The sequence below is a fragment of the Paracoccus versutus genome (genome assembly GCF_000763885.1).
Lineage (GTDB): Bacteria > Pseudomonadota > Alphaproteobacteria > Rhodobacterales > Rhodobacteraceae > Paracoccus > Paracoccus versutus.
Map to the genome: position 1 here is coordinate 1 of NZ_JRKO01000015.1, position 55,351 is coordinate 55,351.

Below are 55,351 nucleotides of genomic sequence, written 5' to 3' on the forward strand. Positions count from 1 at the left end.
CCCGCATCGCCGCGCTGATCGAGGCGCGGTTGCGGCGCCATGCGGACGAGTTGGCCGCCGATCTCGATCCGGCCGAGGCGGCGGCGATGCTGGAGGCCGTGCTGGAGACCGCCGCGCACCGGGCGCTGGAACAGCATCCCGCCGGCCTGCCGACCGCAAGGCTCGCGGCCCAGTGCCGGCGGATGATCATGGCCTATCTCACATGCCCGGCGGGGCGCTCGTGAGGGAAGTTTTCATGTTGGCCGCTCCTTGGGTGTCCCAAAGCGGGGTGCCGGGGATATGTTCGACAGTCGATGATGAGCCAGGTTCTCGGCAACCTGGAAAGCCATAAACGGCAGTATCAGATGGCGGAAACCGCCCGCGAGGCAGCCTTCGCAGCCGTCCAGGTGATTGAAGAGGACTTCGGTAGATCCGGTTCCGGTCAGATGCCCAAGCCAGGGTTCCAGCGCCTTGTTGCTGAGGTCTGTGCCGGATCGGTCGAAATACTTTGCTACATTGAGACATCCCTGCAGAAAGATGCCGCATAGTTCGCCATTTTCGTGGAATGTCCCTTTCTTGAATAGATTCCTGGCATAATCTCTTTTCTACAGCTGTTTGGTGGGATTCGAGCTGGTTGAAACAGACCGCTGAGAAAGGCTGTCACAACTGTTTTCAGGAAGCGTGGTGGTCGAGATGGTGATCAGGCCGGGTCCCGGATGACGTCCGCCCAGTCCGAGTTCTTTTCGGCTTCGCCGCGGACGAATGGGCAGAGCGGCACGATCTGCCGACCGCTTTCGCGGGCATCCTCCACCATCCGCTTGACCAGCGCCTGGGCCATGGTCCGGCTTCTCGCGCCTTTGGACATGGCAGTATAATAGGCCACGCGAAGCTGCGGAGTCGGATCGGTTACGACCAGCTCCACATGAGGCCCGGAGGGGCGGGCGATATAGCGAGCTTTTCCAATAAACTCTTCGTATTCGATTTGCATGGAGATCGACCTTTTTCAAGTATCGCCTTATTGATCGAAAAACTGACAGCTTCAGACCACGTGGTGGATGGTGCGCTATATCCCCGCTTCGTTTATGAAATGAATTTCAGCCTGCATCATGCCGTGTTTCATGCACAAGCAATGAACCGATGATCGCGACCATGGCTCCGAACACACCGCCGCCCAGATATCCGTAGATAATCGACGTAAGGCTCATGTCGAGAATCCAACAGGCAGTCGCGGTCAAAGCGATGATCATGATCGCCCATCCCGATACCAGAAAGAGGAATACGACGAGATAGGCCGATGGTTGATCATCATCCGAGCTCGAAAAGGGAGAGCAATCCCTTTGATTGGCGCTACTGGCAGGACGCTTGCGTTTCGCTCTATTCATGCAATGACCGATTTGAGAACCTGAATAATTTTCACTATCACGCCGATTGACGTGCCTGTCGCCGGGAGCCACTAACGCTCCCTTGTCCCGGATGTTTCTCTGGCTTGTCCCAAGGCTGAGATATCTGGCAGTCTGTTTCGTGACGTGGCGTCCGTCAGGGAAACGACTGCAGCGGCGCGCGGGCTGAAGGGGCAACGCATGACGGGTGAGCAGAAGGGTATCCGGGTGCTTCTGGTTGAAGATGAAGAGACGGTGCTGCAGCTTCATGGCGCCGTGCTGGTCGGTGCGGGTTGCGTCGTGGACGAAGCGCCCACTCTCGCCTGCTTCCGGGACAGGATTGCCCGCTCGCGTTATGACATCGTTCTGCTTGATCTGTGTTTGCCCGATGGCAATGCGCTGGAGGCGATATCCGAGATTCGCCGGGGCACGTCGGCCGGGATCATCGTCGCAACCTCGAACCGCGACCCCGACGATCGGCTGACCGGCCTGGAACAGGGAGCGGACGAATATCTGGAAAAGCCCGTGCATCCGCGCGAGCTGGTCGCGCGCGTGCGCAACCTTGCGGGGCGGCTCGCGGTCGCGAAGCGCGAGGAGAAGATGGAGTTGGTCCACCACTTCCAGGGCTGGAGCGTCGATCTGGCGGCGCGAACCGTCAGGCTTCACGACGGCGACACGCTGCAATTGACGGAAAACGAGTTTCGCCTGCTGGACGTGCTGATCCGAAACGCTGCGAAGCCGGTGCATCGGGAACGCCTGCTGACCGCGTTGGGCAGCGACGAGGAGGCAACGGACCGGGCGGTCGACAAGGCCATCTATCGATTGCGGGTCAAGCTGCATGCGGTCCTGGGCCATGCCACCCCCCTGATCGAGACGGTGCATGGCTTCGGCTATCGCTTCATCGCGGAGATCCTCTAGCATGGCCGGCGTCCCGCCGGACTCCCGGAGAGCCGCGATGGCCGATGAAGCTGAAAGCATGACCACCTTCGCCGTTCTGCGGCCGGATGGGCTGATCAGCTATTGCAGCGCGCCCTTTGCACACCTGCTTAGTTCCGAGGAACGGGTGGTTGTCGGCACGCCTATCGGTGCATGGCTTCGCCCCGTCGAGGGGGCGGCGTCCGGATGGTTCGCTGTCGTCCGGCAGTCAGAGGGACATCTTTTGCGGACAGGTGGGGTCGGGCAATTCCGTTACCGGCTCGATCCCATGGCCGGGGGCGGTGCGGTGCTGCATCTGATGCACGGGACCGGAAACCTCGACCCGATCTATGCGCGGGCCTTCCAGCTCAATCCCGGCCTGTCCGCCCTTTCGGTCCTGGACACCGGAGAGCATCTGGATGTCAACGACGCCTGGCTCAGGAACATGGAATATCGGCGCGATGAGGTGATCGGCCGCACCGCAAGCGAGATGCAGGTGTGGGAGCAGGGCGATACGAGCCGGACGGAAATCGTTCGCAGGCTGCGCGAGGATGGAAAGATCGAGAACTTCCAGGCCCGGATGCGGACGCGGACCGGTAAGCTGCGAGACATCCTGGTCAGCGCCGAGCTTGTCGAACATGCGGGCCGGAAGCTGGCCTTCTTTGCTTCGCACGACATCACCGAAGTGAAGAAGGCGCAAGAGGAACTCGAAGCGCTGAACCGGCAACTCGAACAGCGGATCGCCGAGCGGACCGCGGAGATCGTGCGGAAGAACCGCGAACTTGCCGAGGCGGCCGAACGCGCCCAGGCGGCGAACGAGGCCAAGAGCCAATTCCTGTCGGTCATGAGCCATGAAATCCGCACGCCGCTGAATGCACTGCTCAACATGGCCGAGTTGCTGATCGAGGACGGCAACCCTGCGCCCGCCGCGGCCCATCTGTCCGGCATCGCCAGTTCCGCACGCGCGCTGGCCGCCATCGTGGACGATGTGCTGGACTTTTCCCGCATCGAGTCCGGCCACCTGGAGATCTACCCCGCCGCGACGGATATCGGCCGGCTTTGCGAAGAAGCCGTGCGCGGCGTCGCGCCGCTGGCGCATCGGAAGGGGCTGGATATCGTCCTGACCTTCGGACAGCGGCTGCCCGCAACCGCGATGGTGGACCCGCTGCGGCTGCGCCAGATCCTGTTCAACCTTGTTGGCAATGCCATCAAATATACTCGGAAAGGCTGGATCGAGGTCAGGGCCGATGTCACGGGCGAAACCGCGGAACCCCAGTTGCTGGTCGAGGTGACCGATACCGGGATCGGCATCCGTCCCAACGATCTGGAGCGGATATTCGAACGATTTTCCCGCATCGGCGCTGATGCCAACCACGAGATCCACGGCGCAGGACTTGGCCTGAACATTTCGGCCGGGCTGGCCCGGGCCATGGGCGGCACGATCAGGGTCGAAAGCGAGGTCGACCGGGGCAGTGCCTTCCGCGTGACCTTGCCGCTGGTAACATGCGGCGAGCTTGCCGAGGACCCCTTGCGCCAACCCTTGCAAGGCCGCGTGGCCCTGCTCGGCCCGGCCACCAGGACTCGCGCGGCATTCGAAGCGATCCTGAAGAGGCAGGGGGTGGGTGCCTGCGTCCTCGATACCGCCGAGCCAGAGTTGGTCGCATCGTCTTCGGAAATGGACGCAGCGCTAATCATCCTGCCCATCGCTTCGGAGGGGTTGGATGCGAATGGCACCGCCAGCCTTTCGGACTGGTTCGCCGCAGCCAAGGCCCTGAGCGACAGGGTCTTGGTGTTGGCCCCGCTTGGAAATGCGTCCTATCGCACCCTGGCCGAGAAAAGCGGGCTTCGCGTGGAGGCTTATCCCCTGGCTCCGCCGAGGCTGCTTGCGGTCCTGCAGGGCAGGGCGGCGCCCGATCCGCGACCGGCGCCGGAGAAAGAGCTTTCGCTGGCGGGGATCAGGGTTCTCGTCGCCGATGACGGCGAGGAAAATCGGCTCGTCGCGCAATGGGTGTTGTCGGCCTCCGGTGCCCAGGTGATAACGATGGAGTCGGGCCGCTCGGCGATCGACTGCGCGATGAGGCAATCCTTCGACATCCTGCTGCTGGACCTGAGGATGCCCGATCTCAGCGGCTATGAAACGGCAGTTCGGATCAGGGCCCTGGGCGGATGGGCGGCCGACGTTCCCATCGTGGCGGTGTCGGCCAATATTGCCCCCGATAAGGCGCAGATGCAGGCGGCGGGGATCGACGGCTTTCTCGCCAAGCCCTTCACCCCTACGGCACTGCGCGCGAAAGTGCAGGGCCACCTGCGTCATTCGGCAGGTGATACCGAGCCGGACGATTCTATCAGGACGGATGCGACACCCGTGCTCGATGAGAGCTTTCTGGCCGCCCAGGTCACCTATGCCGGACCGGATGCGGTTGGGAAGGCGATTGCGGGTTTCCTCGGTAACTTGGACGGTCGGCTGTCTCGTATCTGGTCCGGCGCCGATGCAAGGGAGCGCGCCGATGCCGCCCATACGCTTGCCGGTGCGGCCGGCGCGCTGGGGCTGCTGGATCTGGCAACCCATTGCAGGCGGCTCGCGAGCGACAGGGGCGACAGCCCGACAGCGTCCTTGCGGCAAGACCGAGACATCCTGGCGTCAAGTGCGAGACGAGCCGTTGCCGCCTTGAGGGAGGTCAGGGATAAACTCGCTGCCGGTTCATCCCGACAGGAGTGAAACCTCCGGCTGCGGGCGACGCGGTGGGGATGAGAAAGGGGAGGCAGCGAGTCCGTCCGCGGGAGCGATCATGTTCGACTCAGAACTTTGCTGTCGTCGGAACGTGGGTGCCTTGGGGAAGAAAGGCGGAAGCGTCCGCCGGATCGCCCTGAGATGAGCAGGAAGATGCAAAACAGGCCAGCGGGGTGTTATTCGACCAGATATTCGTGTGGCTAATACCCGGATCAGCGATTACGCTGGCGCTGCGTTCAGCCTTGTGCAGGTCCCCGTGATGCCGGGTCCTGACGATTGAAGGCCACCCGATAAGATGCAACGCCGCGATGGCTTTAGTGAAAAGGTTCCATCGTGCTCGAATCCAAACCAAAGACACCATTGGCCGATCAGCATTTCTTTCTGTCGCCTCAGTTGAGCGAAGGCCAGAGTTCGGACGACGATATCGATCTGAACATCATCGCCAGCACCTATCGCTCGATCATCGATGAGCATGCTTTCGATGAGATGGTGGCGAGTTGGGAAGCCAAGCTCGCATCGTCCGGCGGAGATGCTGAGCATCCCAAAGTCTCCAAGGGGCTGTTCAGCCAGTTGCTGACCTTCCGCAACACCCTGGAAAAGCTGGATGTCCCGACGGAAAGCGACCCGCTGAAACTGGCGGTTTCCGAAGTGCCGGGACCGGCGACTGTGCTGTCTCCAAACGGCAATGTCGCGGTCATCAACATTGCGGGCGAACGCGCGTTCGGCAAGCGCCAGGGCGCGTTCATGGACGCTGCAGTCATCGCGCCGAATTCTCTGGAGGACTATCGTGCCCTGTTGCGTGCCGCCACCGGTCAGGGCAACGCGGCGCAAGCGATCCTGACGATCCTGCCGGCCACCGAGGGCTATGGCGAATCCTTCCTGGCCGAGAGCTACCTGATCCGCGTGCCGGGCCAGAGCGGCGCCCATATCGCCATCCGTTCCCTGGAAATCGCCTGGGGGCCGCGGATCGCCGAGCGGTTGCAACAGGCCTTCGGCCTGACGCAGGCCGAATCCGAGGTCGCGCATCTGTTCTTTCGCCTGCGCAACCTCGAATCGATCGCGACAGAGCGAGGCGTGTCGCTGCTGACGGTGCGCACCCAGATCAAGACGATCATGGCCAAGATGGGCGCCCCCTCGAATATCGACCTGATGCGCCTGCTGGCCATGATCGCCAGCCGTGAACATGTCGGGCTTCGGGGCGAAGCCCCTGTCTGGCACGATCCCCTGGGCCGCGAAAAGCTGATCGAGATGCCCGATGGCCGCAAGATCGCTTGGACCTGGATGGGCGCGAAGCGGGGCATCCCCGTGGTCATGCTTCGGGGATTGCCGATGACCTATCTGCTGCCTGGCGACGGAGAAGCCCGGCTGCGCGACGCTGGCATCTGTCTCTATGTTCCGTCGCGACCCGGTCACGGGAACAGCACCATGGACTCCTCGCTTGATGTGATGAGCGACAATCTTGTCGCATTGCGGGTCTTTCTCGACCAGGTCATCGGCCGCCCTTGCCTTGGCGTCGGATTGGCCAGCGGCACCTTGCCTCTGGTCGTCGAAGCGGTGGCAAATCCAGCGCGTTTCCACGGGATACTGGCAGTCGGTTTCTCGTGCGGGATCGATCCTTCGGGAGTCCAGCGCCTGCCGCAGATTCAACGCATCATGCTGCAACTCGCAGACAGCGCGCCATGGGTTGCCGAACTGATGGCCAAATCGGGACACCGGATGATGCGCCAGCACGGCCTGGACTGGTATCTGGAACGCGCCTTCCGCCATACGCCGCTGAACCAGCAAACGGTGCGTAACCCCGATTGGACGGCATTGATCCGGAACGCCTGTGAACATCTGCTGAAGCAGGGCCACGCGACCTTTGTGCGGGAATTGCAGCTTTCGCGCCACAGCATGGACACCGCGCTGCGCGAGTTGCTCATACCCATGCGATATCTGGCGCCCACCGAAGATCCCGGTATCGATCTTGCTTCGTGCAGGCAGCTGGAAAGGATCAATCCCTTGATCACCGTCGAGCCGGTCACCGATGCGGCCGAGTTGGTTTTTTACCAGCGCAATGACCTCATCCTTGATCGTATCATCGCCTTGGCACACCGAAACTGAGCTGCATACACCAATCGGCGTATGACAACGCGGATCGCCATCCTCTAGAGCGGCCACGCAGTGTGCACGGCTGGTGCGCAATAAATTGTTCAGCTTGGATATTGAGCGCCAGACCGATCTTCGGACTGGTGGTTTTGCAACGCGAGGGATTGATGAGCGACGCAACGATCATGCGGCGACGCCGCCAAGCACCGGAATACGTGGCCACCCCGGACATGGCAGCCTTCACCATCGGGCAGATTGCCATCACCGCGCTAAGGGAAGAGGGTGGGCTTTCCGTGGAAATACTGCGCAGGCACTTGGCTCGGGTCGCTTCCGGACAAGAGGATGCTGTCGCTAGCCGCGTGAGCCCGGACATGGCCCTGGGCGCGCTTCGTTATATCGAAACCTCCTTGCAGAACAAGGTAGCCTGAAGAGCTGGCCGCACCAGGCTGTCAGATCACTTTCTCTATTTAAAATTCTGCAATCATATCATTTTATTTATAGACAGGGGATGCGGCTTGCAATGCATCCTTCCAAGACGTGTTTCGACCCGCTCAGCGGGGAGGAGGTGGGGCACATTACTCGGCACCTCAGAGGAATTCGAGAGGCCCGGGTGAATTTTCTCGGTCAGAACGATGAACTGGAAGGGGCGCTGGATAACCTGCTCCAGGCTCTTTCGCCACCTGGCGCAGGATCCGCCCGCAGCGTGACGCGTTGCGGCCGGGGGGTTTGCCCGTCCCGCAGCAGATCAGCGCCTCGCGCCAAAAGCCCTCCGCGTGGCTGTCGTGGAACAGGTGGAAATGGCCGATGGCCCGCCGCCCGTAATCGGCGGGATGCAGCAATACCACCGTGCGGTCCGCGCCGGCATAATAGCCGAGCGTGCGGCGGATGGCAGACACGGTCCCCAACTCGTCATCCGCAACCGCGACCGCAAGGATATCCGCGCCCGGCACCTGCTATCATTTAGCGCAATGGTGACGTAGTGATGGCAAAACGATTCAGGCCAGACAATGCGCACTCATATTGCTGCTCTTCTCGCTCTCATGGTCGCCACCGGATGCGCGGTCGGTTCTGGTGCAGTGGTCAAGGGCGTCGGGCCGGACGATCTCCTGAAGCTTCGCGAAGGCCCTGGCCTCAATCACAACATCATCATCGGCCTGCCCGACGGAACGCGCCTCACCCGCCAGAACTGCGTCACAAATAACGGCAAGGTCTGGTGCAGAGTCTCGCTGACCGACCGGCCTGCTATCTCGGGTTACGTTTCAGCGGACTATCTGGCACATCGCTGACAGCAACTTGGCCCGTAGTTGCCCGTCACCCGATCTATGCTGCGCGGCGGTGTTTCCGAAAGTTGCCTATTGGATTACCGCTGCAGTAGCGTCTCGATCTACGTGGTCAGCGGAACATGTCCGTGCCTCATGCTTGACTGCAAATCCCCCGGCTGACACGCTCGGGCAACCCATCCCTTGAAGGTGAAGGCGGCGTAGAACAGCTGGATATCCCTGAAACCGGCGGTCGTCAGCAGCAGTTCGTCTTCCTCGGGCGGCAGGACGGGCAGCTGTTCCTTTATGCTGGAGATCCCGGCCATGGCCTGCGCCTCGGGCGTGCCTTCCGCGATCAGCCAAGCCGCATTGCGCCGCAACCAGAGATCCTGCTGCCCGCCTGTTAGCGGAAAGCTGTGATGGGCCATGACGAAGGGCGCCGCGGGGCGGAGTCGGCGATGCAGTTCGCGCAGGGTGCGCAGGCGTTCGTCTTGCGACAGGAAATGTAGGGTTAGCAGGCAGGTCGCGCCGTCGAAGGGACCCTTGGGGGCATCGTCGATATAGCCTTGGTGAAAGGTCACCCGGTCGCTGTCCTGGCCCAGGGTGTCGCGGGCCTGCCCGATCATCGCGGGCGAAGGATCGACGCCATCGAAGCGCCAGCCCGAATACGCCTGTGCAAAGGCTCGCAATTCCAGCCCGCCGCCGGCGCCGAGGACCAGGACCCGGCCATTTTCCGGCACATGTTCGGCCAGTAGGATCCCTGCCATGCGATGCATGTCGTGCAGGCTCGGGACATGGTGGGCGATGCGCGCGGCATAGCTGGCGGCAGCGCCCGGATGGGTCGCGCCGCTCATTCCGGCCAGACCAGCGAGCGGTGCAGCTGCGCCCCGGCCCATGCCCCGTCCCCCACCGCCAATGACACCGAATGCGGCGCCCGCGCGACATCGCCGCAGGCGAAGATGCCCGGAACGCTGGTTTCCTTGCCGTCGCCCGTCATGATCTGGCGGCCCATCGGCGTCTCGATCAGCGTGCAGCCGGCCATCTCGGCCAGCGCACTGGCCGGCTCGGTCCGGGTCGCGGTGAACAGCCCGGCGAAGGGCAGCACCCGGCCGTCGCGCAACTCGATATCCGCCGCGCCGGTCAACCGCGAGATCGGCGTCTCCTCGATCGTGACGCCGCGCGCCTGCAGGTCGGCGCGCTGTTCGGGATCGAGGCTCAGGGCGCTGTTGGTCAGGAAAGTCACCTCGCCCCATTCCGGCAAAAGCTGCGCCTGGTGGAGCGACATCGCACTGCTGGCGATGACCCCGATCCGGCCCTGATCCAGTTCGTAGCCGTGGCAATAGGGGCAATGGAACACCGTCCCGCCCCAGCGTTCGGCAAGGCCGGGAATCTCGGGCAGTTGATCGCTGACGCCGGTGGCCAGAAGGATGCGACGGCCCGCGAATGTGTCGCCCGCTTCCGTAGGAACCCGGAAGTCGTCCTTGCGGCCGGTGATGGTGCTGGCCGTGCCCTCGATCCATCTCACGGCAGGATAGGCCAGCAACTGGCGCCGGGCCTCGGCCCAGATGATTGCCGGGTCGACCCCGTCCTGCCCCAGAAAGCCGTGCGAATGGCTGGCGAAACGGTTGCGCCGCTGCCCGGCGTCGATCACCACCACCTTGCGGCGGGCACGCGCCAGTTGCAGGGCAGCGGCCATCCCGGCATAGCTGCCCCCGATCACGATCACGTCCTGCATGTCCTACTCCTGCGTGGCCCGCCTTTGCGCATGGCGGCGGGCGAAATCCCGGGCCAGATCGGCCAGCGTCACATCGGCGAAACGCGCCATCAGCAGCACCTCGGCCTCGGCGAAGGCGCCCTTGAGCGCGGCATTGACCGATTGCTCGACCAGGCATTCCGGCGTCTCGTTGCGGTTGCCGATGGCGAAGATCGCCGGCTCGCCCAGGGCTTCGTGCAACCGGCGCAGGCTGACCGTTTCCAGATCGGCCGAAATGCGCCAGCCGCCCGAATGGCCGCGCTCCGCCGTCACCAGCCCAGCCTTGCGCAAGAGACCCATGGTCCGTCGCACCACGACCGGATTGGTGCCGAGGCATAGCCCGAGTGCCTCGGAGGTCATCGGGCCGTCCTGCTCGGCCATGTGCAGCAGGGCATGAAGGACCGAGGAAAGGCGGCTGTCGCGTTTCATGTAACTATATATGTTACGATTCGAGGCGAGCGTCAAGATGCGCACGGCTTCCCGTCACCAGGGCATCCCACCACCCGACGCGACCTTTCCGGGTCTGCACGGCGTCAACCTCACCCTGGCTACGGTGATCTTCGGCACGGTCCACGATGCGTTCGAGTTGGGTGTGACTGACGTCGAAGGTGATGCGCTGCGCCAGCAGCTACTGGCGATGTGCCAAGCCAATCTGCAGATAGGGGGGCATAGCGGCCCTTAGCGGATAATCGGCACGCGCGAATGCTGCGACTCGGCTGTCTCCAAGGCTGCCATTCAGCCGATGCTGCAGCAAGATGCTTGAGATCACCTCTTGCCAACTGTGCAAGCCATGCCGTCTATCATCGCCGCGAGCTTCATGAGATCGGCCGCGTAAAACCCGGCGGCATTGATGCAGTTCGTCTCCACCAGCCGCAGACCTTCCTCGGTGCGGCAGATGTCCATGACATAGGCGGGCGAATACCCCCCGTTCAGCCGGGCCAAGGTCTGGGCGAATTCAAGCGCGTCCTGATCGATCTCATGGCGATAGGTGACGCGTGCACCCTCCTTGTAGAGCGAATAGGTGACGACATCGCCGTTCACGATCCAGATGCGCCACTCCTTCAGGATCCGGGCCGGCGGGGTCAGCATCATCAGCGTGTCCGGGCGCAAGGAGCCATTGGGTATTTCGCCCGGATCAAGCGACATGACCTTGCGGGCCGTCTCGCGAATCTCCGCAGCGGTCTTGACGTTTCCCGCCTGTTCCTTGCTGTCGGCGACCGGACGAATGAACCAGTGACGGCCATCGTCCGGCAGTCCCGCCTCGATCTCGCCGACGCGAAGAAACGTCGCATCCGGCCCGTTGAGCATGAAGGGTTGCCACGGCTTCTCGTGGACGAAGGGCGCTACTCGGAAAACACCCGGATGGAAGCCTTTTGCTTCGGCGTATCGCCACAGCGTGTAGGAGCCGAACATTACCACGGCTTGCGGGTCGCGCACCTCCGGCTCGGGCACCAGATCGCCGACGAAGGGAACCACCTTGTGCCATGAATAGGAAATGCCCAGCCGGTCCAGCGCATCCGCCAGCTTCTGCGTGTCCTCGAACCGCTGAAGAATCCACTGCATCCCGTTTCATATCCCTTGCCGCAACACTTCGCTGGAGAGCATGGAAGCGTTCGAAAGCCAATGACCGCTTGGAATGTTGCGCAACCTGCTGCGGCGCTTCATCGACATATCACGCTGCGCGGCCCCATCCGGGGCAAAATGAAACGGCCGGCGAGAGACAACCCGACAAACCTCTGGTGTGAATAGGCAGCGACCGGCCACCCTCAGTTCGCGATCAGCGCGAAGGCCAGCCATGTGTCGTCCTCCACGTCCAGGCGCCCCTCTATCGCGTCCAGCTTGGTGTGGCGCATCGCCTCGTCATAGGAACCGGTTGCGGCCAGATGGGCATAGAACCTGTCCATGAAGATCGCCGCGCCGCGGTCGCCGACCGGCCAGCGGGCCAGCAGGCTGCGGCGGGCGCCGGCGATGGCCAGTGCGGAAGGCAGACCGTTCAGCCCCTCGACATAGCTGCGGTCGCCCTGTGCGGTGTCGCAGGCCGACAGCACGACCAGGTCCACGCCCGACAGATCCCAAGAGGCGACCTCGGCGGCATAAAGAATCCCGTCATCGGCGGCTTGCCGCGCCTCGTCGCCATTCCCTGCCCCGGCCAGCGCGATGCCTGCCCGCCACAAGGGCGCGGTTTCGCCCGCCTCGACCGGCCGGAAAAAGCCATGCGTCGCGAAATGCAGGATGCGGCGGCCGCCGGAGGTCGCGCGGACCTCCGCCTCGCCGGCATCGGTGCCGCGCAATATCTCGGGCTCATAGCCGGCGGCCGTCATGCGCGCGGCAATGGCCTCCACCTCCGGCCCCGAGGCGGGCAGCGCCGACATGCCGTCCGGCCCGTAATCGACAGCGCCGACCAGCAGCATCGGGCCGGGCTGCGCAACCTGCTCGCGATCCGCGGGCGGGATCGCGCGCGCATTGCGCAGGATGCGCACATCGCGGGTCTCGATCAGGGGGCGGCCCTGGCCGTCCAGCAAGCCGTCGAAGGGGATCAGATGCGTCACCCCGTCCGGCACCACGAACAGCCGCCCGACCTTGGCGACGCGGGCGCCGAACCGGCCGACCGTCATGTCATGAAGCTTGCGACGCGCCGCCTCGGTCATCAGCTTGCCGTCCGGCGGGATCAGCGCCTCGAAATCGGCGGCAAGCCCCAGGTCGGCCAGCATCGCGTCGCCGCCGTGCCAGGCCATCATCGCGAAGATCCGCTCCTCGACCTTGCCGCTGGCCGAGCGCAGGGGGACGCTGAGGAAATCCAGCACCGCCTCGCCCTCGGCCAGTCCCGCAAGGATGGCCTCATAGGACCGCTGCCCTTCGCCCTCCAGCCGGGCGAGCCCGCCGATCCGTTCGGCCAGCCTGGCCTCGGCCATGGCCAGATCGGCATCGGTCGCATCCGGACGCGACAGGCTTTCCGCACGCAAGGCGCGGACCCGTTCCAGCAGCGCCAGGTCCTCGGGCGGCAGACGGTCGCGGAGGCCGTCCAGCAAGGCGCGTTCCAGGCTTCCGGGGGCCTTCCATTCGACCAGAAGCCGGCCGACAAGCTGCATGACCTGCGGCTTGTCCCGCAGCGCGTGGAAGCTGTAGCGCATGATATCGCCGATATTCTCGCGCGTCGTCGTCGCCACCTGTTCCAGCGTAGCGGGGTCCGAGGTCGAGGCGAACTCCCGCCGCGACCAGATGCGCAGACGGCGTTCCAGCTCGACATAGGTGGCGAGGCTTTCCTCGGTGTCCAGCGCGCTTTCGCTGCGGGCCACGTTGGTCAGCATCGCCAGCGTCGTCGGATGATACGGGCCATGCCAGGCATCGGCGAGGCGCAGCGACAGGCGGTTGAGCGCAAGTTCGGTCCGTTCGTCGCCCCGTCGCCCGGCAATCCCCGCCAGCCGGTTGGCCAAAAGGACGTTATCGCCGCTGGGCTCCGCCCGGTCCGAGATGGCGTCCAGATCGAAGCCCTCGGCCGGGGCGGTGCCGGTCAAGGCCGCGATCATGTCGCGTTCCAGCCGCATGTCGCGCGTCAGGGGGTTATCGGGGCCACGCGTGCCTTCCAGCGTGGCGGTGATGGCGTCGTAATGCGCCTTGGCCTCGTCGGGCCGGTCCAGCCCAACCAGGTCGAGCGCGAGGTTCTTGCGGCTGGTCAGCGTCGCGGGATGCGCGGGGCCGAGATTGGCCTCGCGCCAGCCGTAGGCCTCGCGATCCAGCGGCTCAGCCTCGGCGAAGCGGCCAAGGGTGCGCAGCACCGCGGCAAGGTTGTTCGCCTGCAGCATGGTGTCGTCGCTGTCGCCCAGGGCACGCCTCGCCCGTTCCAGCGCATCCCGCAGCAGCGGCATGGCCGAGGCGGGCCGGCCGGCAAAGGCATAGGTCTGGCCCAGCCCGCCGATGGCCGCGATGGTATGGGCGCTGTCGGGGCCCGCCACGGCTTCGAGGATCTCGATGGCGCGCCGGTGATGGTCGATGGCCGCGTCATGGCGCCGCCGGTCGCGGTCCAGGATGGCGGCGTTGAAATGCGTGATGCCAAGCGAGAGGCTGGCGCCGTCCTCCTCCAGCGCGGCGATCAGGCGGGCGAAGACCTGTGCGGCCTCGTCAAGCGCGCCGCCGTCCTGGAGCACGATGGCGGTGTTGTTCAGCATCCGCAGGTAAAGCTCGGGGTCCCCTTTGGCCAGGACCGCGAAGGCTTCCTCGCGCAGCGCCCGCGCCTCGTCATGCCGGCCCTGCTGATCGAGCAGGCCGGAAAGCGTCAGCCGGCCGGCCTGCAGGGCGGGGGCGTCCTCCCCCCATGTGTCGCGGCGGAACGCGACCAGCCGGCGCGCGGCCGAGATGGCCATGTCCAGCCGCCCGGTCATGCTGGCGGCCTCGACCAGCAATTCCTGCCCGGCGTCGAACAGCTCCGGTGCGGCTATCGCCGCTTCCGTCAGACGCGGCCCAAGGGCCTCCAGCGCCAGGTGCGGCTGGCCGGTGGCATTGGCGATCTCGGCCAGCCGAACCGCGATTTGCAGCGCCTCGGACCCCTGCGCCTGGTCCAGAAGCAGGCGATAACCCTCGAGCGCCTCCGCATGGCGCCCGGCATCGACATGAGCTTCGACGGCCTCGATGGTCGGCAGTTTGACGGGCCGCGCATGGACGGGTGCGATACAGCACCATCCGGCAAGAAGCCCCGCCAGCAGGATCGAGGCAGTTCCGCGTATGGCCGGCATGGGCAACGTCCCCCAGCTTCCGATGCCGCCCAGTGATAGGGTGGTTTCCTGCGGGATCCAATCCGCTTGCAGCCCGTATCGCACACGCCACCGCTCCGGCTCGGTGGTGCCACTTTCCCGCCCTTCCCGATGCTTGTAGCCTTCGACGGAGGCCCCAAAGCAGGAAGCACAGCATGACTACCCCGACCCTTGCACGGCTGACGCGGCGGTCGCTGCTGGGTGCCGGGCTGGCCTGCCTTGCCCTGCGGCCGGCAAGCGCGGCCCCGGAATGGCGCCATATCGATCCTGTCGCCATCACCGCCGAGGACATCGCCTGGTTCCGGGCCTGCCGCGCCGTCTGGATCGACTGCGAATCCGGCGCGCCCGGCATCGTCCCCGGCGACATGACGCTGGAGGATTACGCCGCCGAGTTCGACAAGCCCTCTTCCACGATCATCGCGCGTATGGAGCGGCTGGTCTGCACCTTCTTCCTGCATGCCCGCTTCACGCCCGGCACTTACGCCTTCCGCCAGCCCGTCGAGGGCAGGGCCAGCTTCACCGTGACCCCGGACCACATCCGCCTGCTGCAAACGACCAGTTGGCGGGGCAGCGTGATCGACTGCAAGCGGCCCTATGGCGACTACGTGCATTTCGAGATCGACATGGCCCGCGCGCTTGGCCTGCCGGTCTTCCTGAGCCCCGAGGGTTATGACGAGATCGGCCCGGAAAACGAGGCGCGGATGGATGCGCTGCACGGCGAGATGCTGTTCGTGCTGCAAGCCTATCTGGAACATGCCGAGATGCGGCCGGGCGACTGGTTCATTCCCTATGACGGCTGGGAGGGCATCGTGATGCCGCGCTGCGTGCCGGTCGGTGCGGACCAGGTGGCGCGCTACAAGGCCGCCATGGCGGCGATCACCTTCCGGGGGATGTGGGAGACGCCCTATGACCTGGTCGTGCCCAGGATCAATGCCTCGGTCGCATTGTTTGCCGTGAAGGGCTGAAGCGGGATGTCCCGCAAGGGATCGATATCACGCCTCGTTGCCGGTCCGGACCGCGTCGGCTACCAAGCCGCGAAAGCACAACGGGATGGGACGATCATGAAAGCTCTGCTGGCTGCCGGACTGCTGCTTTGCGCAACGGCTGCACCCGTGCTTGGCAGTCAGGCTGACTGCCAAGCCGATCTGGATCTCCTGCGCGCGGCACTTGGCGATGCGTTCGCCCCCGACGACGCGAACCCTTTCGCCGCTTTGGAGCCCGTCAGCGAGGACGGCCGCTGCGTGCTGCGCGATCTGGCGGTGCAGATGCCGGACGGCGCCGCCCCGGGGATGCTGGAGGCGCAGGAGATTTCCTGGCGCGCGACCTGGCCTGACGAGGCGCCGGGCGGGGTGCCGCAAAGCCTGGTCCTGGACGTAAGCGGCGCGCGAATGGTGCCGCAGCTGCGGGACATGGCGGATATGGCCTATCAGATGCGGCTGACCGCCGAACTGAGCAGCACCGACCTGCATCTCGACTACGCGATCGACCCGGCGGCAAAGCGGCTGGTGCTGAGCAGCCTGGATGTGGCGCAGACCGGCGGCAACCGCCTGGCCCTGAGCGGCACGGTCGAGAATTTTGACCTGGCCGCCCTGACGGCACAGCCGCCGCAACTGGACAAGGTGATGCAGTTCCGGCTGACGGATCTGGACCTCAGGCTGCGCAATGCCGGCCTGTTCGAGAGCATGGCGATGCTGTGGCTGAGCGCGATCCAGCCGCAATTCGGCGACACGCCGGAGGCCGCGGTCGACAATGTCAAGGCATGGCTCACGGAACAGATCGGCGCCATGCCCGATTACCTGGTGACGCAGGACAGTCGCGTGGCCATGGCGGCGATGGTGGCCACCCTGCCGCATCCCGAGGGGGTGATGCACCTGAAGCTGAGCACTGAGAACGGCATCGCCGGTCAGGATGTGATGCCGGCCTTCCTGCTGGGACGACCGACCTGGGCGATGCTGGAGCAGCCCCTGGCCGGGGTTCGGCTCTCGGCGGACTGGCAGCCGCCGGAAGCGTGCGATTGCGATGCAGACTGGTAGAAGGGCGTTGCCGGTTCGGACGGCCACCCTTCGGCATTCGCATTCCGGGAAGGAACCGGCATGACACCCTTTCTCCTGCGCCCGGCCACCGATGCGGACCGCGACCGGATCGCCGCGATCTGGCATGCCAGTGCGAGCCTGCCCGGCGTGGGCCCGCCATCGATGCCGAGCCGGGCCGAGCTTCGCCGAAGGGTCGATGAGGACATGGCCGGTGGCTGGGAGGTCACGGTGGCCGACAGCGGGCACGAGATCCTCGGCTTCGTGGCGATCCGGCCCCGGGATGGCATCCTGGCGGAACTGTTTCTTTCTCCCAGGTGCATCGGCGGCGGGATCGGCAAGGCGCTCCTGGATCATGCCAAGGCGGCCATGCCCGGCGGCTTCACCCTGTTCACCACCTCGGAAAACAGCCGCGCCCGGCATTTCTACGAACGCGAGGGGCTGATCGCGCTGCGCGAGGAGCCGCATCCCCGGTCCGGCCATCCGGTGACCTATTACGAATGGGTCGGCGCAGGAACATGAACGCAGGCCGGGGGGCAGGAAAACCCCAACGCCCGTTGACGAGTCAAGCCAGGGTAGCTGGTGCCCGAACTGGTCTGGCCTCGGTGCGCAGAGCCCCGGCCATGCAACGTGACGAAAGGTGTCCGAGCCGCCGCCCTCACGCTATGGGCACGGTTCCCCCGTCGATCACATGTTCCGTGCCGGTGATGACTGCTGCCCGATCTGAGGCGAGAAAGGCGATCAGGCTGGCCACCTCGGCCGACTTCGCGAGACGGCCGCCCTGCCGCTTGGCAAGCCGCAGTACTATCGCCACCGGCCGCATGGTCCGCCTGCTGGAGGAATGGACCCCGCCGCACCCGGGCTTCTGCCTGTATTCCCCCGGCCCGAATCCGCCGGTGAGGTTCACCGCCTTCCTCGCGATGGCGCGAGAAAGGGCGGCCCAAGGGGGCAGATAGGCCCGTTGCGGCCTATACATATGAGCGACTTCCGCAGCCACGCCAGGCTCTCGATTGCGAACCGCAGCCGGCACATGGCGAGCGACGGCACCATCCCCGGCCGGTGATCTGGCCCGAAGCGGTCATTCGAGATCCCCTCGCGCAGGCGGTCTGCCTCCCCTTAGTCGGCATAGAGGCCGCCACTAAACAACACTTGCGAAAGCGAAGATTTTACGAGTAGCTGGCAAGTGATGCAACTATTCATGGAAGGTCACTGCCAGATATGTTGCTGGAACATCTGATATTCAAGAACGGACCTAAGCCCGAGGCACCCCCGCTTGAGATCGCTCCGGGGCGCGTGACCATATTTGTCGGCCCTAACAACGGTGGTAAAAGTTCCGCTCTTCGCGACATCACCAACGAATTCGTCTTCAATCAGGCTCACGACCAGCATGTGGTTTCTGAGGTGAGAGTTGCGAATATTACAAGGGAGCGAGCAGAGCAAAAGATTTCAAAATTCCGCGTTCCAGAAGTTGGAGAAACACCCGAGCGGCGGATATTCATGCGCAGGAATATGGGCCGTCAGGAGGTTAATGAGCAATATCTTCTTGATAACCTATTGAATCAATTCAATCAGCGGCCGCGCGATCAAAACTACAACTGGCAATACATTTCTCAGCATCTATTAAGTATGTTCGCGCTCAATCTAACGGGCGAGAGCCGTCTGGGGCTTGTAAATCAGTCTCAGGCACAAAGATTGATCGATCCGGCCCAGACGACGATCGCAGCCTTGTTCCAAGACGATGCTCTTCGACATGCTCTATCGGATATCATCTATGATTCGTTCCAGATGCATCTCGTGATTGATGCCACCGACATGGGATCATTCGCATATGCATTGTCAGAAACGAGGCCGCCTGCTGAAATCGAGCGCGCTTTTACGGCTGAGGCCATCGAGTTTTTTCGAAATTCGCACGCTCTTTCCGCATCGAGCGATGGGACAAAAGCGTTTGTTGGCGTTCTGTCGGAGGTCATTGCAGGCGATGTGGAAGTTCTAATCATTGATGAGCCGGAAGCATTTCTACATCCCGGCCTCGCCTACACGCTTGGCAGGCAGATATGGCTCAAATCGGTGCAGACAAGCAGCTTTTCGCTGCGACGCACAGCCCGCATTTCCTAATGGGTTGCCTTTCAGCGGGCTTACCGATCGATGTTGTGCGACTCACGCATCGGGCAAGAAGAGGAACGGCGCAGCTATTACCTGCGGCGCGGCTGTCACAAATGATGAACGATCCCCTGCTACGATCTGTGGGGGTGGTCTCGGCCTTATTTTATGAATCTGCTGTAGTCGTTGAGGCGGATGCCGATCGCGCATTCTATGAGGAGATCAACAATAGGCCAAATCTATACTCTCCGCCAAGCGTCCGCCATGCAACATTTCTCAATGCTCACAACAAGCAAACGGCCTCAGAAATCGTGGCGGAGCTACGCCAAGTTGGCGTGCCGTCAGCGCTGGTAGTTGACATCGACTGGATCAAAGAAGACGGGCAGGTCTGCACCAAGTACCTCAATGCCGCTGGCATACCAGAAGGACTGCGACAGGGCCTACGAAACACACGTCAAACCGTGAGAGCATATCTTCATGCTGCCAACCCTGATTATAAAAGACAGGGAGGGATCGCCCTGCTAACTGGCGATGAGCTTGCTACAGCGGTAGCGTTTTTCAACCAGATGGAGACCTATGGCCTGTTCACGGTGCGCGCTGGAGAACTTGAATCATGGTTACCCCATTTGAACTGTAACCGTAATAAATCGGTCTGGCTGGGCGAAATGTTCGCCGCACTGGGATCGGACCCGTCCCTTGCCGCATATGTAAGACCCGCACAGGATGATGTGTGGGAATTTTTACGCAACATAGCGGCTTGGGTCTCAAACACAGATAGACTGGGGATGGGAACCTAGAGTTGCTGAACAGACGTACGGTCATTTTCCGCCCATGTCGCCGCCGCCCCCTCAGCTATCGACCTGCGGGGTGAGGCTCCTGCGGATCTCCTGCCCATCCCGGCCCGGCGGCGATCCGAACAGGCGGCGATATTCCCTGCTGAACTGCGACGGGCTCTCATAGCCGATGGCGTAGCCGATCCGGGCGACATCGGCACTGTCGGAGAGCAGCAGGCGGCGCGCCTCCTGCAGGCGAAGCTGCTTCTGGTACTGCACCGGCGTCATCGCCGTGACGGACTTGAAGTGGCGGTGGAAGGTCGCGGGGCTCATCCCGGCGACCTCGGCAAGCTGGCGCACATTCAGCTGATCCGCGAAGCCCTCGCGGATGCAAGCGATGGCCCGGCCGATCCGCGCCATGTGGCTGCCCGCAAGGCCGATCTGGCGCAGCGCCGGACCCATCGGCCCGTTCAGCAAAAGCCAGGTGATCTCCCGCCGGATCAGCGGTGCCAGGATCGCGATGTCGCGCGGCCGGTCGCACAGAGCCATCAACCGGCAGAGAGGATCGGCCAGATCCGATCTGAGCGCATGGACCGCCAGCGCCGCACCGGCGGGGGCATCGTCGATTCCATCCAGTTCCAACAGCAGGTCGGAGATCGTCGCGGGGTCCAGCGCAAGGCTGAAAGCTAGATAGGGCCGCTCTGGCGTCGCGCGGGTGATCTCGGCCCGGATCGGCACCTCCATCGACGCGATCAGGCATTTCCCGGCGTCATAGCGATAGGCGCGCTCGCCAAGCATGCTGGTCTTGGCGCCCTGCGCCACGACGCAGAGCGACGGGCGGTAGACGGCATGGATCGGCCCGGTCGGCGCGGTGACCGAGGTCAGGAACAGCCCCTCGATCGGGGTTTCCCGGCCATGCGCCTGCCACTGGCGGGCGATCAACTCCTTGAGCGGAGCAAGATGCTGGTTTTCCATGCCGCACAATCTAGGATTCCTGCGCGCGGTTCACAGCCCGAAATCGGCGCGCATGAGAGGATCGTGCAAGGATTTGCGAGGATCGGCGTCGCGATCCTGGGCAGGGCAGCCCTATTTTCGCCCTGACCCGGCGGCATTCCGCCCCCGACGTCTCCGACATGAAGGAACATCCCATGCGCTACCGCACTCTCGGCCCCAGCGGCCTGCTGGTCTCGGAACTCTGCCTCGGCACCATGACCTTCGGCGGCTCGGACGGCATGTGGGGCCAGATCGGCCAGCTGCGCCAGGACGAGGCCGACACGCTGGTCAAGGCGGCCCTCGATGCCGGCATCAACTTCATCGACACCGCCAATGTCTATGCCGGCGGCGAAAGCGAGCGGATCCTCGGCCAGGCTATCCGCAACCTCGGCATTCCGCGCGACGAGGTGGTGATCGCGACCAAGGTTCTTGGGCCGATGGGCGAGGGCCCGAACGCCCGCGGCGCCTCGCGCGGCCATATCATGGCGCAGGCCAAGGCCAGCCTGGAGCGGCTGCAGATGGATCACATCGACCTCTACCAGATCCACGGCTTCGATCCGCTGACCCCGATTGCCGAGACGCTGGAAGCGCTCGACACGCTCGTGCGGCAGGGCCATGTGCGTTATATCGGCCTGTCGAACTGGGCGGCCTGGCAGATCGTCAAGGCGGTCGGCATCACCGAGGCGCGCAAGCTGGCGCCGATCCTGTCCCTGCAGGCCTATTACACGCTGGTCGGCCGCGATCTGGAACGCGAGATCGTGCCGATGCTGCAAGCCGAAGGCATCGGCTTGATGGTCTGGAGCCCGCTGGCGGGCGGGTTCCTGTCGGGCAAGTACAGCGATGGCAGCACCGGGAACGACGGTCGCCGGGCGAGTTTCGACTTCCCGCCGGTCGATCTGGCGCGCGGCGATGCCGCCATCGCCGTGATGCGCGGGATCGCATCGGCCGAGGGCTGCACGGTGGCGCAGGTGGCGCTGGCCTGGCTTCTGCACCAGCCGGTGGTGACCAGCGTGATCGTCGGGGCCAAGCGGATAGATCAGCTGCAGGACAACATCCGCTCGACGGAGGTGGCCCTCACCGCCGAGGACCTGGCGGCGCTCGACAGGGTGACGAGGCTCCCCGCCGAATATCCGGGCTGGATGCTGGAACGCCAGTCGCAATATCGCGCGGCCTTCGCCTCACGGAAGGGCTGAGATCCCCGCGTCGCCCCGCCCGTAGGCGCGGGGTGACGGCGCTGGTGCTGGGCGGCGTTCGAACGGTTGAGACTATGCTCGAATCTGATATGATCGAGCATGAAGGAGATGTCGCCATGCCCAACGTCCATCTGACGGAACCGATGCGGGATTATGTCGAGGGCCAGATCAGGTCCGGTGCCTATGCCAACCTCAGCGAGGTCGTGCGCGCTGGGATCCGCCTGCTGATGGAGAAGGACGGCGCAAGACAGTTCTATGCGCTGAAGGCGGAACTTGAGGAAGCTGCCGCCGCAGCCGAGGCAGGGGGCTTTGCGGAGTTCGACGCCCGTGCCTTCGAGCCGGACGCCTTCCGAGGCTGACCCTCCGAATGGTGATCAGGCTATCCGACCTTGCCCGGCAGGATCTGGAGGAGATCCGCCAATATACGGTCGAACAGTGGGGCAGGGAGCAATGGCTGCGCTATTATCGGGGTCTCGCTTCCGCATTCGAGCGGATTGAGCAGGCGCCGCTCTCGGGCCGGCCGCGAGATCTGTTCCTGCCGGGGATGCGTTCGATCAGTTACGGAAAGCACATCATCTTCTACGCGCCGATCAAGGCCGCGGGAGGCGCGGTCGTCGTGCTGCGGATACTGCATCAGAGGCGGCACCTTCCCGCGCTGGTCTATTACGAAGACATTGAATGAAATCGGCTTCGGGAGCTTTTTCGTGCTGCGGGACGCCTCTGGACCGGGAAGTGCCAGCCACACTTGAAAGCCCGACAGGAACTGGATATTCTGTTTTTATACAGATACTTACAGGGAGTGTTGATCTCGGTAGTTGCGAGTCCGCGCAACGATGTCTTCGTCGTTCTGGCCGCGGGGGATGCGACGCTGCGTGGGGCTGTGCTGTGCCAGCGCGCGGCACGGCTTGCGCTCCGTTGCACGCGGCTGGGCCGAACCTGGTCGATGCAGGCCCGACAGGGCGAGGGGCTGAAAAGCCTTCTCGTGCTGTCGCCGTCAGGATCGGCTTCCAGCGTCGGATCGGCAACCGCCTTGCGCAGCCGGTCCTTCTTCTGGAGGTCCTTCCACTGGCGCAGCCGGTCCCGGCTCATGCCGCCGAGCTGCAATAGGTCAGCGCGGAAACGCCGATCTGGCGCCATCGTCCTGCCCTGGCCGCGCAGCACTTCAACCCGCCGCAACTTCGGCTTGTGCCGCTTCCGTGCCATTGCGCCCCGTGCTTCATGGCCGGAACCATCTTCCAGGATGGACCCGTTCAAGGGAGGTGGATCGGTCGCGGACGATTGCATCCCTGCTCCGGGCGCGTTAGTTGCAATGACTACCAGTCGCCATTGCCCGCATTGGAGGGACGATCCCGTGGATATCGCAAACCCGCTTCAGACCCTTATTGCTGACCTGCAGGGCCTGCATTTCAGCGACTACGAATCCCGTGCCTATCTGGGGTTGCTGAAGATCCAGCCCGCGACCGCCTATGAGGTGGCCAAGGAAGCGGGGCTTCCCAAGGCGAATGCCTATTCGGTGCTGGAAAGCCTGGTTCGGAAGGAGGCGGTGCAGCCGGTTTCCGAAAGCCCGGTCCGCTATACCGCGACGCCGCCGGACGTGCTGCTGTCGGCCATCGTCGAGACGACCGAGCGGCGCGCGGCCCGGATCAAGGAAGGGATCAGCAAGCTCGGCAATGTGCCGCAGCAGGAATATGTCTGGTCGATGACCGGGGCGCATGCCATCAACTCGCGTATCTCGCAGATGATCGACGCCTCGACCACGCATCTCTGGATCAAGGGGTCGGAGGACAATCTCGAGGGGCATCTCGACCAGCTCGAGGCGGCCGCGCGGCGCGGGGTGGACGTGCTGATCGTGCTGTTCGGCACCAAGGTCGAGCAGTTCTCCTGCGGGGGCCGCATCACGGTCATGCTGCACGAGGGCAATGGCATTCCGGTGGCGATGGCCCCCTATCTGATCAGCATCACCCGCGATTTCGAGGAGGCGCTGGTGGCCGAGTTCGGCAGCCAGCCGCACGGTTCCTATACGCGCAACAAGCCCCTGGTGAACATCTTCGACAGCCTGATCCGGCACGAGATCTATTTTTGCGAGATCTTCGCCATCTTCGGCGACGAGATCCAGAACCGCTTCGGCCCGGCCCTGTTCGAGCTGCGGCAGAAATACCTTCCCCCTCCGCAGGTCGAGACGCTTCGCAAGCTGATCGGCGTTGGGGACGACGCGAACCCCTGAGGCCCGCGCCGCATTGGATCGCGACGCCGGGTCCCTGCCGTTACCCGCAAGCGCCGCGCATGGCGGATGACCGGCGGTCGTCCTGTCCGTTGCGCGGCGGTCCTGGCGGATTTTCTGCAGGCCGATCCGCTGTCCGGCATGCCGGCGGAGGGCGGGGGCCGCGGCCAGCGGTCCCGCCCCTGGTGCTATTGCAGCAGGCCCAGATCGGTGAGCGAGGCCCTGAGCCGGTCGCGCTCGGTCGCGAGGAAGGTCATCGTCTCGTCGTGGCCCTTGACGTTTTCGGTCCAGTAATTCTCCGCGACTTCCTTTTTCCAGGCGTCGGTCGCGGCCATCTTCTGCAAGGCATCCTCCCAGAAGGCGATCTGCTCGGGCTCCATGCCTTGCGGGCCGATCACGCCGCGGAACGGGCCATAGACCACGTCATAGCCGAGTTCGGTCCATGTCGGCACATCAGACAGCGCCCCGCCCAGCCGCTCGGGCGCGCTGACCGCCAGGCATTTCACGTCGCCCGACCGGACATATTCCGCAAAGCTCGCGGCGGGGGCGATGGAAAAGTCGATATGCCGGCCAAGAAGCGCCGTCACCGCCTCGGACGCGCCCTTGAAGATCACGGTCTTGGGTTTCATCACGTCGAAGCCCACCGCCCCGGCAAGCTGCGCGAAGGCCACGTGGTTGTGGTTGCCCGGCGTGGTGGCGAAGCCGAAGCGGATCGCCTCGGGTTTTTCCTTCAGCGCCGCGACCAGATCCGCGGCGGTTTCCAGGTCGCTGTCGGCATGGACGGCAAAGCAGAGATATTCCGAAACCAGCGTCGCGATGGGGGTCAGGGCCTCGAAGGTCATGGGCGAGGTGCCCCGCAGCTCGTCGGTCAGGATGTTGGGCGAGGTGATCGAGATATAGTGCATGTCGCCCGGATGCCGGTTCATCGAGGCGAGGCCGACCGCCCCGCCGGCGCCGGGCTGGTTGATGACGTTGATCGGCTGGCCGACGATGCCGTCCTCCAGCACGCGCTCGATCGCTCGGGCGGTGCGGTCGAAGCCGCCGCCGGGCGAGGCGCCCACGATGATCTCGATCACGCGGGTCGGCTCGGCAGCCTGTGCGGCGGCGGCGCCTGCGGCCACGGCCAGGGCCATTGCAACGATGCGGCTGAATGCAGCCATGGTGTCCTCCTATTGGGTTTGCGGTCTTTTTTCCTTTTTCGCCGCGCGCCGAAGCGCACGGTTCCGCGGGCTCATCAGCCGGGTGGCGGGCAGGATCGCCGCCAGCAGCACAAGAAGCGCGCTGAGGCCAAGGAACACCGCCGCGATGCCGCTGGGCACCAGCCCGGCCGGATCGCCGTCCGACAGGGAAAGCGCCTGGCGCAGCGATTGTTCCAGGCCGCCGCCCAGGGCGACCGCCAGCACCAGCGGGGCCAGCGGCACCTGCGCGCTGCGCAGCAGGAAGCCGATGACGCCGAAGACCAGCGCCACCTGGATGTCGAAGACGTTGTTGTTCAGCGAATAGGCCCCGGTGACGGCCAGCAGCAGGATGATCGCGTTGAGGGGCGCGCCGGGCATCATCAGCATCCGCACGAAGATGCCGATGAAGGGAATGTTGAGGATCACGAGCACCACGTTCGCGACATAGAGGCTGCCGATGATGCCCCAGACCAGGTCGGGATTTTCGGTGAAGAGATGCGGGCCCGGCTGGATGCCGAAGATCATCAGCGCCCCCAGCAGGATCGCCGTCGCCGACGATCCGGGCAGGCCCAGGGTGAAAAGCGGGATCAGCGCGCCGCCGACGCTGGCATTGTTGGCGGCCTCGGGGCCGGCCACGCCCTCGATCGCGCCCTTGCCGAATTCTTCGGGGTGGCGGCTCGACCGGCGCTCGGCGGCATAGGAAAGAAGCGTCGCCACCGCCCCGCCCGCGCCCGGCACGACCCCCACCATGAAGCCGATGACCGAGCCGCGCAGGAAGGAAAAGCGGCAGCGCTTCCATTCGGAGGGCTCCATCCACAGCCGTCCGACCGTCTCGACCTTGCCCCAGCGCCGGGCCATGATCTCCTGGATGTTGGTAAAGACCTCGGAGATGCCGAAAAGGCCGATGATCACCGCGATGAGGCTGATCCCGTCGAAAAGGTTCGGCGAGTTCATGGTAAAGCGCGCCGCGCCGCTTTGCAGGTCGATGCCGACGGTGGCGATCATCAGGCCGATCACGATGGCCATGAGCCCCTTGACGGCCGCGCCCTGCATCAGCGTGGCGGTCGCGATCAGCGCAAAGGTCATCAGCGCGAAATATTCCGCAGGTCCGAAGCGCAGGGCGAAGCGCGCGATGGGCTCGGCCAGGAAGGTAAGCCCGACAAGCCCGACGCTTCCCCCGATGAACGAGGCGACGGCGGCGCAGAAAAGCGCGGCACCCCCGCGCCCGCGCCGCGCCATCGGGTTGCCGTCGAGCATGGTGATGACCGACGAGACGTCGCCCGGCGTGTTGAGCAGGATCGACGAGATCGAGCCCCCGTACATCGAGCCGAAATAGATGCCGCAAAGCATGATCATGCCGCCCGTTGGGTCGAGCCCGTAGGTCAGCGGCAGCAGCAGCGCGATGCCGGTCGAGGGGCCGAGGCCGGGCAGCATCCCGATCCAGGTGCCCACGAACGCCCCGATCAGGACATAGACGAAGTTCCAGCCGGAAAAAGCGGTGGCGATGCCCGTGGCAAGAAAGGCGACGGTGTCCATCAGAAGATCCTCCCCAGCATGGTCGGCGGGAAATAGGTCTGCAGAAGCACCGTGAAGACGACATAGAACAGCAGGGTCAGGCCCGCCGCGTATAGCAGCGCAAGGCGCAGCGGCTCGCGCAGCGTCAGCAGGAAGCCCAGGAACAGCAGGAAGCTTGTCGCCGCATAGCCGACGACCGGCAAGAGCAGGATGAAGCCCAGGACCAGCGCCGCGCAGATCGCGATGGCGACAAGGGTTGCAAGCGGCGTGGCCGGCGCCTGCCGGGGCGAGGGCTGCACCAGCGTGATGATCGAGAACAGGATCAGCAGCGCGCCGAGGATCTGCGGAAAGGCCCGCGGCCCCAGCGGGTCGCCGAAACTGCCCTGCGCAATGCCGAGGGAAGCCGAGAGATAGAGCCCGGCCACGGCGATGCAGATCAGGGCAACCACCCTGTCGATGCCAAGAACATGTCTCATGGTCTTCTCCCTTCGTCCTGCGCCGCCAGGGGCTCGGCCAGGAAGGCGATATGCCGATCCCAGCCGCTGTCCTGGTCGGGGCAATCGATGCGATAATGGGCGCCGCGGGATTCCGTCCGCGTGCCGCTTGCCTGGAGGATCAGGCGCGAAAGCACATACATGGCGTCGAGCGAGAAGCCCTCGACCGGCCCCGCCCCGGCCAGCGCCGTCTCGACCAAGGGGGCGAGGGCGGCATGGCGGGCCAGCGCCCGCTCGACCGCGGTGCCCGTCCGCTCGATCCCCGCCCCTTCGACGAGGATCGCCCGGATCTCGGCCTTCAGTGCTGCGTGGTCCCTTGCGGCTGCAGCCCCGCCCGGCAGCCGGATGCCGATCGTGTCGGACCGGGGCCGGCCGTTCGGGCGCCGCGGATCCTCGGCGATCAGGCAACGCACCATCCGCGGCGGAAAGTCGAAGCGCAAGGGCCGCGGGCCGGCCGTGCGGGCATGGTCCGCCGCGCTGCGGCCGGCGCGGATGCCAAAGACCGCGGCCTCGGTCAGCCCGTTGCTGTTCAGCCGCGTCGCGCCGTGAAGGCCGGCGGTGATCTCGCCCGCCGCGAAAAGCCCCGGCACGGCGGTGCGCCCGTCGATGTCGGCCACGACGCCGCCCATGGCGAAATGCACATCGGGCGCCACCTCGACGCGCTCGCGATAGGGGTCGATGCCGACCTTCGCGATCGCCCGCAGGAAGCGGCCGGAAACCTGCGCCACCGCCTCGCGGTCGGTTTCGGAAATATCCACCCAGACGGCGCCGTGTTCCGTGCCGCGCCCCTCGCTCACCTCGCGGAAAATCGCCCGCGAAAGCACGTCGCGGGTCGCCGCTTCCATCCGCTCGGGGTCGTAGCGGTGCATGAACCGCTCGCCCCTGGCATTCAGCAGCTTGACGCCGGGCTGGGCCATCAGCCCGCCGCCCGTGCTGGTGCCCCGCACCTGCGGCGGCCAGGCAAGCGAGGTGGGGGTGAACTGCACGAATTCCAGGTCGGTCAGCACCGCCCCGGCCTTCAGCGCCAGGTAATAGCCGCTGCCGTCCGCCAGGTCGTGGTTGCTGGTGACTGGAAAGATCCGTCCCATGCCGCCGCAGGCCAGCAGCACCGCCCCCGCCTCGATCGCAAGCCAGCCGTCGGGACCATGGCAGAGCAGCCCCGCCGCCTCCTCCTCGGCGTCCTTCAGCACTTCGATGGCGGTGGTATGGCCGACAAGCCTTATCCCCGCCTCGGCCGCGCGTTCGATAAGCGTCGTCATCAGCCCGACCGCCCCCCCGCCCTCGCAGCGGACCGAGCGCGCGCGGGAATGCCCGGGGGCGGGGTAAAGGGCAAGGTCGCCGTCCTTCTGGTGGAAGGCCACGCCGAGCGACTCGAGCTTGCGGATCGCGGGCCCGGCCTCGGCCACGAAGGTCCGGGCGATATCGTCAAAGGCAAGGCCGCGGGCCGTCCGGCGGATGTCCTGCAAATGCAGTTCGGGCGTATCCTCGGGGTCCACGCCCGTCACCGCCGCAAGGCCGCCGCTCGCAAGCCAGCTGTTGGCGGACTTGCCGATCTCGCCCTGGGCGACCAGCGTCACGGTCGCGCCGGTTTCGCGTGCGGTAATGGCGGCAAGCAGCCCTGCAAGGCCCGAGCCCACCACCACGACGTCGGCGCTTGCACGCGCCGCTTCGGTTATCACCACGTTTTCCTCCCCGATCTTTGGCCGGCCTCCCCGCCGGCGCTTGGTTGTCGCGCCTAAACCTCCAGTCCTGCGCGCAGTTCCTCGATCCTTGCGCGCGGGGCGAACAGGTCGCCCGCCATCAGCAGCCGCGCCGTTCGCTCGACTGCGGCGCTTTCGATGCGCCAGCCGTTCGCGGTCCGCGCCACCTGGGCTGAGACGGTCAGCACGCCCGCCGGATGGCCAAGCCGGGTCCGGTCGTCCCCGGCGCGGCACAGTTCCTGGACGATGCTTCCCGGCAGGCGGCTGGCCACCGCCGAGCAGACCGCCCCGGTCACGGCAAGCGTGTTGTGCGGCTTCTGCATGGCCAGTTGCCGGACGCAGACATCTATGCTTTCGGCGCTCACCGGACCATCCTGCGCGGCATAATCCTGCGGCGGGCCGACCATGATGACGCGCGGAATGTTGGGCGAGCGAAGCGTCGCCTCTTCGGGCCGGTCCACGAGGCCAAGGACGGTCGCCGCCCAGCCCCTGATCGCCTCCAGCTCGGCCATCAGGGCGGGATTGGCGCTGATCTCTGCGGGGCTTTCGGCACCCGTCGCCCCCAATGCCCTGGCCGGGACGAAGACGAAGGGCGTCGCCGCATCCACGAAGGACACCGGCACCTCGCGTTCGCCCAGCCGGACCATGTCGCGGACCGATCCGGTGGGCAGCAGCCTGCCGCTGACCGCGCCCGCGCAATCGCCGAAATCAAGCGCGATGGCCGAGCCGGTGCCGGGCACGCCCGGTATGCGCGCCTCTCCCTCGATGCAGGGGCGGCCCTTTTCGACGCGAAAGCGCGCGGTGACGACCTGGCCCGTGTTCGTGGTGTGGATCCGCACCGACATCTCGGGCTCCCGCGGGGCGATCATGCCGCGCAATACCGCGAAGGGGCCGACCGCGGCCAGCATGTTGCCGCAATTGCCGCCCGCGCTGACCATCGGCCGGTCGATGCCCACCTGCAGGAAGGTATAGTCGAGGTCCGCGTCGGGGCGGGCCGAGCGGCCGACGACCGCCGCCTTGCTGGTCAGCGGGTCGGCGCCGCCGATTCCGTCGATCTGCCGGCGGTCGGGTGAGCCGTAGCAGGCCAGCAGGAGCGCGTCGCGCTCCTGCCGGTCTGCAGGAAGGTCCTCTTGCAGGAAGAAGGCCCCCCGGCTCGATCCGCCCCGCATGAAAAGGGCGCGGACCGAGACCTGTTGCGGATCGCTTATCGCGCCCGCCGCTTCTTGTGCGGAAACCTGGGGCATGGCCGCCTCAGGCTGCCCGGAGCGCGGGCTTGCGGTCGGGTGCGACCGTAAGCGCGGGTATGACGCCCGCATCGCTTTCGGTCTCCAGCGCCATCAGGCGGCGGCTGATGTCCGCGATCCTGTCCTCGTCCAGCACCAGCCCGGCGGTGGTCAGGAACTTGCGCTCCAGCTCTTCCGCGGTCAGCGGGTTGGTGGGCTCGCCGCGCGGCTCGTCGCTGCGGTGGACAAGGCTGCGCCCGTCCTTCAGCCCCAGCGTCACCACCGCCTGCCGGCCGCCCACGCCGAAATCGGGCTCGGCCTCCAGCACCACCCTGGCCGCGAGGTCGTGGATCGATTGGTCGGCATAGCCGTCCCAATAGTCGCGCAGCCCGTTTCCGCCCCGCGCCAGCGCCAGCGCCACGCCGAACTGGGTGCTGCCCATCGCCGCGTTCAGGCTGGGGCAGGGGAACTTCGACGCCTGCCGGATGGCAAGGCCGCTCATCTTCACCGTGATCGTGTCGATCTCGTCCAGCGTGATCCCCTCGTCATGGAAAAGCTGCGCGAGGTCGATCGGGCCATGCGCATAGCGGCAGGCGGCATGGGGCTTGAAGCCCACCTCCATGATCGCGAACTCGGTGCCGAACCCGTCGAGCAGGTCCGAGGCGCGGACGCTGTCGGTGAAGGCGTTGAGGAAGCCCTCCTTCGATTCCAGCGCCTTTTTCGGCCCCGTGAAGCCGCGACGCGCCATGACCCCGGCCAGCACGCCATTGAAGGCGCCCTTGCCGGGACCAAAGGGCTTGGCCATGCAGGGATCGTCCAGATAGGACTGGATGCCGCTCGACTGCATCGCGGCCAGGCCGATGGCATTGGCGATGCCTTCCTCGTCGCAGCCCAGGAGGCGGGCGGTGATGACGGCCGCGCCCATCAGCGAAACGGTCGAGGTGGTGTGATAGCCGCGATGGCGGTGGCCGGGGTTGATCGCCTTGGCGACCCGGATCGCGATCTCGTAGCCCGCGACGACCGCGGCGACCAGATCCTCGCCCTTCGCGTGGCTGACCTCGGCCGCGGCGAAGGCCGCGGGGATAAGCACCGATCCGGCCTTGATCAGGCCCGAGCCATGCGCGTCGTCGAGTTCCACCCCGTGCCCCATCGCGCCGTTGCAAAAGGCGGCCAGCGGCGCCGGCACCTTGTCGCCATAGCCGACGATCGTGCTTTCGGGCTTGCCGCCCCATTCCTGCACGAGCTGCGTGATGGCGATCGCCGCCTCGCTGATGGCCGAGGCGGCGATCTGGTTGCCGACGCCATCGCGGATGATGAGCTTGGCCTTCTGCTGCACCGGGGCCGGCAGGTCTTGATAGCGCAGGTTCGCGGCCAGCTTCGCAAAGCGGCGCGTCAGGCCCTGGAGATCGGCTGTATCGCGGATGTGTTCGTTCATCGGCTCTTCCTTCGATTGAGTGTCTGGCAGGTGAGGGATGTGGTAGTTTCTAGCGCTGCGGCTATTGGTGGTATGTATAGCTACTACCATTTGCACCGACCTGTCAACGACGAGCAGCCGTTTTGCCGATCATGGGTCAAGGATTTGAAAAAACTTGGTTTCCAAGCGGCCAGTTCCAGCCCGTATCCGGGTTGCCGAACATTCTTGCGCTTTTAGGTGGTAGTAACTACAACCATTAAAGGGAATCAGGAGGCCCCATGTGCGACCGTTCCATCCTCGGGCCCTTGCCGGGGGCTGGTCCCGGCGGACCATGGCGCGGTCGCGGGGGCACGGGCTTGGGGAATATCGCAAGATGCAACATCAGATGCCGGGCGAGGCCGCGACTTCGGCGGAGGGGGTGACGCCGCTCAAGCTGTTCCTCGGCTTCGCCTCCATCGGCTTCGTGGGCTTCGGGGGCGTGATGCCCTGGGTGCGATGGCTGGTGGTGGACCGCAAGAGCTGGTGCAGCGCCGAGGAGTTCGACAATCTCTTCGCCTTGGCGAGCTTCCTGCCGGGCGGCAACGTGCTGGGCGTGTCGGTGATGGTGGGCGGACGGCTGGCCGGGCGGCGAGGCTCGCTTGCGGCGGTGCTGGGGCTCGTGGCGCCGCCGGCCGTGCTTGTCTGCCTCATGGCCGAACTTTATCGCCGGCACCAGCATCTTGAGGCGGTGCAGGGCATGATCGGCGCGCTGGCCTCGGCGGCGGCGGGGCTGATCGTGGCCATGGGGCTGCGCATGGTCTGGCCGATGCGGCGCAGCCCGCGGGCCCTGGCCATCGTCCTGGTGGTCGTGGTCGCGGCCGGGCTCCTGCGGCTGCCGCTGGTCTGGATCCTCCTGACGATCCTGCCGGCCAGCCTGCTTGCCGCCCGCCTGGTCGCAAGGTGACGGCCGATGGAGAATCCCGTAGCCCTGCTGACGCTGAAGATCCTTTTCCTTTCCTGCATCGCGGTCGGCGGCTTCATCGCGACGGTGCCGGAACTGAACCGCTTTGCCGTGCAGGTGCAGGGCTGGATGAGCGACGGGACATTCGCCACGCTCTTTGCCCTGTCCCAAGCCTCGCCCGGCCCCAACCTGATCATCGCGACCCTTGTCGGATGGGAGGTCGCGGGCTTTGCGGGCGCCGTGCTGGCCACGGCCGCGACCTGCCTGCCGACGCTGGTGATCGCCTATCAGGCGATGCGTTTGCGCGCCCATCACGGCCGCGCCCGCTGGTTCTTGCTGGTGGAGCGGGCGATCCTTCCGATCGCCGTCGGGCTGATCCTTGCCACCGCGATCCTGCTGACCGCCTCGGCTTCGGGTGCCGCGCCGCCGAAGCTGGCGTTGACCGCGCTGACGGCGGTCTTCCTGCTGGCCACCCGCCGCAGCCCGCTGGTCCCCCTGGCGATAGCCGCGGTGCTGGGCGGCGCGGGGTGGGTCTGACGGGGCCCGGCACCGCGCCGCCGCGCCGGCGGGGCAGGGGGCGCGGCCCTACTGGCCGCGTTCGCCCTTCATGGCGCGGTCGACCTCGGCCGAAAGGATCTCGGTGACCTCCTGCCGGTAGCGCCCGAGCCGCTGGTCCAGCGGGTCGCGCGGATGGGGCAGGTCGATCCTGACATCGGCCACGATCCGCGAGGGCCGCGCGCCAAGGATCAGCACCCGGTCGGCCATCAGCGTCGCCTCCTGCACCGAATGGGTCACCATCAGGATGGTCTTGCTGGCCGCGATCCACAGATCCTGCAGATCCTTCATGACATAGTTCTTCGTCTGCACGTCCAGCGCCCCGAAAGGCTCGTCGAGCAGCAGGATGTCGGGCTCGCAGGTCAGCGCGCGCGCGATCGCCACCCGTTGCTTCATGCCACCCGAAAGCGTGGCGGGATAGGCGTTCTCGAACCCGCCGAGGCCGGTGAGGCGGATCCATTTCCGCGCCCGCTCCTCGGCCTCGGCCCGCGGCAGGCCGGCGATCTCGGGGCCCAGCGTGATGTTGCGCAGGACCGTGCGCCAGGGGAACAGCACGAATTCCTGGAACACGATGCCCCGGTCGGGCCCCGGCTTCACGATGGGCTTGCCGTCCACCTTCAGCACGCCCGAGGTGGTCTTCAGAAAGCCCGCGATCGCATAGAGCAGCGTGGACTTGCCGCAGCCCGAGGGGCCGATGATCGACACGAATTCGCGCTCGCGGATCACCGTGGTGAAATCCTCGACGGCGACGATGCTGCCAAAGCGGATGCCGGCGCCCTCGGCGGTGATTTTCGGCTTTGGGGCCAAGGTCGCGGTTTCGCCCACCGGATCGGACAGGATTTTCTCAACGTTCGACATTGACGCCCCATTTTTCAATCGTTCGCTTTTCCAGGGCGCCGATGACGCCCCGCTCGATCAAAAGCCCCATGACCGAGATCGTCAGGATCCCGCCGTAGATGCTTTTCATGTCCATGTATTCCTGCGCGTCGTAGATCATGAAGCCGAGCCCGTGAGAGCTGGCAGCCAGCATCTCGGCCGCGATCAGGGCGCGCCAGGCATAGCCCACACCCAGCTTCAGCCCGGTGATGAGATAGGGCAGGATGCCGGGCAGGACGACATAGCGCAAAGTCTGGAGGCGCGAGGCGCCCATGGAGGCCGCGACCCAGTAGACCTTGCGCGTCATCATCTCGATGCCGGTCACGACGTTGTAGATGATCTCGAAGCTGGCCGCGATGAAGACCACCGTGATCGTGGTGCGGTTGTCGATGCCGAAGACCAGCAGCAGCACGGGCGTCCAGGCCAGGGTCGGGATCGGCATCAGCGCGCTGATGATCGGCTTGAAGACCGCCCGGCCCCAGCCGGTCAGGCCGATGGCAAGGCCGATGATCGTGCCCAGCACGAGCGCAAGTCCCACCCCGGCGAGCAGCCGGTAGAGGCTCAGCGCGATGTCGAGCAGGATGCCATAGGGCGGATCGCCGTTCGGCCCCGCCGAGATCCAGAGCGCCGCGAAGATCGCGCTGGGCGGCGGGAAAAGGAAGGCGCTGATCGCGCCGGTGCGGGCCGCAATCTCCCACAGGCCGAAGAGAACCCCCAGCGACACCACCGGCCGGATCAGCTTCATGGGGGGCAGCGGCAGGCGCCGGCGCGGAATCTCGGCGGTGTCCAGGGTCATTGGCGGCCTCCGGTCTGGGCGTCGCGGGCATACCAGCGATGGATGGTGACGTGTTCCAGCGTGCCGAACAGGACATGCTCGATCAACATGCCGATCGCGGCCAGGCAGACAACGCCCACGAACATGGTGCTGACGTCCATGTAGGAGCGGGCGGCAAAGATCATGTAGCCCAGCCCGCTGGTCAGCGCGGCAAGCATCTCGGCCGCGACCAGCGTCCGCCAGGAATGGGCCATGCCCAGCTTGAAGCCGGTGATGAGCGCGGGCAGGGACGAGGGGATCAGCACGCGGCGCAGGACGTCAAGACCGCTGCCGCCCATCGAGCGGACGACCCAGACGGGCTGCCTTCCGCAGGCGCGCACGCCCTGCATGGTGCTGTAGAGCACCGGAAACACCGCGCCGAGGAAGCAGACGATCACGATGGTCAGATCGCCCGGCCCGAACAGCACCAGCAGGATCGGCGTCCAGGCGACGGCCGGCAGCGGCAGCATCAGGCTCAGGATCGGGCTGACCCAGAGCTGGGCCTCCTCGCTCAGCCCGAGCAGGAAGCCCAGCGGCACGCCCACCGCCACCGCCAGGGCGAAGGCGACGAGCGCGCGCCTGAGGCTTGCCAGGATATGACCGAAGAGGACCGCGCGCTCTCCCGTCAGGCCGAGCAGTTCGACCGCGCGGGCGAGGATGGTGCTGGGCGCAGGCAGGATGCCCGCCTGGGCAAGGCCGGTGCGCACCGCCAGTTCCCAGACCAGCAGCAGGCCCAGGATTGGCAGCAGGAACCGTATCACGCGCAGGGCGCGATCCAGGATTTGGAAGCCGATGGGCATGGGTCTGTCCTCTCCGGGGACGGGTCAGTGGGTGGCGGAGCGGGTCAGTTCGACCGCCTGCTCGTAAAGATCCTGCCGCACGAACGAGCCGAAGTCGGGCACCTCGGGGATCTTGCCCGCCGCCTTCATCGCCTCGGCGACCGGAATGAGTTCGGCCACCATCTCGTCGGTCACGGCGCGATCCACGCTGATCCGGGTAAAGGCCGTCTCGAGCGCTGCGGCCGGCACCGCGATCCCGCCCTTGGCGATCTGTTCGGCGGCGAGTTTCCCGGCCTCGGCCGGATCGGCCTCGATGAAGCGCGCCGCGTCGATGGTCGAGGCCAGGAACTTGACGATGGTCTCGGGATTGGCGTCGGTGAAGCTGCGGCTGGCGAGCAGGAAGTTCGGGCTTTCGTTCACGCCCTTGAGCGAGACGAGCCGTTTGACGTTGCCCATCTCCTCGGCGATGGCCACGAAGGGTTCCCACATCACCGCGCCGTCCACGAGCTTTTGCTCGACCGCGGCGCGCAGGTCGTCGATCTTCATGTTGACGATCTGGAAGTCGGCCTCGCTCATCCCCTGCTGCTGGAGATAGACGAGGAACGTGCCGTAGGTTCCGGTTCCCGTGACGACGCCGAGCTTGCGGCCCTTGAGATCCTGGATGCTGCCGATGTCGGAATCGGCCCGCACCACCACGCTGTAGCGGTCGCCGCCCGATTGCTGGGTGCCTATGATGTAGAAGCTTTCGGGCTGCTGGGCCGCAAGCGTCACCAGCCGCCCCGAGCCGCCATTCGCCACGGCGACCCGACCGGCGAGAAAGGCTTTCAGCATGTCTCCGCCCGAGGAGAACTGCGTGGCCTTGACCTCGAGCCCATAGGGCTGGCCCCAGTCGCGGGCGATATAGACCTCGTCGGGCGGCACCTGCTGGACGCCGACCTCCAGCGTCTCGGCCTGTGCCGTTCCGGCGCCACCCGCCGCGAGGCAGGCCAGCATAAGCCCGCCCAGCATCCGCCGGATGCGGTGCAATCCGTCTTTCGCATTTCCCATGATCTCTCCTCCCGTTTTTATGTCGCGCAGCCCGCCCCTCGTCAGGCGGCCTGCAGGCTCAGCGCATGTTGGCCGGCATGCTCTCCCGCCAGCTTGCCGAAGACCGCCCCCGAGGTGAGGCCGGTGCCGCCCGGATAGTTGTGATAGAAGATGCCGCCCACCATCTCGCCGGCGGAATAGAGGCCGGGGATCGGCCTTCCGGCCCGGTCCATCACCTCGCCCCGCTCGGAAACCTTGACACCGCCGAAGGTGAAGGTCACGCCGCATGTGACGGCATAGGCCTCGAAGGGGGCCTGGTCGATGGTGTTGGCCCAGTTGGATTTCGGCACGGCCAGCCCGTCCGTCCCGCGCCCGTCCTTGACCGTGGGATTGAACGGGACCGAGGTGCGGACCGCCGCATTGTAGGCGCGCACCGTTTCGAGAAAGCGGCGCGGATCGACACCGTCGAGCTTCCCGGCCAGTTCCTCGAGCGAGTTGGCAGTCACCTTGGTCACTTCGCGGATCCGGTATTCGTCGCGCAGCATCGGCACCACCTTCGCGTCGAATACCTGCCAGGCGAACATGCCGGGCTGGCGCAAGACCTCGTGCCCGTATTTCGCATAGGTGTAGTTGCGGAAGTCCGCCCCCTCGTCCACGAACCGCTCGCCATTCGCGTTCACCATGATGCCGAAGGGATAGCTGTGCTTCTGGTAGTTGTCCCCGACGGCCAGGTCGCCGTAGGGGGGCGCGTCGCGGTCCCAGCCCACGGCATGGGCGCCCGACCAGTGGCCGCAGGGCATGGCCCCGGCCTCCAGCGCCATCCTGATGCCGTCGCCCATGTTGAAGCGGGTGCCGCGGACCTTGGCCAGATCCCAGTCCGGCCCGAGGTAGCGGGCGCGCATCTCGGCATTGCTTTCGAAGCCGCCGCAGGCCAGCACGACCGAGCGCGCCCGGATCGACCGCCGCCCGGTCGCCGTGCGCACCACGACACCCTTCACCCCGCCGTCGTCGCGCACCAGGTCGACGGCCGGCGTGGAATAGCGGATCTCGATCCCGCCCTTGCGGCAGGCCGCGTGCAGCATCTCGACCAGTCCCGGACCGCCGCCCCAGACCTCGCAGGCCAGCCCGCCCCAGAAGCGGAACCTTCCGTCCACCTTGAACGCCTGACGCCCGAAGCTGAGCTGGAAGCGGACGCCCTGCTCGCGCATCCAGCGCAGCGTGGGCAAGCTGTTGAGCACCAGGATCTCGACCAGTTCGGGGTCCGTGCGGAACTGGGTCATCCGAAACATGTCGTCGAAAAAGGCGCTGGCGCCGTAGCTGCCGAAATCGGTGATCGCCACCAGATCGTCGGGCACGTCGGGAACCAGCTGGCGCAGATCGTCGATCCCGTCATAGACGACGCGCATCGCGCCGGCCGTATAGGTGGAATTGCCGCCGGCCTCGGCCTCGGGGGCGGCTTCCAGCATCAGCACGGTCCGGGCGCCGGCCTCGCGTGCGGCCAGCGCGGCACAGGACGCGGCATTGCCCGCTCCGACCACGATCACGTCGAAATCGGGCGCTTTTTCGTCGTCGGGTGCCGCGTGCAGGGGCGGGGCATAGGTCATGCGGGGACTTCCTCTTCAGAGAACATCGAATAATCCACACCGCGCCCGATGCCGCGCCGCAGCCCCTCGAGCCGCAGTGCCTGCCCAGGGGCGATATTGGCAAGGCTGACATTGGCGCCGAACCGGCGGATCAGGTCGGCGTGCTGCGCGGGAAAGCGCAGCGGATCGGCTTCGATCAGGATGTCGGCGAACCACGGCTCGCGCGCAAGGCGGTCGAGGATGCCCGCATCGCTCCTGGTCGCCAGCTCGATCTCGGACTGCTCGACGATGACGTGATGCGCGCCCTTGTCGCGCACGGCGCCGATGATCCCGGCCAGGCGGTCGATATCCAGCGACTCGTCGGGCGTCTTGCGGCCGAATTCGTAGATCACGTCAAAGCCGCGGTCGCGGAACCAGCCGATCCAGCGGTCGCGCTCGGCCGGGTCGAGCCGGATGTAGTTTTCCGAGATCTCGAGCCCCTGGATGCCGAGCCCGCGGAGCAGGGGGACCAACGCCTCCACCTCGCCCTGGCGATGGGCCCATTCGAAGAGGATGCCGCCCGAGAAGGTCGCGACGCCGGCCGCGCCATAGGCCGCGACGATCCGGGCCAGCGGCTCCTGCGGCATGAGCAGGGCGTTCATCGCATAGATCTTGGCGAAGTCGATATAGGGTCCGGCGATCGCCAGCAGATCCTCGACGCCCTGCACCCCGGTCCAGCCTGCGCTGTCGGGGCCGAAATCGATCACGGCGGTCAGCCCGCCGCCCGGCCCGCCCATGTCGCGCGGAGGAAGGCTGAGCGTCATCGGCCGGCCCCGGCTTGCGGGTGGCCGGCGCGGCGGGATGGTCGGCCAAGGAGCAGCCAGGATCGCATGATTCCCTCCATGCTTGAAATAGTAGCTGTTGCTAATACTATATGCAGCCTTCTATTATCCCAACAAGAAAGATCCTTTTCTTGGCAATGGCTTAGCTGGAAGCGGCATGCCGTGCCGGAGGGAACAAGTCCGCGCTACACGCCGTGAAACCAAGATTTCGAGGCTGCTTCGATAGTTTGCAGGGGTCCGTTCCCCCTTGGCCAGCCTGCCGCAGGCCGAGGGGCTGCTTGCCGGCCAGGACCGTGATGCGGGTTGGTCCCGCGACGCCCTGGAAAGGCGAGGGGATCAACCCACCGCCTGCCGCCGCCACATGGCGGGATCTTGCGCTGCCGCGGACATCCTTCCGCCGTCGCCCCCTCTGCCGGATCGGCTGCGCCAAGCGCTCCTGGGGCGCGCAAAAACCAAGATCGCATTACAGCAGTTGAGCAGCTTTGACATGAAAAATTGTCGACAGTCGCCATTTCTGGTTGCCGCATGGGTATTTTCGGCTTAGCTGGATCAAGAACACAACCATCGACGGGTAAGGAATGCGCACGTCTGTCCTTGCGCCTTGCGTTCTCATCATCGCGGGACTTGCGGGATGGACTGCCTCGGCGCTGAAGTTGCCGCTTGCCTGGGTGCTTGCGCCGATGCTGGTGGTGGCGCTTGCCTCGATGGCGGGCCTGCGGATGCCAGAGATCCGCATGGGGCGGAAAATCGGACAGCTGATCGTCGGCTCGGCCATCGGCCTGACCATGACGCCGCAAGCGGCAGGGATGCTGGTCGCATGGTCGCCTCTCATGGTGCTGACCGCCTTTGTCGCGATCGGCGTCACCGGGCTGCTGACGGTGCCCTTTGCCCGGCTGTCGGGGCAGGATACGGCTACCGCCTTCTTCTCGCTGACACCGGGGGGGCTTTCGGAAATGGCCCATGTCGGGGCAGCCGAAGGCGCAAGGACCGAGGTGGTCGCCTTGGCCCAGGCGGTGCGCGTCGCCGTTCTGGTGACGGTTCTGCCGCTTCTTCTGCGCAGTTTCGGTGAGGACGGCGGCCTTCTGTCGCAGGAAGGTCGTCTGGATCTGCCGGTATTCGTCTATGCGGGGGTGCTGCTGGCCTGTCTTCTTTCGATCCGGCTGGTGCGCTATATCGGGGCCAACAATCCCTGGATGATCGGCGCGCTGCTGGCGGCGGCGCTTCTGGCCGGGTCGGGCTTGGTGTCGGGGCGCACGCCCTGGATGCCCTTTGCCCTTGGCCAGTATCTGATCGGCATTTCCATCGGCGCCCGGTTTGAACGCGAACGGATGAAAGGCATCCTGCGGATACTGGGCCTTGCCATGGCAATGGTGCTGGTCCTGTCGCTTGTGCTGGCGGGCTATGCCTGGCTGTTGTCGCGGATCAGCGGACAGGGGCTTTCCACGACGATCTTGCTGACCTCGCCGGGGGGAATGGCCGAAATGGCGCTGACTGCAACCGCTTTGCATCTGAATGTGATGCTGGTCACGGGCTTCCATTTCGCCCGGTCCTTTATCGTCAATGCCTATGTGTCGAACTTCTATCGCCTGTTCCTGCGGCTCGGGGTCTTCGGACATATGGAGCAGCTGCTGAGCAGGTTGGCGGGGGAGAAGCGCCGTTGATCGGCGCCGGTCATCTGAGGAGGAGAAGAAGGATGGAGACGAATGGCACCGCGGGCCGGATGCTGTCCGGGCAGGTCGCGCTGGTGACTGGCGGGGTGCGGCGCATCGGACGTTCGATCGCGCTCGCCCTTGCGGGTGCGGGGGCGGATGTGGTGATCAATGCCCGCAGTTCGGCCGAAGAGGCCGAGACGGTTTGCCGCGAGATCGAGGCCATGGGCGTGCGCGCGATGGTGCATCTGGCGGATGTGACGGATGACGATCAGGTCGCGCGAATGCGGCGGAAGGTGCTGGAGCGCTTCGGCCGCCTGGACATCCTGGTCAACAATGCGGCAATCCGGCAAGAGGCGGCGCTGACCGAGATGAGCCTTGCCGAGTGGCGCGGCGTGCTTTCGGTGATCCTGGACGGGGCTTTCCTGACCAGCCGGGCGTTTCTTCCGGCGATGGCAGGGCAGGGTTATGGCCGGATCATCAATATCGGCGGGGTCAGTTCCCATACCGGCGCCAGCCGGCGTGCCCATGTCGCTGCGGCCAAGGCCGGGATCGAAGGCTTCACCCGTGCGCTTGCCGTGGAATTCGCGAATTGCGGCGTTACCGCGAATTGCGTGGTGCCCGGCAAGATCGGCGGCAAGCGTTCGGCCACCTCGGGCGAATCGTTCAGCCTGCATGGCCATGAAGCCCGCCCCATCGTCGGCCGCGAGGGGCGGCCGGAGGATGTCGCCGCCATGGTCCTGACGCTCTGCGGCCCCGCGGGAGGGTTCATCACCGGGCAGTCTCTGCACGTGAACGGTGGTTTGTTCTTGACATGAGCGAGCGTTCTCGCAATCTTGAAATTGTCGACAGGCGACAATCGACTATCGGGGCGCAGGGAGACGCCCAGGGAGGAAATATGAAGCATCATGGAATCCGGGGGCTGCTGGGTGCGGCCGCCGTCGCCGCATCTCTTGTGGCTGCACCGCCGGTGCTGGCGGACTATCCCGTCCAGACCGTCCGCCTGATCACCCATTCCAGCCCCGGCGGCGGAATGGATGTTTTCCTGCGCAAGATCGGCCAGCATCTCGGCCCGATCATGGGCGTTCATTTCGTCGTCGAGAGCGTGACCGGCAGCGGCGGCGCCGCGGCCATGGCCGCCGTGGCGAACGGGCCAAAGGACGGCAGCGTCTTCTATGGCTCGACGCCGACCCATATCATCACGTCGCTGCTCAGCAATCCGTCTGTGACCTATGAAGAGATGGAGCCGGTGGTCAATCTCTTCAACGATCCGCAGACGGTCTACGTGCTGACCGAAAGCCCCTATCAGACGCTGGGTGATGTCGTGGCCGCCGCAAAGGAAAACCCGTCCAGCATCGTGGTCTCGGTCTCCACCCCCGGTTCGCTCGACCGTCAGGTGATGGAGGAATTCCAGACCCTCACCGATAGCTCGATGATCGTGCTGACCCACGACGGCGGCGGCGATGCGATCCTCAGCGTGCTGAACGGCACCGCCCAGGTCGGCGTCAGCGAGATTGCGGAACTGCGCGGCCAGATGGAGGCGGGAAAGGTGCGCATCATCGCCACCTATACCGACGAGCGCGTGCCGGGAATCGGCGATGTGCCCACCGCCAAGGAGCAGGGCTATGACCTGGTGATCTCGAAGTTCCGCGGCATCGCGGGGGCGAAAGACCTGCCCCCCGAGGTGATCGCCGCTTGGGAGGAAGGCGTGGCAAAGCTGATGGAGGATCCCGAGTTCCGCGCCTGGTATGAGGCCGAGGGCCTGCAGAACGCCTATCAGACCCAGGCCGAGGCGGTTGCCGCGCGCGAGGCGTTCGTGACCTCGCTGCAGGCGTTCTTCGAAAAATTCGACATCAACTGACGGCGGAGGGGAACGACATGCGCAAGGCGACGCTGGCCGTATCGGCAGCCCTGTTCGTTCTGGCGGTGGCCTATTGGCTTGCGGCCGATGCCATTCCCGCAAGCCGTCTTGCGGGGCAGGTGGGGGCCGATGGCCTGCCGAAGCTGCTCGGCCTCGCGCTCGGGGTGCTCTCGCTGCTTCTGGCGGGGCAGACCCTGTTCGAGATGCGCCGCGCCGCCGCCGCAGGCGGGGGGGATGACCAGGACAAGGGCGAAGATCGGCTGCCGGGCTCGTGGCGCGAGCATCTGCGCGCGCTCGGCCTGATCGGGATCGGGGTGGGCTATCTTCTCGTGCTGCCCCATCTGGGCTACATGGTCTCGGCCGGATTGCTGTTGGCGGCGGTTGCGACCTATGCCGGGTTGAAGCCTTCGCCGGCCACCCTGCTTTTCGCGGCTGGCGGCGGCATCCTCTTCTATCTGATCTTCGTGAAGATCCTGCAGATTCCGCTGCCGGCGGGATTCTGGCCTGGGCTGCTGCGCTGAACGCAGCCCTCCTCTCCACCGTGTGATCGGAAACGTATAATGGATGGACTGACTTACGCATTGACCGCCGTGACCACGCCCTCGACGGTGCTGGCGGCGGCGGGGGGCGTGCTCTGGGGAATTCTCGGAGGGGCCCTGCCGGGGCTTTCGCCATCGATCGCGATGGCGCTTTTGCTGCCCTTCACCTTCGACATGTCGCCGCTGGCGGCGATCATCATGCTGACCGGCGTCTATATCGGGGCGGAATACGGCGGCTCGATTCCCGCCATCCTGATCCGCACGCCGGGCACCAATGCCGCCGCCGCGACGGTGATCGACGGCTATACCCTGCATCAGCAGGGCCGGGGCGGCGAGGCGCTGGGCCTTTCGCTGGTCGCCGGCACCATCGCCGGGCTGGTCGGGCTGATCTGCCTCGTGCTGCTGACCGCGCCGCTTTCCGCGCTGGCGCTTTACTTCAAGCCGCCCGCCTATTTCGCCCTGGCGTTCCTGGGCCTCAGCATCATTGCGGCCCTGTCCGAGGGATCGCTGGTCAAGGGGCTGATCATGGGGGTGATCGGGCTGATGGTGTCGACGGTCGGGACCGATCCCTTGTCGGGGGTGACGCGCTTTACCTTCGACGAGCCGGATCTTCTGGGCGGCATCGACTATATCTTCGTCATGCTGGGCGTCTTCGCGGTGGCCGAGCTGATGTCGAAAGTGGCCGAAAAGGACGGGGGCGACGGCGGCATCACCAAGACCGTGGCGCGGGTGAAGCTGCCGAGCCTGCAGAAGCTGTGGGAGTTGCGGCGCGCCCAGGCCATCGGCACGGCAGTGGGCATCATCGAGGGACCGATCCCCGGTGCGGGCGGCACGGTCGCGGCCTTCCTCTCTTATAACGAGACGAAGCGCTGGTCGAAGACGCCCGAGAAATTCGGCAAGGGCTCTGAGGAGGGCGTCGTCGCGCCCGAAGCTGCGAACAACGCCGTGACGTCCAGTGCGCTGATCCCGACGCTTTCATTCGGCATCCCCGGCTCGAACTCCATGGCGATCCTGCTGGGCGGGCTGCTGATCCACGGCATCCAGCCGGGGCCGATGCTGCTGAGTTCGCGCCCGGATCTGGTCTATGGGCTGTTCGGCGGCCTGTTCATGTCGAACATCTTCATGCTGATCTTTGGCCTTCTGGTCCTTGGTCCGGCGATCTGGCTGGTGAACCGGCCCAAGCCCTACCTGACCGCCGGGATCTTCATGGTCGTGCTGTCGGGGATCTATGTGATCAACCAGAGCCTGTTCGACTTCTGGATCGTGCTGGCGGCCGGGATCATCGGCTACGGGATGCGGCTGCTGAAATTCCCGGTCCTGCCGCTGATCCTGGGCATCGTGCTGGGCTACATGGTGGAATCCAACTATCGCCGCTCGCTTCTGCTGACCAATGGCGAGCATCGCGTGTTCTTCGAAAACCCGCTCAGCCTGGGCCTGCTGATCTGCGCCGGGCTGATCATCGGAATGGCGATCCTGAGCGAAATCCGCCGCTTCCGCCGCTCGGGGGTCGAGGTCCATGGCTGACAACGCAAGGGACCGCCTGGGGGCGGGCGGTCCATCGGTTCAGGGGAAAGGCACAACGATGGGAAAACACATGCGCGTTTCGGCCGGGACGGCAGTCGCGGAACAATTCGCCGCCTGGGCGGCGGGGTTGCGGGCGGCAGATCTTCCCGCCGAGGTCCGGGTCCGCGCGCAAGAGGCGCTGATCGACCATCTCGGCCTCGTCGTCTCGGCGCGGAACGAACCCTATGTCGCGGCCGTTCTCGCCGGGCTCGACAGCCGCGGCACCTGCACCGCCTTTGGCCATGAGGGCGGCCTCGACATGGCCGGGGCGGCGCTCGTGAACGGCACCGCCGCCCATGGCGAGGATTACGACGATACCTTCGAGGGCACGCCCATGCACCCCGGCGCCGCCGTCATTCCGGCGGCCCTGGCGGCGGCAGAGCATTCCGGCGCGGGGGGCGAGGCGGTCCTTTGCGGCATCGTCGCCGGGGCCGAGCTGATGTGCCGCATGGCGATCGTCGCCCCGATGGCGCAGCACCGGGCGGGCTTTCACCCCACGGCTGTCGCCGGGGCGATGGGCGCGGCTGCGGCGGTCTCGGTGGTGTTGGGGCTGGATGCGAAGCGGACGACGGATGCGCTTGGCATCGCGGGCAGCATGGCCTCGGGGATCATCGAATATCTCGCCGAGGGCACCTGGACCAAGCGGCTCCATCCCGGCTGGGCGGCGCAAAGCGGAATCCGCGCCGCCCATTTCGCCCGCGGCGGGTTCAGGGGGCCGCGCACCGTGTTCGAGGGCGAGCATGGATTTTTCCACGCTTTCGGCATCGAAAGCATCCCCCCCGATGTCACTCGCATCACCGACGATCTTGGCCGGCGCTGGCATTTCGCCGACATCGCCTTCAAGCCCTATGCCTGCGGGACCATGGTGCAGCCCTTCATCGATTGCGCCATCGCCCTTGCGCGCGAGGGGCTGGCGGTGCCCGACATCGACAGCATCCTGTGCAAGGTCGGCGAGGGCACGGTTCATCGGCTCTGGGAACCGTTGGCCGAAAAGCGCCGCCCCACCACCCCCTATTCCGCCAAGTTCAGCGTGCCCTACGGGGTGGCCGTGGGGCTTCTCGACCAGGAGGCGGGGCTCAGCCAGTTCACCGAAGAGCGGATCCGGGATGCCGCGCTGCTGGATCTGACGGGGCGGATCGGCTACGAGATCGACCCCGATGACGAATACCCCCGCAACTATACCGGCACCGTCATCGCAACACTGAAGGATGGCAGCACGCGCACCGCGCGGCAGCCCCATCTACGCGGCGGGCGCCGCGAGAGGCTTCCGCGAGAAGAGATTGTCGCCAAGTTTCGCGCCAACTGCCGTTTCGGCGGTTGGGACGATGCGCGGACCGAAGCGCTGCTTTCGTCGGCACAATCGCTGTTTATGGCAGAGAATATGGCTATGCTTGCAGGGTTCCGCGGATAGAACGCCGGGGAAGGATCTGGAGTTGACACAGGTGATGGAATGACGGGCGCAACCAGGCAGAAAAGCGAAGAATCCGGTCAGCCGGGCACGTCCGGCATCCGGTTCCTGAAGGGCAATTCCCTCAGCGAACTGGTCCGCCACGAGATCGAGGCCATGATCGTTGCCGGTCACTTCGCCCCCAACGAGCGGATCAACGAGATGAGCCTGGCCGCCCAGTGCGGCGTCAGCCGTGCTCCGGTGCGCGAGGCATGCCGGGCGCTCGCGGCGGTGGGGTTGCTGGAATATATCCCCAACCGGGGCCTTTTCGTGCGCCAGATGGACGAGGCCGAGCTGCGCGAGGTGGATATCGCGCGCGGCTTCGCCTTCGGCGCCGTCGCCTGGAGCCTGGCGGAAAACGCCACGCCTGCGCAACTGCATGAACTGCGCGGGCATATCCTGGGGATGGACGAGGCGGTCGCCGCCGATGACGTCAGCGCCTATTACCCGCTGAATGTCGCGTTCCACACCGCGCTTTGCGAGATGTGCGGCAATCGCAGGCTGGCCAACACCTATCAGGGTTTCGCGCGCGAACTGCATGTCCAGCGCTTCCGCGGCCTTTCGGCCCCGGCCAGCCTGCACCTGTCGAACCGCGAACATGGCCAGATCGTCGAGGCCATCGCGGCGGGCGACCCGCAGGCGGCCTTCGATGCGGCGCGCGGGCATGTGATGAACGGCTATGCCCGGATCCTCGAACAGCGCCGCGCCATGGAGGAAGGCCAGGCCGGGGGGACGGCCGAGAACCCCCCTCCTGAATGACGGACCTGCCCGGCAGTGCCGCGTGCGTGCCGGGCCGCTCCTGCGAATTTGACAACTGAAAGGCTATGAAATGACCGAAGTTTCGGTAACCCGCGATCTTGCGGAATGGATTGTTGCACTCCGCGCCCAGGATATTCCCGACGCCGTCCGGGCCGAGGGGCTGCGCACCTTCGTCAACTGGTTCGGCTGCGCCATCGGGGGGGCGAACCATGTCACCGCAGACCGCGCGATCGCGGCGCTTGCCCCCTTTGCCGGCCAGGCCCAGGCCGGGGTGATCGGCCGCGGGGAAAGGACCGATGTGCTTCATGCCGCGCTGTTCAACGGCATCACCTCGCATGTGCTGGACTATGACGATACCCATCTGAAGACGATCATCCATCCGGCCGGGCCGGTGGCTTCGGCGCTGATGGCGGTGGCCGGATACAGGGCCGTCACGGGCGCCGACCTGCTGGACGCGCTGATCGTCGGTGTCGAGGTGGAGTGCCGCATCGGCAACGCGGTCTATCCGCACCATTACGACCGTGGCTGGCACATCACCGGCACGGCCGGCGTCTTTGGCGCCGCGGCGGCAATGTCCAGGCTGCTGGGGCTGGACGCGGAGCGGACGACCTGGGCGCTCGGGATCGCGGCCACCCAGTCCTCCGGGCTGCGCGAGATGTTCGGGACCATGTGCAAGAGCCTGCATCCCGGACGCGCAGCGCAGAACGGCGCGGCCGCGGCCTTCCTGGCCGAGGCCGGTTTCGACAGCTCGCTGCGCGGCATCGAGGCGCCGCGCGGCTTTGCCAACGTGCTTTCGGACAAGCAGGATTATTCGGAAATCCTCGGCGGCTTGGGCAGCCGCTGGGAAGCCGCGCTGAACAGCTACAAGCCCTTCGCCTGCGGCATCGTGATCCACCCCACTATCGACGGCTGCTGCCAGCTGCGCGAACGGCTGGGCGCGGAAGTGGCCGAAATCGCCTCGGTCGAACTGACCACCCATCCGCTGGTGCTGGAGCTGACCGGCAAACGGACGCCGCGGACCGGGCTGGAGACCAAGTTCAGCGTCTATCATGCCGCGGCGGTCGCGCTGCTGCATGGCGACGGCTCACCCACCGCCTTCACCGACGAGATCGCGCAGGATCCTCGGGTCATCGCCTTGCGCGACAGGGTAACTGCGACGGCAGGCGAGATTGCCGAGGACGAGGTGCGCATCACGCTGGTCATGAAGGACGGGCGGCGGATCGATCATCACGTCGAACATGCGATCGGCAGCGTCGAGCGCCCGCTGACCAACGAGGAGTTGAACGATAAATTCCTGCGCCAGTCGGCCCTGGTCATCGGCGAGGAGCAAAGCCGCAAGGCGCTGGACCTGGCCTGGAAACTGCCGGATCTGGCTTCCCCGGCTGAATTGGTCGACGTGACCGTTCCGCATGCGGGCGGCTTCGTCGCCAAGCTCGCTCGGTGAGGTTTTGCCATATGTCGGAGGGCGGCGCGCCCTCCGCACGCAAACAGGGACACTGATCGGAATATTGCAGACTGCATGAGGGCGGAAAAGGGCAGGGCCAAATTTCCGAACCGGCATGCCTGTTGGCGGGAGGATATTGCAAGGACAAGCATTTAGAATGCAGTTTCACAAAGGGAGGAGCACCATGAAACAAATGACTGGATTGTCAGGGTCGTTTAAGGGGGCGGTTTTTGGTCTTGCCAGCTTGATAATGACGAGCAGCGCGGTTTTCGCCCAGGGCGAGCCCATGACCATCGTTGAACAGGGAAGCTTTTTTGTCGGCGGCCATTCTCTACAGGCGGCTGGCGAGTTTGATGCCGGGGCGCTCGGGTATACCGACAAGGGACAGACCTTCTGGAAGGATCAGATGTATGTTCAATACCAGATCCCGGCAGACGCTCGAAAGCTGCCTATCGTCCTTGTGCATGGCGGAGGCGGTACCGGGCGCGTCTGGGAAACGACGCCAGATGGCCGCGAGGGCTATCAGACCATTTTCCTCCGTCGCGGCTTCCCGGTCTATATCGTAGATGCACCTCGCCGTGGTCGGTCGGGATATCCAAGCTACAATGGGCCGTTTGGACAGCTTGATGGCGACGAAATCATCCCGAACAGGACGCAGCGCGCTGGTATTCAATATGCTTGGAGCCGGTGGAGAATCGGGCCAAAATACCCGGAAGTCTTTCCGGTCCAGCAGTTTGATGTCGAGAGCATCGAAAGCTTCATCCAGCACCTGGTCCCGGATGTGAATCGCGATCCCGATGCAGTGGTTCAGGCCCTCGTCGCACTTCTGGAAAAAATCGGGCCAGCCATTCTGGTTACGCATTCGGAGTCCGGCATCTATGGATGGAAGACCGCCACCTTGTCCGATAATGTGAAGGGCATCGTCTCGTATGAGCCGGGATTTGTCTTCCCGGAAGATTCCATGCCTGATCCCATACCGCTTTTCGAAGGGGAAATGGTTGCCGGCAGCGTTGTCTCGAACGATGAGTTTGCCAAGCTTGCAAACATTCCCATCCAGATCGTCTATGGTGACAATATCCCAAGCGAGCCAATCCCTGATATCCCCGCGGACGGTCGGCGTGCCCAGGTTGTCGCATCCCAGCTATTTGCGGATTCCTTGAATGGAATTGGGGGGAATGCAAGCATTCTTCCGTTGCCGTCTGTGGGGTTGTTCGGGAATTCCCATTTCATGTTCTCGGACTTGAACAACCTGCAAGTCGCAGATCAGCTTTCCAAATTCCTGGCAGAAAACGAATTGGATCAGCGCTGAGTTCGCTCTGGAAATCCATGAGGTGTGATCGCCCGCTTGCGTGGGCGATCATCACCATGAATTATTGGAAGAATGGGGAAATACCGGGCGCCAGCACGAAAGAAGGTGCTCGCGCTGGCCGGACTGGGCAGAGTTTCCATTGAGCGGCTTGTTGGAGTAAATCGCAAGGTTTGATAGATGCACGCACCCATCATTCACTTGCTCCGGGCCCGAGTAAAACGCTTGTCCCCACCGCCATGGTTCATTGCCTAACAGACTGCGGAAAAAGGGCCCTGACAGGGCGTCGTGGCGAAATTCATTCTGGATTCGGCGAAGATTTGCCCATCGTCTCCGACTCCATTTCGGCGGCATTCACCGCATGCCGAAACGTGTTGCTGTTGACCCAGACCAGCCGGTCCGACAGCCCGGCGCGCGTCGCGATCTCGGCCGGCAGCAGCCCGACCGGCGCGCGATCAGGCGCGGCGTTCATGATGCGCCGCACCCGCCAGCGGGTGGCGATGTCGCGCAGGGCCGCGACCTGCGCCTCGTCCGGCCAAAGCCGGATCTTGCCGACCATGAAAGCCTCGGCACCGTCCAGGCGCAGCTTGCCCGAATTGGCCTGCCAGCCGGGGTCGATCCCGGTCGGAACGATCCGCACCTCGCCGGTGCGTTCATTCCTGACCACGCGGTCTGGCGCCTCCGGCTCCTCGGAAACCCTGCGCCGGGCTGCCTCGGCCTTCGTCACCTGCCGCGCCCAGGATTTGCAGCCCCAGCCGTTCGGCGGCATCCACGTGTCCCAGAATGGGCTGTCGACCGGCAGGATCAGGCCGGCCGGTGGTTCTCGCCGGGGCCGGTCCGATATTCCAGGAAGGAGAATGCGCTCCCACTGCCCAGCCGCGCGGGCCGAGCAGAGGTTCGCATTATAGATCGTGCGCAACCGGCGCGGGCCGCCGAGCTGCACCAACTCGGTCTTGCCGGTCAGCGGATCGACCATCTCGCGCTTGCCCCATCAATCGGTCTGCTTCGGATTCGCGCGCCAGCTTTTCTGGAACGCATCGAAGGGCAAGCCCTCGGCGCCTTCTGCATCTCGCCCCTCATGGCATCGAGCAGGTCGAACGCCATGGCCTTGGCGACGGTGAAGGCGACGGCATGTTCCTCGGGCTCGACGTCCTCCCCACCCCAAAGCCGGCCGCAGTCCATTGACGTGATGAACGACAACCTGGTGGCATTGCGGGTCTTTCTCGACCAGGTCATGGGTCGCCCCTGCCTTGGCGTCGGATTGGCCAGCTGCGTCTTGCCTCTTGTGGTCGAGGCCGTGGCAAATCGCGCGCTTCCACGGAATACCGGCGGTCGGCTGCTTGTGCGGGATCGACCCTGCGGGAGTCCGGCGCCCGCCGCAGATTCAGCGCATCTTGCTGCAACGGGCAGACAGCGTGCCGTGGGTTGCCGAACTGATCGCTAAATCCGGGCGCGGGGTGATGCGCCAACGCGGGCTGGACTGGTATCTGGAGCGGGCCTTCCGCAGCGCACCGCTGAACCGGTCGACCGTACGCAATCCCGATTGGATGGCGTTGATCCGAAACGCCCGTGAGCATCTGCTGAAACAGGGTCCTGCGACCTTTGTGCTTTCGCGCCACCGCATGGATACCGCGCTGTGAAGGCTAGCCAAAATTCCTCGCGGCAGCACTGACGGAAAGGTATGGAGAGGACCGGGATTCTGGTCTGAACTGTCCATGGAGCCTGTGCTTCCTCTGCGGGTCTCCGCCGCAAGGTAAGAGCAATGCGGCCAGGGAAACGCCTTCTCCTGCATATGCAAGCCTGGCCTGTCCTTCGGCCTATACCGGGGCGTGCTCTAGCCGGGTGCGCCTATTGCATCCGGCCGGTCGTGGTGGCCTTGCGCCGCGCTGCGCCATATTGCCGACACAATGGGTGCTGTCGGCCTTGGGTGCCGAGGTTGCGACGGCGGGATCTGGCCGGTCGGCGATCGGCTGCGCGATGAAGCAATCCTTCGCTATTCTGCTGCTGGACCTGCGGATGCCCGATGCCGCCTCAAACAAGCGGGGGACGAATCCTCGGCCCGCCGCCCCAGCCGGGCTTTCCCGCCGTCAGGCAAGCCATCCTCACCGCGCTCGCGCAGCCAATCCGGTGTCCCCACTGCCGCAAATCCCCGCCCCTGCAGACTAGCCAAGGCAGGGCTAATCCAGCGGCGTGTTCACGGGCGTTTCCATGAAGACCCCTATCGCTCGCGGAAGGCGCGATTGAACTGGTCGGTCAAGGGCTTGGCAAGGTAAGAGAACGCTGTGCGTTCCTCGGTCGTGACGAAAACCTCGACGGGCATGCCCGGCACCAGTTGCAGCCCGGCCAGCTTTGCCAATTCTTCGGGGCCGACCTCGATATCCCCGGCATAGAAGCTGTCGCCGGTGGTGCCGACGCGCGAGGTGGCCGCCGCCACATAGGTCATCACGCCCTCGAGTTCGGGGGTGGTGCGCTGGTTGAAGGCGGAAAAGCGCAGCCGGGCGGTCTGGCCCACGGCGATCTGGTCGATGCTGGCGGGGGCGAATTTCACCCCGATCTTCAGCCGTGCATCTTCGGGAACGATGGTGGCCAGCACCTCGGCCGGGGATATGACACCGCCGATGGTATGGATCTTCATCTCGTTCACGATCCCCGCGATCGGGGCACGGATGTCGGTGCGGGTCAGCCGGTCCTCAATTGCCGCGCGGCGGTCCTGCAATTCCGAGATGCGGGTTTCGACAAGGCTCAGTTCGCGCTGCGCCTCGGTGCGCGCGGTTTCGTCGATGGCGATGATCTGCAGGCGCACCTCGTTGGTGCGGGTCTTGGCGCGGGCAATGGCCGCGTCGATCTCGCCGCGTTCGCCAAGCAGCCGGCTGCGTTCGCGCCCGGTGGCGAAGACGCGCGAAACCTCGATCAGCCGCGCCTCGGTCAGCGCCGAGATCCTGAGATGCTCGGCCTCGACCAGTTCGATCTCTTCCAGCTTGGCGGCGCGCTGCGCCTCCAGCCCGGCGATTTCCTCGCCGATCTGCACGATGCCCAGCTCAAGCTGCTGCTTGCGGCTCTCGCGGTTCAGGCGGTTGCCCTCGAAAAGCCGCGTCTCGCCGGCCAGAAGGCTGGCGGTTTCCGCCCCGACCTCGGTCAGTTCCGGCGGAAAGGCGATGACGGGCTGGTCGTCGCGTTCGGCGACCAGCCGCGCCCGCCGCGTCGCCAGCTCGATCAACTGCGAGCGGACGATCGACAGCTCCGCCCATGTCTGCGCATCGTCGAGGCGGAACAGGACCTGGCCCGCCGTCACGCGGTCGCCCTCGCGGATCTCGATGCTGCCGACGATGCCGCCGTCGCGGTGCTGGATCAGCTTCAGGTTCTGGTCGACCGCCACCTCGCCCTGCGCGATCACCGCGCCGGTCAATTGCGCCGTCGCGGCCCAGCCTCCGATCCCCAGCACCAGAACCGCGCCCAGCAGGAACCCGGCCGCCACGCGCGCGCGAAGGCGAAACCGCCCGTCATCGACAGGCGAGGCGGCGTTGGTCCGGTCTTTGCCCATGGCTTGTCCTTTCTTGCGTCAAGCCGTCCCCTGCTCGACGATCACCAGAAGATGGCGGCCTTCGAGGGTGATCGTGGTTTCGTAAATGTCGTCGCGGTTGAAATCGGCCTCGATCACGGTGCGGTCGATGTCTTCGTCACGCTCGTGGCTAAAGCGGATGCGGATATCGTCGTCGTCGAAATCGTCGCCGTAGATCTTTTCGAAGTCGTCCTCGTGGCGGTCGATTATTCGCTCGAACAGGTCATATTTCGACATGCGCAACCGATCCCCGACCTTGAAGTCCATGATCTCGAAACTGCGTGCCTCGACCGTGGCGCCGGGATCGGGCGGCGGCGACGGGGCAAGAAATTCAAAGACATTGTCGCCCTCGCCGCCCTCAAGGCAGAACGGCGCGTCGCCCAGGATGAAATGGTCGTCACCCTTGCCGCCGCTTACGGCCTCGAAGCCGGCGATCGCATCCGTGCCGATCTCGACCCCGCTGGCGACGCCGGCATTCAGGTCGATCAGCAGGCATTCCTCGGCGGCGGAATAGTCCAGCCGGTCCCATCCCTCGCCGCCGTCCAGGCTGCCGTCCCCGCCATCGAGCGCCGCGATGACGTGATCGTCGCCCGCGCCTGCGAGCACGCGCTCGAATCCCGCGATCGTGTCCGTGCCGATTTCCTCGCCGCTGGCAAGCTCGTCATGAAGGTCGATCAGCAGGCTGTCGGCGGCGGCGGAATAGTCCAGCGTATCCACGCCCGCGCCGCCGTCATAGATGTCGTCGGCCGCGTCCAGCGCCGCGACGACATGGTCGTCGCCCAGCCCGCCGCGGAGGACATCCGCGCCCTGGCCGTCGCTGAGAATATCATTGCCCGCACCGCCTTCCAGCAGGTCGTCGCCCGCGCCCCCGATCAGCAGATCGTCGCCCGCGCCGCCATGCAGGCTGTCATTGCCCGCACCGCCGTCCAGATAGTCGTCGCCGGTGCCGCCATCCAGCAGGTCGTGGCCGGCTTCGCCCTGGATGATGTCGTCGCCCTCCTGGCCGAAGATGCGGTCGTCGCCGGCACCGCCCCACAGGTGATCGTCGCCCCGGCCGCCGAAGATCACGTCATTGCCGTCGCCGCCGAAAACCGTGTCGTTGCCGTCAGCGGCGACGATATGGTCGTGGCCCCGCCCGCCCTGCACGACGTCGTTGCCGCCGCCCGCATCGATATTGTCGTCGCCGTCGCCGCCGTCGATATCCTCGGCGCAGGCGCCGCCAAGCAGGTTGTCGTCCCCGTCGGTCCCCTGGATGAAATGCCGTTCGAAGACCGAGAAATGCGCGGTCTGGGTGACAGAGGCATGGCCGTCGCCGATCTCGTAGCTCAGCGTGACCGGGCCGCTGAAACCGGGTTCGGGGCGATACTCCCAGCCGCCGTCGATGCGGATCACCGTGCCGGCCGAGGCGGTGACATGATGCACCGACAGCATGTCGCCGTCGGGATCCTCGGCATGGCGCAGCAATTGGCCCAGCCCGATCGCCAGAACCGCGCAAGAGGCCATGTCGGCCAGATGGACCGGCCCGGAAACACGCGGAGGGCGGTTGCCGCCCTGGGGCGGGGGAGCGCCGTCGTCGTCATCCTCGTCCGGTTTCGGGTCCGCAGGCCCGTCGTCCGCCGGCGGAAGCACCTGGCCCTTGGGGCCCGGGTTCGCGAATCCGGGCGCGGCGATGTGGTTGTCATTCGCGGCCGCGCCGCCCGGCGGGACGAACGGTGCGCCCTGCCACGGCACCGGCAGGCCGAATGTCTCGACATGAACGGTTTTCGGCGGTGCCACGGATCCGGCGGCAAGGCCGGCGGGGCCGTCCTCGACCGGCGCCGCCGGCTGCGCCCCGGTTGCCGAAGGGGCGCCTTCTGGCGCCCTGGGCGGGGCGGCGGCCGAGAATGCGGTGCTGGCCGGCTCTGCCGCGCCCTGCGCCGCTTTCTGCGGCGGAAGGGCTGTTTCCTCTTGTCCCCAGGTTGGAAAGATCGATTTCAGATATAGGCCCAGCCAAACCAGCGCCGCGCCGAAGACATAGGGCGCGCGGCCTTCCCCTTCGGACGCTTTCGCCGCATAGCGTTCCGCGGCGGCGGTTTCGGCCGAGCCGGATCGGGTGCCCTTGACCTTGATGATCATGCCGTGACGCGCGCCGTTGCCGGGGCACG

Annotated in this window: 56 protein-coding genes (1 of these 56 cut by a window edge); 29 read left to right on the forward strand and 27 right to left on the reverse strand. The window is 65.5% G+C overall.

Annotated elements, in window-relative coordinates; genetic code table 11:
* Together IT40_RS29225 and IT40_RS08235 are read left to right on the forward strand one after the other, a co-directional pair.
* Window positions 1-224 (forward strand): hypothetical protein (locus IT40_RS29225; protein ID WP_036753039.1); only part of this gene is annotated, 224 nt, incomplete at its 5' end.
* A 72-nt stretch (window positions 225-296) separates the two neighbouring features.
* Window positions 297-527, forward strand: coding sequence for a hypothetical protein (locus tag IT40_RS08235; RefSeq protein WP_147307299.1), 231 nt, complete (start codon window positions 297-299; stop codon window positions 525-527).
* 152 nt (window positions 528-679) lie between these two features.
* On the opposite strand, the gene IT40_RS27450 is transcribed toward IT40_RS08235, so the two are convergent.
* Window positions 680-967, reverse strand: a complete 288-nt coding sequence (locus tag IT40_RS27450; RefSeq protein WP_036753045.1) for a GNAT family N-acetyltransferase — start codon at window positions 965-967, stop codon at window positions 680-682.
* A 106-nt stretch (window positions 968-1,073) separates the two neighbouring features.
* Window positions 1,074-1,433 carry a hypothetical protein gene (locus IT40_RS28490; RefSeq protein WP_147307298.1) on the reverse strand — a complete coding sequence of 120 codons (360 nt, stop codon included), beginning with the start codon at window positions 1,431-1,433 and terminating at the stop codon, window positions 1,074-1,076.
* 126 nt (window positions 1,434-1,559) lie between these two features.
* On the opposite strand from IT40_RS28490, the gene IT40_RS08245 reads away from it, so the two are divergent.
* The 4 genes from IT40_RS08245 (at window position 1,560) to IT40_RS08260 (ending at window position 7,520) form a co-directional block, all read left to right on the forward strand.
* Window positions 1,560-2,276, forward strand: a complete 717-nt coding sequence (locus IT40_RS08245; protein WP_011746429.1) for a response regulator transcription factor — start codon at window positions 1,560-1,562, stop codon at window positions 2,274-2,276.
* Window positions 2,277-2,313: 37 nt separating this feature from the next.
* Window positions 2,314-4,992 carry a hybrid sensor histidine kinase/response regulator gene (locus IT40_RS08250; RefSeq protein WP_166436112.1) on the forward strand — a complete coding sequence of 893 codons (2,679 nt, stop codon included), beginning with the start codon at window positions 2,314-2,316 and terminating at the stop codon, window positions 4,990-4,992.
* A 345-nt stretch (window positions 4,993-5,337) separates the two neighbouring features.
* Window positions 5,338-7,107, forward strand: coding sequence for an alpha/beta fold hydrolase (locus IT40_RS08255; protein WP_036753050.1), 1,770 nt, complete (start codon window positions 5,338-5,340; stop codon window positions 7,105-7,107).
* Window positions 7,108-7,259: 152 nt separating this feature from the next.
* On the forward strand, window positions 7,260-7,520 hold the full coding sequence (locus IT40_RS08260; RefSeq protein WP_072464335.1) for a hypothetical protein: 261 nt from the start codon (window positions 7,260-7,262) through the stop codon (window positions 7,518-7,520).
* A 159-nt stretch (window positions 7,521-7,679) separates the two neighbouring features.
* On the opposite strand, the gene IT40_RS29520 is transcribed toward IT40_RS08260, so the two are convergent.
* Window positions 7,680-8,042, reverse strand: a complete 363-nt coding sequence (locus tag IT40_RS29520; RefSeq protein ID WP_208021350.1) for a hypothetical protein — start codon at window positions 8,040-8,042, stop codon at window positions 7,680-7,682.
* 57 nt (window positions 8,043-8,099) lie between these two features.
* Between IT40_RS29520 and IT40_RS27460 the strand changes: the two genes are divergently transcribed.
* Entirely contained in the window at window positions 8,100-8,378 is a 279-nt protein-coding gene (locus IT40_RS27460; RefSeq protein ID WP_084196970.1) for an SH3 domain-containing protein, read from the forward strand.
* Window positions 8,379-8,476: 98 nt separating this feature from the next.
* On the opposite strand, the gene IT40_RS08265 is transcribed toward IT40_RS27460, so the two are convergent.
* From IT40_RS08265 to IT40_RS08275, 3 genes are read right to left on the reverse strand one after another with little or no spacing between them, the layout of a single operon-like run.
* Window positions 8,477-9,247 carry a class I SAM-dependent methyltransferase gene (locus IT40_RS08265; protein ID WP_244274004.1) on the reverse strand — a complete coding sequence of 257 codons (771 nt, stop codon included), beginning with the start codon at window positions 9,245-9,247 and terminating at the stop codon, window positions 8,477-8,479.
* Entirely contained in the window at window positions 9,202-10,086 is an 885-nt protein-coding gene (locus IT40_RS08270) for an NAD(P)/FAD-dependent oxidoreductase (RefSeq protein WP_036753053.1), read from the reverse strand. The genes IT40_RS08265 and IT40_RS08270 overlap by 46 nt, the downstream gene beginning before the upstream one ends.
* Window positions 10,087-10,089: 3 nt before the next feature.
* A complete protein-coding gene (locus tag IT40_RS08275; protein WP_036753055.1) occupies window positions 10,090-10,533 on the reverse strand; it encodes an RrF2 family transcriptional regulator in 444 nt (147 codons plus the stop codon).
* Between the two features lie 10 nt (window positions 10,534-10,543).
* Here IT40_RS08275 and IT40_RS08280 point away from each other — a divergent pair, with 10 nt between their 5' ends.
* Window positions 10,544-10,786, forward strand: coding sequence for a hypothetical protein (locus tag IT40_RS08280; RefSeq protein WP_036753057.1), 243 nt, complete (start codon window positions 10,544-10,546; stop codon window positions 10,784-10,786).
* 83 nt (window positions 10,787-10,869) lie between these two features.
* Here the strand turns inward: IT40_RS08280 and IT40_RS08285 are convergent, their stop codons facing one another.
* Together IT40_RS08285 and IT40_RS08290 are read right to left on the reverse strand one after the other, a co-directional pair.
* Window positions 10,870-11,667 carry an ATP-grasp domain-containing protein gene (locus IT40_RS08285; protein ID WP_036753059.1) on the reverse strand — a complete coding sequence of 266 codons (798 nt, stop codon included), beginning with the start codon at window positions 11,665-11,667 and terminating at the stop codon, window positions 10,870-10,872.
* A gap of 203 nt (window positions 11,668-11,870) precedes the next feature.
* Window positions 11,871-14,834, reverse strand: coding sequence for a CHAT domain-containing tetratricopeptide repeat protein (locus IT40_RS08290; protein WP_036753060.1), 2,964 nt, complete (start codon window positions 14,832-14,834; stop codon window positions 11,871-11,873).
* Window positions 14,835-15,007: 173 nt separating this feature from the next.
* On the opposite strand from IT40_RS08290, the gene IT40_RS08295 reads away from it, so the two are divergent.
* From IT40_RS08295 to IT40_RS08305, 3 genes are all read left to right on the forward strand, one after another.
* Window positions 15,008-15,817, forward strand: coding sequence for a hypothetical protein (locus IT40_RS08295; RefSeq protein ID WP_036753061.1), 810 nt, complete (start codon window positions 15,008-15,010; stop codon window positions 15,815-15,817).
* A 96-nt stretch (window positions 15,818-15,913) separates the two neighbouring features.
* Window positions 15,914-16,885, forward strand: coding sequence for a hypothetical protein (locus IT40_RS08300; protein WP_084196972.1), 972 nt, complete (start codon window positions 15,914-15,916; stop codon window positions 16,883-16,885).
* A 60-nt stretch (window positions 16,886-16,945) separates the two neighbouring features.
* Complete coding sequence (locus IT40_RS08305; RefSeq protein ID WP_036753064.1) at window positions 16,946-17,404, forward strand: GNAT family N-acetyltransferase; 459 nt, start codon at window positions 16,946-16,948, stop codon at window positions 17,402-17,404.
* 136 nt (window positions 17,405-17,540) lie between these two features.
* On the opposite strand, the gene IT40_RS27465 is transcribed toward IT40_RS08305, so the two are convergent.
* Window positions 17,541-17,705 carry an SDR family oxidoreductase gene (locus tag IT40_RS27465; RefSeq protein WP_084196974.1) on the reverse strand — a complete coding sequence of 55 codons (165 nt, stop codon included), beginning with the start codon at window positions 17,703-17,705 and terminating at the stop codon, window positions 17,541-17,543.
* A gap of 395 nt (window positions 17,706-18,100) precedes the next feature.
* On the opposite strand from IT40_RS27465, the gene IT40_RS27470 reads away from it, so the two are divergent.
* Complete coding sequence (locus IT40_RS27470; protein ID WP_084196976.1) at window positions 18,101-18,997, forward strand: AAA family ATPase; 897 nt, start codon at window positions 18,101-18,103, stop codon at window positions 18,995-18,997.
* A gap of 101 nt (window positions 18,998-19,098) precedes the next feature.
* The gene (locus tag IT40_RS28495) at window positions 19,099-19,779 is read left to right on the forward strand and encodes a hypothetical protein (RefSeq protein WP_157034069.1); all 681 of its coding nucleotides are present in this window, start codon (window positions 19,099-19,101) and stop codon (window positions 19,777-19,779) included.
* Window positions 19,780-19,830: 51 nt separating this feature from the next.
* Here IT40_RS28495 and IT40_RS08315 read toward each other — a convergent pair whose 3' ends face one another.
* Complete coding sequence (locus IT40_RS08315; protein WP_036753066.1) at window positions 19,831-20,730, reverse strand: AraC family transcriptional regulator; 900 nt, start codon at window positions 20,728-20,730, stop codon at window positions 19,831-19,833.
* 173 nt (window positions 20,731-20,903) lie between these two features.
* On the opposite strand from IT40_RS08315, the gene IT40_RS08320 reads away from it, so the two are divergent.
* The 4 genes from IT40_RS08320 (at window position 20,904) to IT40_RS08335 (ending at window position 24,165) form a co-directional block, all read left to right on the forward strand.
* Window positions 20,904-21,941: an aldo/keto reductase gene (locus tag IT40_RS08320; RefSeq protein WP_036753219.1), complete on the forward strand. Its 1,038-nt coding sequence runs from the start codon at window positions 20,904-20,906 to the stop codon at window positions 21,939-21,941.
* A gap of 32 nt (window positions 21,942-21,973) precedes the next feature.
* Entirely contained in the window at window positions 21,974-22,300 is a 327-nt protein-coding gene (locus tag IT40_RS08325) for a type II toxin-antitoxin system ParD family antitoxin (RefSeq protein WP_243700200.1), read from the forward strand.
* 8 nt (window positions 22,301-22,308) lie between these two features.
* Window positions 22,309-22,623: a type II toxin-antitoxin system RelE/ParE family toxin gene (locus IT40_RS08330; protein ID WP_036753068.1), complete on the forward strand. Its 315-nt coding sequence runs from the start codon at window positions 22,309-22,311 to the stop codon at window positions 22,621-22,623.
* Window positions 22,624-23,292: 669 nt separating this feature from the next.
* A complete protein-coding gene (locus tag IT40_RS08335; RefSeq protein ID WP_036753071.1) occupies window positions 23,293-24,165 on the forward strand; it encodes a TrmB family transcriptional regulator in 873 nt (290 codons plus the stop codon).
* Between the two features lie 185 nt (window positions 24,166-24,350).
* Here IT40_RS08335 and IT40_RS08340 read toward each other — a convergent pair whose 3' ends face one another.
* Genes IT40_RS08340 through IT40_RS08365 form a run of 6 tightly spaced genes read right to left on the reverse strand, consistent with a single transcriptional unit; the run spans window position 24,351 to window position 31,707 of the window.
* Window positions 24,351-25,322, reverse strand: coding sequence for a tripartite tricarboxylate transporter substrate binding protein (locus IT40_RS08340; protein ID WP_036753075.1), 972 nt, complete (start codon window positions 25,320-25,322; stop codon window positions 24,351-24,353).
* Window positions 25,323-25,331: 9 nt separating this feature from the next.
* Entirely contained in the window at window positions 25,332-26,876 is a 1,545-nt protein-coding gene (locus tag IT40_RS08345) for a tripartite tricarboxylate transporter permease (protein ID WP_036753079.1), read from the reverse strand.
* Window positions 26,876-27,331 (reverse strand): tripartite tricarboxylate transporter TctB family protein, encoded by a 456-nt coding sequence (locus tag IT40_RS08350; protein ID WP_036753082.1) that lies wholly within the window; start codon window positions 27,329-27,331, stop codon window positions 26,876-26,878. Before IT40_RS08350 ends, IT40_RS08345 begins: the two co-directional genes overlap by 1 nt.
* The gene (locus IT40_RS08355; RefSeq protein ID WP_036753085.1) at window positions 27,328-29,031 is read right to left on the reverse strand and encodes an L-aspartate oxidase; all 1,704 of its coding nucleotides are present in this window, start codon (window positions 29,029-29,031) and stop codon (window positions 27,328-27,330) included. Before IT40_RS08355 ends, IT40_RS08350 begins: the two co-directional genes overlap by 4 nt.
* A gap of 53 nt (window positions 29,032-29,084) precedes the next feature.
* On the reverse strand, window positions 29,085-30,293 hold the full coding sequence (locus IT40_RS08360; protein ID WP_036753088.1) for a 2-methylaconitate cis-trans isomerase PrpF family protein: 1,209 nt from the start codon (window positions 30,291-30,293) through the stop codon (window positions 29,085-29,087).
* A 7-nt stretch (window positions 30,294-30,300) separates the two neighbouring features.
* Complete coding sequence (locus IT40_RS08365; protein WP_036753091.1) at window positions 30,301-31,707, reverse strand: MmgE/PrpD family protein; 1,407 nt, start codon at window positions 31,705-31,707, stop codon at window positions 30,301-30,303.
* 352 nt (window positions 31,708-32,059) lie between these two features.
* On the opposite strand from IT40_RS08365, the gene IT40_RS08370 reads away from it, so the two are divergent.
* Together IT40_RS08370 and IT40_RS08375 are read left to right on the forward strand one after the other, a co-directional pair.
* Window positions 32,060-32,629 (forward strand): chromate transporter, encoded by a 570-nt coding sequence (locus IT40_RS08370; RefSeq protein ID WP_240540645.1) that lies wholly within the window; start codon window positions 32,060-32,062, stop codon window positions 32,627-32,629.
* Between the two features lie 6 nt (window positions 32,630-32,635).
* Entirely contained in the window at window positions 32,636-33,163 is a 528-nt protein-coding gene (locus IT40_RS08375) for a chromate transporter (RefSeq protein WP_036753094.1), read from the forward strand.
* 48 nt (window positions 33,164-33,211) lie between these two features.
* Here the strand turns inward: IT40_RS08375 and IT40_RS08380 are convergent, their stop codons facing one another.
* The 6 genes from IT40_RS08380 to IT40_RS08405 are packed head-to-tail and all read right to left on the reverse strand — an operon-like array spanning window position 33,212 to window position 39,062.
* Complete coding sequence (locus tag IT40_RS08380; RefSeq protein ID WP_036753096.1) at window positions 33,212-34,039, reverse strand: ABC transporter ATP-binding protein; 828 nt, start codon at window positions 34,037-34,039, stop codon at window positions 33,212-33,214.
* On the reverse strand, window positions 34,026-34,853 hold the full coding sequence (locus IT40_RS08385; RefSeq protein ID WP_036753099.1) for an ABC transporter permease: 828 nt from the start codon (window positions 34,851-34,853) through the stop codon (window positions 34,026-34,028). Before IT40_RS08385 ends, IT40_RS08380 begins: the two co-directional genes overlap by 14 nt.
* The gene (locus tag IT40_RS08390) at window positions 34,850-35,671 is read right to left on the reverse strand and encodes an ABC transporter permease (protein ID WP_036753102.1); all 822 of its coding nucleotides are present in this window, start codon (window positions 35,669-35,671) and stop codon (window positions 34,850-34,852) included. The genes IT40_RS08385 and IT40_RS08390 overlap by 4 nt, the downstream gene beginning before the upstream one ends.
* Before the next feature lie 24 nt (window positions 35,672-35,695).
* Window positions 35,696-36,697: an ABC transporter substrate-binding protein gene (locus tag IT40_RS08395; RefSeq protein ID WP_036753105.1), complete on the reverse strand. Its 1,002-nt coding sequence runs from the start codon at window positions 36,695-36,697 to the stop codon at window positions 35,696-35,698.
* A 41-nt stretch (window positions 36,698-36,738) separates the two neighbouring features.
* Window positions 36,739-38,280, reverse strand: a complete 1,542-nt coding sequence (gene tcuA, locus IT40_RS08400; protein WP_036753108.1) for an FAD-dependent tricarballylate dehydrogenase TcuA — start codon at window positions 38,278-38,280, stop codon at window positions 36,739-36,741.
* Window positions 38,277-39,062, reverse strand: coding sequence for a phosphosulfolactate synthase (locus IT40_RS08405; RefSeq protein ID WP_036753111.1), 786 nt, complete (start codon window positions 39,060-39,062; stop codon window positions 38,277-38,279). Before IT40_RS08405 ends, tcuA begins: the two co-directional genes overlap by 4 nt.
* Window positions 39,063-39,658: 596 nt before the next feature.
* Between IT40_RS08405 and IT40_RS08410 the strand changes: the two genes are divergently transcribed.
* The 9 genes from IT40_RS08410 (at window position 39,659) to IT40_RS08450 (ending at window position 49,651) form a co-directional block, all read left to right on the forward strand.
* Window positions 39,659-40,741, forward strand: a complete 1,083-nt coding sequence (locus IT40_RS08410; protein ID WP_084196978.1) for an AbrB family transcriptional regulator — start codon at window positions 39,659-39,661, stop codon at window positions 40,739-40,741.
* 32 nt (window positions 40,742-40,773) lie between these two features.
* Window positions 40,774-41,547, forward strand: a complete 774-nt coding sequence (locus IT40_RS08415) for an SDR family NAD(P)-dependent oxidoreductase (RefSeq protein WP_036753116.1) — start codon at window positions 40,774-40,776, stop codon at window positions 41,545-41,547.
* A gap of 80 nt (window positions 41,548-41,627) precedes the next feature.
* A complete protein-coding gene (locus IT40_RS08420; RefSeq protein WP_036753119.1) occupies window positions 41,628-42,590 on the forward strand; it encodes a tripartite tricarboxylate transporter substrate binding protein in 963 nt (320 codons plus the stop codon).
* Between the two features lie 17 nt (window positions 42,591-42,607).
* The gene (locus tag IT40_RS08425; protein WP_036753121.1) at window positions 42,608-43,111 is read left to right on the forward strand and encodes a tripartite tricarboxylate transporter TctB family protein; all 504 of its coding nucleotides are present in this window, start codon (window positions 42,608-42,610) and stop codon (window positions 43,109-43,111) included.
* A 39-nt stretch (window positions 43,112-43,150) separates the two neighbouring features.
* On the forward strand, window positions 43,151-44,653 hold the full coding sequence (locus IT40_RS08430) for a tripartite tricarboxylate transporter permease (protein WP_036753124.1): 1,503 nt from the start codon (window positions 43,151-43,153) through the stop codon (window positions 44,651-44,653).
* Between the two features lie 58 nt (window positions 44,654-44,711).
* Window positions 44,712-46,103, forward strand: coding sequence for an MmgE/PrpD family protein (locus IT40_RS08435; RefSeq protein ID WP_036753127.1), 1,392 nt, complete (start codon window positions 44,712-44,714; stop codon window positions 46,101-46,103).
* Between the two features lie 39 nt (window positions 46,104-46,142).
* On the forward strand, window positions 46,143-46,898 hold the full coding sequence (locus IT40_RS08440) for a GntR family transcriptional regulator (RefSeq protein WP_052095822.1): 756 nt from the start codon (window positions 46,143-46,145) through the stop codon (window positions 46,896-46,898).
* Window positions 46,899-46,968: 70 nt separating this feature from the next.
* Entirely contained in the window at window positions 46,969-48,342 is a 1,374-nt protein-coding gene (locus IT40_RS08445; protein ID WP_052095823.1) for an MmgE/PrpD family protein, read from the forward strand.
* 184 nt (window positions 48,343-48,526) lie between these two features.
* Window positions 48,527-49,651: an alpha/beta hydrolase gene (locus IT40_RS08450; protein ID WP_166436111.1), complete on the forward strand. Its 1,125-nt coding sequence runs from the start codon at window positions 48,527-48,529 to the stop codon at window positions 49,649-49,651.
* 295 nt (window positions 49,652-49,946) lie between these two features.
* Here the strand turns inward: IT40_RS08450 and IT40_RS26715 are convergent, their stop codons facing one another.
* Entirely contained in the window at window positions 49,947-50,624 is a 678-nt protein-coding gene (locus tag IT40_RS26715) for a phage head morphogenesis protein (protein ID WP_116171167.1), read from the reverse strand.
* Entirely contained in the window at window positions 50,609-50,884 is a 276-nt protein-coding gene (locus tag IT40_RS26720; protein WP_052095826.1) for a hypothetical protein, read from the reverse strand. The genes IT40_RS26715 and IT40_RS26720 overlap by 16 nt, the downstream gene beginning before the upstream one ends.
* A 104-nt stretch (window positions 50,885-50,988) precedes the next feature.
* Here IT40_RS26720 and IT40_RS28500 point away from each other — a divergent pair, with 104 nt between their 5' ends.
* Window positions 50,989-51,288 carry a hypothetical protein gene (locus tag IT40_RS28500; protein WP_147307296.1) on the forward strand — a complete coding sequence of 100 codons (300 nt, stop codon included), beginning with the start codon at window positions 50,989-50,991 and terminating at the stop codon, window positions 51,286-51,288.
* Window positions 51,289-51,866: 578 nt separating this feature from the next.
* Here IT40_RS28500 and IT40_RS08465 read toward each other — a convergent pair.
* The 3 genes in view from IT40_RS08465 to IT40_RS08475 are tightly spaced (at most 18 nt apart) and all read right to left on the reverse strand, a layout consistent with a single transcriptional unit that may run on beyond the window.
* Window positions 51,867-53,189 carry an HlyD family type I secretion periplasmic adaptor subunit gene (locus IT40_RS08465; protein ID WP_036753132.1) on the reverse strand — a complete coding sequence of 441 codons (1,323 nt, stop codon included), beginning with the start codon at window positions 53,187-53,189 and terminating at the stop codon, window positions 51,867-51,869.
* Window positions 53,190-53,207: 18 nt separating this feature from the next.
* The gene (locus tag IT40_RS26725) at window positions 53,208-55,322 is read right to left on the reverse strand and encodes a cadherin-like domain-containing protein (RefSeq protein WP_052095827.1); all 2,115 of its coding nucleotides are present in this window, start codon (window positions 55,320-55,322) and stop codon (window positions 53,208-53,210) included.
* On the reverse strand, window positions 55,319-55,351 hold the 3' end of the coding sequence (locus IT40_RS08475) for a type I secretion system permease/ATPase (protein WP_036753135.1). The gene runs 1,731 nt beyond the window's last position; 33 of the gene's 1,764 nt are visible here — the last part of the coding sequence; its start codon lies beyond the right edge, outside the window; the stop codon is at window positions 55,319-55,321. The genes IT40_RS26725 and IT40_RS08475 overlap by 4 nt, the downstream gene beginning before the upstream one ends.

Excerpts from the sequence above, each read along its gene's own strand:
- IT40_RS27450 (WP_036753045.1), bottom strand. The coding sequence starts at position 967 with ATGCAAATCGAATACGAAGAGTTTATTGGAAAAGCTCGCTATATCGCC.
- IT40_RS08375 (WP_036753094.1), top strand. The coding sequence starts at position 32,636 with ATGGAGAATCCCGTAGCCCTGCTGACGCTGAAGATCCTTTTCCTTTCC.
- IT40_RS08275 (WP_036753055.1), bottom strand. The coding sequence starts at position 10,533 with ATGAAACGCGACAGCCGCCTTTCCTCGGTCCTTCATGCCCTGCTGCAC.
- IT40_RS08390 (WP_036753102.1), bottom strand. The coding sequence starts at position 35,671 with ATGCCCATCGGCTTCCAAATCCTGGATCGCGCCCTGCGCGTGATACGG.
- IT40_RS08290 (WP_036753060.1), bottom strand. The coding sequence starts at position 14,834 with ATGCCGGCCATACGCGGAACTGCCTCGATCCTGCTGGCGGGGCTTCTT.
- IT40_RS08385 (WP_036753099.1), bottom strand. The coding sequence starts at position 34,853 with ATGACCCTGGACACCGCCGAGATTCCGCGCCGGCGCCTGCCGCTGCCC.
- IT40_RS08285 (WP_036753059.1), bottom strand. The coding sequence starts at position 11,667 with ATGCAGTGGATTCTTCAGCGGTTCGAGGACACGCAGAAGCTGGCGGAT.
- IT40_RS08435 (WP_036753127.1), top strand. The coding sequence starts at position 44,712 with ATGGGAAAACACATGCGCGTTTCGGCCGGGACGGCAGTCGCGGAACAA.
- IT40_RS08300 (WP_084196972.1), top strand. The coding sequence starts at position 15,914 with ATGAAAGCTCTGCTGGCTGCCGGACTGCTGCTTTGCGCAACGGCTGCA.
- IT40_RS08315 (WP_036753066.1), bottom strand. The coding sequence starts at position 20,730 with ATGGAAAACCAGCATCTTGCTCCGCTCAAGGAGTTGATCGCCCGCCAG.
- IT40_RS08330 (WP_036753068.1), top strand. The coding sequence starts at position 22,309 with ATGGTGATCAGGCTATCCGACCTTGCCCGGCAGGATCTGGAGGAGATC.
- IT40_RS26720 (WP_052095826.1), bottom strand. The coding sequence starts at position 50,884 with ATGACCTGGTCGAGAAAGACCCGCAATGCCACCAGGTTGTCGTTCATC.
- IT40_RS08445 (WP_052095823.1), top strand. The coding sequence starts at position 46,969 with ATGACCGAAGTTTCGGTAACCCGCGATCTTGCGGAATGGATTGTTGCA.
- IT40_RS08270 (WP_036753053.1), bottom strand. The coding sequence starts at position 10,086 with ATGCAGGACGTGATCGTGATCGGGGGCAGCTATGCCGGGATGGCCGCT.
- IT40_RS08440 (WP_052095822.1), top strand. The coding sequence starts at position 46,143 with ATGACGGGCGCAACCAGGCAGAAAAGCGAAGAATCCGGTCAGCCGGGC.
- IT40_RS08260 (WP_072464335.1), top strand. The coding sequence starts at position 7,260 with ATGAGCGACGCAACGATCATGCGGCGACGCCGCCAAGCACCGGAATAC.
- IT40_RS08280 (WP_036753057.1), top strand. The coding sequence starts at position 10,544 with ATGTTACGATTCGAGGCGAGCGTCAAGATGCGCACGGCTTCCCGTCAC.
- IT40_RS08320 (WP_036753219.1), top strand. The coding sequence starts at position 20,904 with ATGCGCTACCGCACTCTCGGCCCCAGCGGCCTGCTGGTCTCGGAACTC.
- IT40_RS08450 (WP_166436111.1), top strand. The coding sequence starts at position 48,527 with ATGAAACAAATGACTGGATTGTCAGGGTCGTTTAAGGGGGCGGTTTTT.
- IT40_RS08295 (WP_036753061.1), top strand. The coding sequence starts at position 15,008 with ATGACTACCCCGACCCTTGCACGGCTGACGCGGCGGTCGCTGCTGGGT.
- IT40_RS08380 (WP_036753096.1), bottom strand. The coding sequence starts at position 34,039 with ATGTCGAACGTTGAGAAAATCCTGTCCGATCCGGTGGGCGAAACCGCG.
- IT40_RS08235 (WP_147307299.1), top strand. The coding sequence starts at position 297 with ATGAGCCAGGTTCTCGGCAACCTGGAAAGCCATAAACGGCAGTATCAG.
- IT40_RS26725 (WP_052095827.1), bottom strand. The coding sequence starts at position 55,322 with ATGATCATCAAGGTCAAGGGCACCCGATCCGGCTCGGCCGAAACCGCC.
- IT40_RS08250 (WP_166436112.1), top strand. The coding sequence starts at position 2,314 with ATGGCCGATGAAGCTGAAAGCATGACCACCTTCGCCGTTCTGCGGCCG.
- IT40_RS08425 (WP_036753121.1), top strand. The coding sequence starts at position 42,608 with ATGCGCAAGGCGACGCTGGCCGTATCGGCAGCCCTGTTCGTTCTGGCG.
- IT40_RS08430 (WP_036753124.1), top strand. The coding sequence starts at position 43,151 with ATGGATGGACTGACTTACGCATTGACCGCCGTGACCACGCCCTCGACG.
- IT40_RS08340 (WP_036753075.1), bottom strand. The coding sequence starts at position 25,322 with ATGGCTGCATTCAGCCGCATCGTTGCAATGGCCCTGGCCGTGGCCGCA.
- IT40_RS08415 (WP_036753116.1), top strand. The coding sequence starts at position 40,774 with ATGGAGACGAATGGCACCGCGGGCCGGATGCTGTCCGGGCAGGTCGCG.
- IT40_RS08350 (WP_036753082.1), bottom strand. The coding sequence starts at position 27,331 with ATGAGACATGTTCTTGGCATCGACAGGGTGGTTGCCCTGATCTGCATC.
- IT40_RS08345 (WP_036753079.1), bottom strand. The coding sequence starts at position 26,876 with ATGGACACCGTCGCCTTTCTTGCCACGGGCATCGCCACCGCTTTTTCC.
- IT40_RS08405 (WP_036753111.1), bottom strand. The coding sequence starts at position 39,062 with ATGACGCTCAGCCTTCCTCCGCGCGACATGGGCGGGCCGGGCGGCGGG.
- IT40_RS08420 (WP_036753119.1), top strand. The coding sequence starts at position 41,628 with ATGAAGCATCATGGAATCCGGGGGCTGCTGGGTGCGGCCGCCGTCGCC.
- IT40_RS08360 (WP_036753088.1), bottom strand. The coding sequence starts at position 30,293 with ATGCCCCAGGTTTCCGCACAAGAAGCGGCGGGCGCGATAAGCGATCCG.
- IT40_RS08395 (WP_036753105.1), bottom strand. The coding sequence starts at position 36,697 with ATGGGAAATGCGAAAGACGGATTGCACCGCATCCGGCGGATGCTGGGC.
- IT40_RS08465 (WP_036753132.1), bottom strand. The coding sequence starts at position 53,189 with ATGGGCAAAGACCGGACCAACGCCGCCTCGCCTGTCGATGACGGGCGG.
- IT40_RS08410 (WP_084196978.1), top strand. The coding sequence starts at position 39,659 with ATGCGCACGTCTGTCCTTGCGCCTTGCGTTCTCATCATCGCGGGACTT.
- IT40_RS27460 (WP_084196970.1), top strand. The coding sequence starts at position 8,100 with ATGCGCACTCATATTGCTGCTCTTCTCGCTCTCATGGTCGCCACCGGA.
- IT40_RS08245 (WP_011746429.1), top strand. The coding sequence starts at position 1,560 with ATGACGGGTGAGCAGAAGGGTATCCGGGTGCTTCTGGTTGAAGATGAA.
- IT40_RS08370 (WP_240540645.1), top strand. The coding sequence starts at position 32,060 with ATGCAACATCAGATGCCGGGCGAGGCCGCGACTTCGGCGGAGGGGGTG.
- IT40_RS27470 (WP_084196976.1), top strand. The coding sequence starts at position 18,101 with ATGTTGCTGGAACATCTGATATTCAAGAACGGACCTAAGCCCGAGGCA.
- IT40_RS08305 (WP_036753064.1), top strand. The coding sequence starts at position 16,946 with ATGACACCCTTTCTCCTGCGCCCGGCCACCGATGCGGACCGCGACCGG.
- tcuA (WP_036753108.1), bottom strand. The coding sequence starts at position 38,280 with ATGACCTATGCCCCGCCCCTGCACGCGGCACCCGACGACGAAAAAGCG.
- IT40_RS26715 (WP_116171167.1), bottom strand. The coding sequence starts at position 50,624 with ATGGTCGATCCGCTGACCGGCAAGACCGAGTTGGTGCAGCTCGGCGGC.
- IT40_RS08265 (WP_244274004.1), bottom strand. The coding sequence starts at position 9,247 with ATGGGCCGGGGCGCAGCTGCACCGCTCGCTGGTCTGGCCGGAATGAGC.
- IT40_RS08365 (WP_036753091.1), bottom strand. The coding sequence starts at position 31,707 with ATGAACGAACACATCCGCGATACAGCCGATCTCCAGGGCCTGACGCGC.
- IT40_RS28495 (WP_157034069.1), top strand. The coding sequence starts at position 19,099 with ATGATGAACGATCCCCTGCTACGATCTGTGGGGGTGGTCTCGGCCTTA.
- IT40_RS27465 (WP_084196974.1), bottom strand. The coding sequence starts at position 17,705 with ATGCGGCCGGTGGCGATAGTACTGCGGCTTGCCAAGCGGCAGGGCGGC.